General features: G+C 74.3%; 52 protein-coding genes and 1 riboswitch (2 of these 53 running past the window's edge). Of the genes, 28 read left to right on the top strand and 24 right to left on the bottom strand.

Annotated elements, in window-relative coordinates:
- Window positions 1-528 carry the 3' end of an AAA family ATPase gene (locus ACGFIE_RS07430; protein ID WP_393292069.1) on the top strand. It extends 1,881 nt beyond the left edge of the window, so the window shows 528 of its 2,409 coding nt (coding positions 1,882-2,409); its start codon lies off the left edge, out of view; it ends in the stop codon at window positions 526-528.
- Window positions 529-595: 67 nt separating this feature from the next.
- Here ACGFIE_RS07430 and ACGFIE_RS07425 read toward each other — a convergent pair whose 3' ends face one another.
- Window positions 596-1,414 carry a class I SAM-dependent methyltransferase gene (locus tag ACGFIE_RS07425; protein WP_393292067.1) on the bottom strand — a complete coding sequence of 273 codons (819 nt, stop codon included), beginning with the start codon at window positions 1,412-1,414 and terminating at the stop codon, window positions 596-598.
- Between the two features lie 110 nt (window positions 1,415-1,524).
- Here ACGFIE_RS07425 and ACGFIE_RS07420 point away from each other — a divergent pair, with 110 nt between their 5' ends.
- Complete coding sequence (locus ACGFIE_RS07420) at window positions 1,525-4,806, top strand: BTAD domain-containing putative transcriptional regulator (RefSeq protein ID WP_393292064.1); 3,282 nt, start codon at window positions 1,525-1,527, stop codon at window positions 4,804-4,806.
- Window positions 4,807-4,891: 85 nt separating this feature from the next.
- Complete coding sequence (locus ACGFIE_RS07415) at window positions 4,892-5,581, top strand: hemerythrin domain-containing protein (protein WP_393292062.1); 690 nt, start codon at window positions 4,892-4,894, stop codon at window positions 5,579-5,581.
- Window positions 5,582-5,660: 79 nt separating this feature from the next.
- Here ACGFIE_RS07415 and ACGFIE_RS07410 read toward each other — a convergent pair whose 3' ends face one another.
- The 5 genes from ACGFIE_RS07410 to paaK all read right to left on the bottom strand — a co-directional run bounded on the left by ACGFIE_RS07410 (window position 5,661) and on the right by paaK (window position 10,505).
- Window positions 5,661-6,644 carry a zinc-dependent alcohol dehydrogenase family protein gene (locus tag ACGFIE_RS07410; protein ID WP_393292059.1) on the bottom strand — a complete coding sequence of 328 codons (984 nt, stop codon included), beginning with the start codon at window positions 6,642-6,644 and terminating at the stop codon, window positions 5,661-5,663.
- A gap of 130 nt (window positions 6,645-6,774) precedes the next feature.
- The gene (locus ACGFIE_RS07405; protein ID WP_393292056.1) at window positions 6,775-7,356 is read right to left on the bottom strand and encodes a TetR/AcrR family transcriptional regulator; all 582 of its coding nucleotides are present in this window, start codon (window positions 7,354-7,356) and stop codon (window positions 6,775-6,777) included.
- Between the two features lie 52 nt (window positions 7,357-7,408).
- The gene (locus ACGFIE_RS07400; protein WP_393292054.1) at window positions 7,409-7,975 is read right to left on the bottom strand and encodes a dienelactone hydrolase family protein; all 567 of its coding nucleotides are present in this window, start codon (window positions 7,973-7,975) and stop codon (window positions 7,409-7,411) included.
- Window positions 7,976-8,028: 53 nt separating this feature from the next.
- A complete protein-coding gene (locus ACGFIE_RS07395; RefSeq protein WP_393292052.1) occupies window positions 8,029-9,135 on the bottom strand; it encodes a nucleotide disphospho-sugar-binding domain-containing protein in 1,107 nt (368 codons plus the stop codon).
- A 62-nt stretch (window positions 9,136-9,197) separates the two neighbouring features.
- On the bottom strand, window positions 9,198-10,505 hold the full coding sequence (gene paaK, locus ACGFIE_RS07390; protein WP_393292050.1) for a phenylacetate--CoA ligase PaaK: 1,308 nt from the start codon (window positions 10,503-10,505) through the stop codon (window positions 9,198-9,200).
- 207 nt (window positions 10,506-10,712) lie between these two features.
- Between paaK and ACGFIE_RS07385 the strand changes: the two genes are divergently transcribed.
- From ACGFIE_RS07385 to ACGFIE_RS07360, 6 genes are all read left to right on the top strand, one after another.
- Window positions 10,713-11,471, top strand: coding sequence for a class I SAM-dependent methyltransferase (locus tag ACGFIE_RS07385; protein WP_393292048.1), 759 nt, complete (start codon window positions 10,713-10,715; stop codon window positions 11,469-11,471).
- Window positions 11,472-11,499: 28 nt separating this feature from the next.
- A complete protein-coding gene (locus ACGFIE_RS07380) occupies window positions 11,500-11,979 on the top strand; it encodes a fluoride efflux transporter FluC (protein WP_393292046.1) in 480 nt (159 codons plus the stop codon).
- Complete coding sequence (gene crcB / locus ACGFIE_RS07375; RefSeq protein ID WP_393292044.1) at window positions 11,976-12,338, top strand: fluoride efflux transporter CrcB; 363 nt, start codon at window positions 11,976-11,978, stop codon at window positions 12,336-12,338. The genes ACGFIE_RS07380 and crcB overlap by 4 nt, the downstream gene beginning before the upstream one ends.
- Window positions 12,339-12,416: 78 nt before the next feature.
- Entirely contained in the window at window positions 12,417-12,941 is a 525-nt protein-coding gene (locus ACGFIE_RS07370; protein WP_357411821.1) for a PadR family transcriptional regulator, read from the top strand.
- Complete coding sequence (locus ACGFIE_RS07365; RefSeq protein WP_393292042.1) at window positions 12,938-13,618, top strand: ABC transporter ATP-binding protein; 681 nt, start codon at window positions 12,938-12,940, stop codon at window positions 13,616-13,618. Before ACGFIE_RS07370 ends, ACGFIE_RS07365 begins: the two co-directional genes overlap by 4 nt.
- Entirely contained in the window at window positions 13,615-15,768 is a 2,154-nt protein-coding gene (locus ACGFIE_RS07360; protein ID WP_393292040.1) for an FtsX-like permease family protein, read from the top strand. Before ACGFIE_RS07365 ends, ACGFIE_RS07360 begins: the two co-directional genes overlap by 4 nt.
- A 3-nt stretch (window positions 15,769-15,771) precedes the next feature.
- Here the strand turns inward: ACGFIE_RS07360 and cobA are convergent, their stop codons facing one another.
- From cobA to cobN, 12 genes are read right to left on the bottom strand one after another with little or no spacing between them, the layout of a single operon-like run.
- A complete protein-coding gene (gene cobA / locus ACGFIE_RS07355) occupies window positions 15,772-17,502 on the bottom strand; it encodes a uroporphyrinogen-III C-methyltransferase (protein WP_393292038.1) in 1,731 nt (576 codons plus the stop codon).
- Window positions 17,499-18,095, bottom strand: a complete 597-nt coding sequence (locus tag ACGFIE_RS07350) for a precorrin-8X methylmutase (protein WP_393292036.1) — start codon at window positions 18,093-18,095, stop codon at window positions 17,499-17,501. The genes cobA and ACGFIE_RS07350 overlap by 4 nt, the downstream gene beginning before the upstream one ends.
- Window positions 18,092-18,283 carry a DUF362 domain-containing protein gene (locus ACGFIE_RS07345; RefSeq protein WP_393292034.1) on the bottom strand — a complete coding sequence of 64 codons (192 nt, stop codon included), beginning with the start codon at window positions 18,281-18,283 and terminating at the stop codon, window positions 18,092-18,094. The genes ACGFIE_RS07350 and ACGFIE_RS07345 overlap by 4 nt, the downstream gene beginning before the upstream one ends.
- A complete protein-coding gene (gene cobJ / locus ACGFIE_RS07340; protein ID WP_393292032.1) occupies window positions 18,271-20,085 on the bottom strand; it encodes a precorrin-3B C(17)-methyltransferase in 1,815 nt (604 codons plus the stop codon). Before cobJ ends, ACGFIE_RS07345 begins: the two co-directional genes overlap by 13 nt.
- Entirely contained in the window at window positions 20,082-21,434 is a 1,353-nt protein-coding gene (gene cbiE / locus ACGFIE_RS07335; RefSeq protein WP_393292030.1) for a precorrin-6y C5,15-methyltransferase (decarboxylating) subunit CbiE, read from the bottom strand. The genes cobJ and cbiE overlap by 4 nt, the downstream gene beginning before the upstream one ends.
- On the bottom strand, window positions 21,431-22,582 hold the full coding sequence (locus tag ACGFIE_RS07330; RefSeq protein ID WP_393292027.1) for a cobalt-precorrin-5B (C(1))-methyltransferase: 1,152 nt from the start codon (window positions 22,580-22,582) through the stop codon (window positions 21,431-21,433). Before ACGFIE_RS07330 ends, cbiE begins: the two co-directional genes overlap by 4 nt.
- Complete coding sequence (gene cobM, locus ACGFIE_RS07325) at window positions 22,579-23,412, bottom strand: precorrin-4 C(11)-methyltransferase (protein WP_393292025.1); 834 nt, start codon at window positions 23,410-23,412, stop codon at window positions 22,579-22,581. The genes ACGFIE_RS07330 and cobM overlap by 4 nt, the downstream gene beginning before the upstream one ends.
- On the bottom strand, window positions 23,409-24,188 hold the full coding sequence (gene cobI, locus ACGFIE_RS07320; protein WP_393292023.1) for a precorrin-2 C(20)-methyltransferase: 780 nt from the start codon (window positions 24,186-24,188) through the stop codon (window positions 23,409-23,411). Before cobI ends, cobM begins: the two co-directional genes overlap by 4 nt.
- Window positions 24,185-25,540: a cobyrinate a,c-diamide synthase gene (locus ACGFIE_RS07315; protein ID WP_393292021.1), complete on the bottom strand. Its 1,356-nt coding sequence runs from the start codon at window positions 25,538-25,540 to the stop codon at window positions 24,185-24,187. The genes cobI and ACGFIE_RS07315 overlap by 4 nt, the downstream gene beginning before the upstream one ends.
- A complete protein-coding gene (gene cobO, locus ACGFIE_RS07310; RefSeq protein WP_393292019.1) occupies window positions 25,534-26,145 on the bottom strand; it encodes a cob(I)yrinic acid a,c-diamide adenosyltransferase in 612 nt (203 codons plus the stop codon). Before cobO ends, ACGFIE_RS07315 begins: the two co-directional genes overlap by 7 nt.
- Window positions 26,145-28,493 (bottom strand): VWA domain-containing protein, encoded by a 2,349-nt coding sequence (locus ACGFIE_RS07305; RefSeq protein ID WP_393292017.1) that lies wholly within the window; start codon window positions 28,491-28,493, stop codon window positions 26,145-26,147. The genes cobO and ACGFIE_RS07305 overlap by 1 nt, the downstream gene beginning before the upstream one ends.
- On the bottom strand, window positions 28,490-32,158 hold the full coding sequence (gene cobN, locus ACGFIE_RS07300; RefSeq protein WP_393292015.1) for a cobaltochelatase subunit CobN: 3,669 nt from the start codon (window positions 32,156-32,158) through the stop codon (window positions 28,490-28,492). The genes ACGFIE_RS07305 and cobN overlap by 4 nt, the downstream gene beginning before the upstream one ends.
- Window positions 32,159-32,437: 279 nt before the next feature.
- Window positions 32,438-32,567, bottom strand: a riboswitch (cobalamin riboswitch).
- 196 nt (window positions 32,568-32,763) lie between these two features.
- Here cobN and ACGFIE_RS07295 point away from each other — a divergent pair.
- Complete coding sequence (locus ACGFIE_RS07295) at window positions 32,764-33,615, top strand: MBL fold metallo-hydrolase (RefSeq protein WP_393292013.1); 852 nt, start codon at window positions 32,764-32,766, stop codon at window positions 33,613-33,615.
- 50 nt (window positions 33,616-33,665) lie between these two features.
- Here the strand turns inward: ACGFIE_RS07295 and ACGFIE_RS07290 are convergent, their stop codons facing one another.
- Window positions 33,666-34,001: a hypothetical protein gene (locus tag ACGFIE_RS07290; RefSeq protein ID WP_363681488.1), complete on the bottom strand. Its 336-nt coding sequence runs from the start codon at window positions 33,999-34,001 to the stop codon at window positions 33,666-33,668.
- A 269-nt stretch (window positions 34,002-34,270) separates the two neighbouring features.
- Here ACGFIE_RS07290 and helR point away from each other — a divergent pair, with 269 nt between their 5' ends.
- Window positions 34,271-36,433: an RNA polymerase recycling motor ATPase HelR gene (gene helR / locus ACGFIE_RS07285; RefSeq protein ID WP_393292011.1), complete on the top strand. Its 2,163-nt coding sequence runs from the start codon at window positions 34,271-34,273 to the stop codon at window positions 36,431-36,433.
- An 18-nt stretch (window positions 36,434-36,451) separates the two neighbouring features.
- Window positions 36,452-37,114: a hypothetical protein gene (locus tag ACGFIE_RS07280; protein ID WP_393292009.1), complete on the top strand. Its 663-nt coding sequence runs from the start codon at window positions 36,452-36,454 to the stop codon at window positions 37,112-37,114.
- Between the two features lie 80 nt (window positions 37,115-37,194).
- Here ACGFIE_RS07280 and ACGFIE_RS07275 read toward each other — a convergent pair whose 3' ends face one another.
- Both ACGFIE_RS07275 and ACGFIE_RS07270 read right to left on the bottom strand, forming a co-directional pair.
- A complete protein-coding gene (locus ACGFIE_RS07275) occupies window positions 37,195-38,091 on the bottom strand; it encodes an aldo/keto reductase (protein WP_393292006.1) in 897 nt (298 codons plus the stop codon).
- A gap of 79 nt (window positions 38,092-38,170) precedes the next feature.
- The gene (locus tag ACGFIE_RS07270) at window positions 38,171-39,457 is read right to left on the bottom strand and encodes an MFS transporter (protein WP_393292004.1); all 1,287 of its coding nucleotides are present in this window, start codon (window positions 39,455-39,457) and stop codon (window positions 38,171-38,173) included.
- A 164-nt stretch (window positions 39,458-39,621) separates the two neighbouring features.
- Here ACGFIE_RS07270 and ACGFIE_RS07265 point away from each other — a divergent pair, with 164 nt between their 5' ends.
- Complete coding sequence (locus ACGFIE_RS07265; RefSeq protein WP_393292002.1) at window positions 39,622-40,611, top strand: LacI family DNA-binding transcriptional regulator; 990 nt, start codon at window positions 39,622-39,624, stop codon at window positions 40,609-40,611.
- 77 nt (window positions 40,612-40,688) lie between these two features.
- Window positions 40,689-41,375: an alpha/beta hydrolase gene (locus ACGFIE_RS07260; RefSeq protein ID WP_393292000.1), complete on the top strand. Its 687-nt coding sequence runs from the start codon at window positions 40,689-40,691 to the stop codon at window positions 41,373-41,375.
- A gap of 19 nt (window positions 41,376-41,394) precedes the next feature.
- Here the strand turns inward: ACGFIE_RS07260 and ACGFIE_RS07255 are convergent, their stop codons facing one another.
- Together ACGFIE_RS07255 and ACGFIE_RS07250 are read right to left on the bottom strand one after the other, a co-directional pair.
- Window positions 41,395-42,519: an aromatic acid exporter family protein gene (locus tag ACGFIE_RS07255; protein WP_393291998.1), complete on the bottom strand. Its 1,125-nt coding sequence runs from the start codon at window positions 42,517-42,519 to the stop codon at window positions 41,395-41,397.
- 120 nt (window positions 42,520-42,639) lie between these two features.
- Window positions 42,640-42,738: a hypothetical protein gene (locus ACGFIE_RS07250; RefSeq protein ID WP_393291996.1), complete on the bottom strand. Its 99-nt coding sequence runs from the start codon at window positions 42,736-42,738 to the stop codon at window positions 42,640-42,642.
- Between the two features lie 39 nt (window positions 42,739-42,777).
- Between ACGFIE_RS07250 and ACGFIE_RS07245 the strand changes: the two genes are divergently transcribed.
- The 7 genes from ACGFIE_RS07245 to ACGFIE_RS07215 all read left to right on the top strand — a co-directional run bounded on the left by ACGFIE_RS07245 (window position 42,778) and on the right by ACGFIE_RS07215 (window position 47,542).
- On the top strand, window positions 42,778-43,023 hold the full coding sequence (locus ACGFIE_RS07245) for a hypothetical protein (protein WP_393291994.1): 246 nt from the start codon (window positions 42,778-42,780) through the stop codon (window positions 43,021-43,023).
- A gap of 248 nt (window positions 43,024-43,271) precedes the next feature.
- Window positions 43,272-43,997 carry an LppM family (lipo)protein gene (locus tag ACGFIE_RS07240; RefSeq protein WP_393291992.1) on the top strand — a complete coding sequence of 242 codons (726 nt, stop codon included), beginning with the start codon at window positions 43,272-43,274 and terminating at the stop codon, window positions 43,995-43,997.
- Window positions 43,998-44,113: 116 nt separating this feature from the next.
- The gene (locus tag ACGFIE_RS07235) at window positions 44,114-44,449 is read left to right on the top strand and encodes a hypothetical protein (RefSeq protein WP_393291990.1); all 336 of its coding nucleotides are present in this window, start codon (window positions 44,114-44,116) and stop codon (window positions 44,447-44,449) included.
- Between the two features lie 11 nt (window positions 44,450-44,460).
- On the top strand, window positions 44,461-45,069 hold the full coding sequence (locus ACGFIE_RS07230; RefSeq protein ID WP_393291988.1) for a glycine zipper family protein: 609 nt from the start codon (window positions 44,461-44,463) through the stop codon (window positions 45,067-45,069).
- Entirely contained in the window at window positions 45,066-45,764 is a 699-nt protein-coding gene (locus tag ACGFIE_RS07225; RefSeq protein ID WP_393291986.1) for a carboxypeptidase-like regulatory domain-containing protein, read from the top strand. The genes ACGFIE_RS07230 and ACGFIE_RS07225 overlap by 4 nt, the downstream gene beginning before the upstream one ends.
- Window positions 45,765-45,787: 23 nt before the next feature.
- The gene (locus tag ACGFIE_RS07220) at window positions 45,788-47,056 is read left to right on the top strand and encodes a phage tail sheath family protein (RefSeq protein ID WP_393291984.1); all 1,269 of its coding nucleotides are present in this window, start codon (window positions 45,788-45,790) and stop codon (window positions 47,054-47,056) included.
- 3 nt (window positions 47,057-47,059) lie between these two features.
- On the top strand, window positions 47,060-47,542 hold the full coding sequence (locus ACGFIE_RS07215; protein ID WP_393291982.1) for a phage tail protein: 483 nt from the start codon (window positions 47,060-47,062) through the stop codon (window positions 47,540-47,542).
- Window positions 47,543-48,683: 1,141 nt separating this feature from the next.
- Here the strand turns inward: ACGFIE_RS07215 and ACGFIE_RS07210 are convergent.
- On the bottom strand, window positions 48,684-48,950 hold the full coding sequence (locus tag ACGFIE_RS07210) for a hypothetical protein (RefSeq protein ID WP_393291980.1): 267 nt from the start codon (window positions 48,948-48,950) through the stop codon (window positions 48,684-48,686).
- Between the two features lie 35 nt (window positions 48,951-48,985).
- Here ACGFIE_RS07210 and ACGFIE_RS07205 point away from each other — a divergent pair, with 35 nt between their 5' ends.
- The 7 genes in view from ACGFIE_RS07205 to ACGFIE_RS07175 are tightly spaced (each overlapping or abutting the next) and all read left to right on the top strand, a layout consistent with a single transcriptional unit that may run on beyond the window.
- The gene (locus tag ACGFIE_RS07205) at window positions 48,986-49,888 is read left to right on the top strand and encodes a hypothetical protein (protein ID WP_393291978.1); all 903 of its coding nucleotides are present in this window, start codon (window positions 48,986-48,988) and stop codon (window positions 49,886-49,888) included.
- Window positions 49,885-51,477 carry a contractile injection system protein, VgrG/Pvc8 family gene (locus ACGFIE_RS07200; RefSeq protein ID WP_393291976.1) on the top strand — a complete coding sequence of 531 codons (1,593 nt, stop codon included), beginning with the start codon at window positions 49,885-49,887 and terminating at the stop codon, window positions 51,475-51,477. The genes ACGFIE_RS07205 and ACGFIE_RS07200 overlap by 4 nt, the downstream gene beginning before the upstream one ends.
- On the top strand, window positions 51,477-51,815 hold the full coding sequence (locus tag ACGFIE_RS07195; RefSeq protein ID WP_363681527.1) for a hypothetical protein: 339 nt from the start codon (window positions 51,477-51,479) through the stop codon (window positions 51,813-51,815). The genes ACGFIE_RS07200 and ACGFIE_RS07195 overlap by 1 nt, the downstream gene beginning before the upstream one ends.
- On the top strand, window positions 51,812-52,240 hold the full coding sequence (locus ACGFIE_RS07190; protein ID WP_266243029.1) for a GPW/gp25 family protein: 429 nt from the start codon (window positions 51,812-51,814) through the stop codon (window positions 52,238-52,240). Before ACGFIE_RS07195 ends, ACGFIE_RS07190 begins: the two co-directional genes overlap by 4 nt.
- The gene (locus ACGFIE_RS07185) at window positions 52,237-54,864 is read left to right on the top strand and encodes a putative baseplate assembly protein (protein ID WP_393291973.1); all 2,628 of its coding nucleotides are present in this window, start codon (window positions 52,237-52,239) and stop codon (window positions 54,862-54,864) included. Before ACGFIE_RS07190 ends, ACGFIE_RS07185 begins: the two co-directional genes overlap by 4 nt.
- Complete coding sequence (locus ACGFIE_RS07180; protein WP_393291971.1) at window positions 54,845-55,402, top strand: phage tail protein; 558 nt, start codon at window positions 54,845-54,847, stop codon at window positions 55,400-55,402. The genes ACGFIE_RS07185 and ACGFIE_RS07180 overlap by 20 nt, the downstream gene beginning before the upstream one ends.
- Window positions 55,399-56,310 carry the 5' portion of a hypothetical protein gene (locus tag ACGFIE_RS07175; RefSeq protein WP_393291968.1) on the top strand. The gene runs 21 nt beyond the window's last position, so only the first 912 of its 933 coding nucleotides appear in the window; its start codon is at window positions 55,399-55,401; its stop codon lies beyond the right edge, outside the window. Before ACGFIE_RS07180 ends, ACGFIE_RS07175 begins: the two co-directional genes overlap by 4 nt.

The raw sequence follows: 56,310 nt of genomic DNA, 5'->3' as shown, positions 1-56,310 counted from the left end.
GCGGTCGGCGCCGTAGGAGCCGGCGCCGCAGCGGTCGGCGCCGCAGCGGTCGGCGCCGCAGCGGTCGGCGCCGCAGCGGTCGGCGCCGCAGCGGTCGGCGCCGCAGCGGTCGGCGCCGGAGCCAGAGCCGGAGGGGTCAGCGCCGTAGCGGTCAGCGCCGCTGGTGGCTGGTCGGCGAGGCCGGCCGAGGTGGTCCGCCTCGACGCGGTTCGCGCCCGGGTCGGCGGCCCCGACGCGCGCTTCGTCGCGCCGCCCTCCGGCGCCACCGGCCCGGCCTGGCGACACCGACGCGTCCACACCCCCACGATGGCCACCCCACCAGCCGCGCCGACGCGCGGGAGTGACGCTCCACCCGTCCCGCGCCGACTCCGAGCGGTCGCGTTGGCCGACGTCCCGCCTACCGCCAGGAGCGATCAGCCGCCCACCGTCGTCGACCGGCCGCTGCCGTCGATCGTCGCGACCGGCACGCGTGTCGTTTCCCGTCCACCGTCGAGTCACCGGCCGGAGGGTCTGGCCGCCTCGGCCTGAGGGCGAGGCGGCCCGGCGTCGACCACTGACGCGTCGGGCAATCTCGACGGTGCGGGGTGCCAGCGCGCTACGGCACGGACGCCGAGGCCAGCAGCGCGGCGGTGGGCAGCGCCAGCAGGCCGTCCGCGTCGCGGTAGGCGGCGGTCAGCTCGTCGTACGCCTCACGGACGCGGGCGATCACCGCCGGCGGCTGGCTCTCCAACAGCAGCCCGGGCCTGCTGATGCCGTTCGCCGGGCCGCTCCACCACGCGTCGGGGTCGGTGCGATGCACCCAGGTGATCGTCTCGCACCGCACGTCGTCGAGGCCGGCGGCGTCGAGCAGGCCGGCCAACCCGTCGACGGTACGGGGGAAGTCCCGGCCCGCGTCCACCGCCGGCACGGCGGTCGAGAATTCGACCCCGGCGGCGGCGAATACCTCACCCCAGAGACGCTGCGCCCGAGGTGGAGGGTGCGGCCACGTCGTCACGGCGATGCGACCGGTGGACCGCACCACCCGTCGGAGCTCGGTGATCGCGGCCGCCGGGTCGCCCACGTGGTTGATGACGAAGTTCGCCACGGCCGCGTCGAACCGCCCGGAGTCGAACGGGAGACGGGGCAGCGCCGCGAGGCGGACCTCCTCGGCGGACGGGAGCCGGCTACCCGCCAGGGCGACCATGCTGGGCTCCGCGTCCACGGCCACCACACGGGCGCCGCGCGCGCACGCCAGCCCGGCCACGGTCCCGGAACCGGTGCCGACGTCGAGCACCCGGGTTCCGGCGTCGACGTCGGCGGCGTCCAGCAGCACCGGGGCGGGATGGGCGCACAGCAGCGCGAAACTGCCGTCGTACGCCATCGCCCGCCCGGCCCAGCGCGACCGCTCGTGGTCGTCGAAGGTCGTGGTGGTCATCGCCGCACCCCCGCAGAGGATCATGATGGTGACGCCACGGTATCGCCCCGTCAGGGGTCCCGGCGAGATCGCGAAACCCCCAGACGCCTGTGACTAGGATTGTCGCAGTCATGCTGTTACGGGTGCTCGGGCCGCTCGAGGTCGAGGTCGACACAGGCGGGCCGGTCGACCTCGGTGGCCCCCGCCAACGCGCCGTGCTCGCGCTGCTGCTGGCGGCCCGGGGCGAGGTCGTCTCCGTCGGCCGGATGATCGAGGAGCTGTGGCGGGGGGACGCGCCGCCCCGGGCGATCGTCTCCCTCCAGGCGTACGTCTCGCACCTGCGCCGCGTGGTCGAGCCGGCCCGCGAGCGCCGCGCGCCGGCGCGGGTCCTGGTCACCGTGCCGCCCGGGTACGCGCTCCGGGTGCCCGCCGACGCCCTGGACGCCGGTCGGTTCGAGACGCTGCTGGCCGAGGCCCGCGCGGTGAGCCTCGCCGACCCGGAGCGCGCCCGCCCCCTGCTGCGCGCCGCGCTCGACCTGTGGCGCGGTCCCGCGTACGCCGAATTCGCCGCTGAGCCGTGGGCGCAGTCGGAGATGCTGCGGCTGGAGGAGCTGCGTCTCGTCGCCCGGGAGTTGCTGCTCGACGTGACAGTGCGCTGCGGCGACGCGGCCGAGGCGGTGCCCGAGGCGGAGCTGCTGACCCGGCAGGCGCCGCTGCGGGAGGAGACCTGGCGGCTGCTGGCGTTGGCGTTGTGGCGTACCGGTCGGCAGGGGGACGCGCTCGCCGCGCTGCGGCGGGCGCGGGCGACCCTGGCGGACCAGCTCGGCCTGGACCCGGGCCCGGCACTGGTCGAGGTGGAGTCCGCGATCCTGGGTCAGCGCCTCGACCTGCTCCCACCGGTGGTCGCGGCGGCGCGCGTCGATCGACAGGCGTCGGAGGAGGTGTTCGTCGGGCGGGAGGCCGAGCTGGCCGATCTTCGGCAGGCGGCCGCCGAGGCGGAGGTGAACGGGCCGCGCGTGGCGCTGCTCGGCGGGGAGGCCGGCGCCGGCAAGACCAGCCTGCTCGCCCGGTTCCGGGAGGAGCTGGACGCCCGCGGCTGGCTGGTCACCCTCGGTCGCTGCCCCGAGGTCGAGGGCGCCCCGCCGGCCTGGGCGTGGGTCGAGGCGCTGCGGCAGCTCGCCGCGCAGGCGCCGCCGGGTGATCTCGCGGCGGCGCTCGCCCCGCTGCTCGACGAGGGCGCCGGCGAGGCGGGCGGCGACGTCACCGCCGGCCGGTTCCGGCTGCACCGTGCCGTCGCTGCCTGGCTGACCGCCGCGGCGGTCGACAGACCCGTCGCCGTCGTCCTCGACGACCTGCACGCCGCGGACGCTGAGACGCTGCTGCTGTTGCACAGCGTGACCGAGATGACCGCCGGCGCCCTGCTGTTCGTCGCGGCGTTGCGGCCCGCCGACAACCCGGAACGGCTCGCCGACACCATGGCCGTCCTGGCCCGCCGGTCCCCCCACCGGATCCAGCTGGGCGGTCTGACGACGTCCGAGGTCGAACGGCTGCTCGGCGCGCTGGCCCGGACCACAGTCGACCCGCAGACGGTCACCGCGCTTGCCGAACGCACCGGCGGCAACCCCTTCTACGTCCGGGAGTCGGCGCGGCTGCTCGCCGCCGAGGGCACCCTCGTCGCCACCTCCGACGTGCCCGAAGGGGTACGCGACGTGCTGCGTCGGCGGCTCTCCCGCCTGCCGTCGTCGGCGGTCTCGGTGCTGCGCCTCACCGCTGCCGTCGGGCGGGAGGCGGACGTGCGGACACTTGTCGACGCCGCCGGCACCGACGAGGGCGCCGTCCTGCACGCGCTGGAAGCCGGGCTGAGCGCCGGCCTGCTCACCGAACCGGCGCCGGGGCGGGTGCGGTTCGTGCACGGCCTGGTCTGCGACACCATCTACACCGACCTACCGAAGCTGCGCCGCACCGGCCTGCACGCTCGGATCGCCGCCGCCACCCGTCGACTGCGCCCCGACGACTACCCGGCCCTGGCCCACCACTACGTCCGCGCCGCGTCGACCGACACCGCGCCGCTCGCCGTCGACTACGCCGTGCGCGCCGCGGAGCTGGCGGAGCGACGGTACGCGTACGACGCCGCGATCGAGCTGCTCGGCAACGCCGTCGAGGCCGCCGCGTCGGTGCCCGGGGACCGCGCCGCGCTGCAGGTCGACCTGCTGGGCCGGCTGCTGCGCGCCCAGGCCCGGGCCGGCGCGGTGGCCGCCGCCCAGCAGACCCGCACCCGGGCCGTCGACATCGCCATCGCGTCGAACCGGGACGAACTGCTGATCGCCGCGTTCACCGCGTGGACCGTCCCCAGCCCGTGGCTGAGACACGAGTACGGCGCGGTGGACCACACGGTCGTCGAACTGCTCACCCGGCTGCTGCGCGCCGACGACCTCGACCCGGTCACCCGCTGCCGACTGCTCGACGCGCTCGCCACCGAGCTGGACGGCGAGGCGGACCCTCGCGGTGCGGCGGCCGGGCGGGAGGCCCTGACGATCTCCCGAGGGCTCGACGATCCCGAGTTGCGCGCCCTCGGGCTGGCGGCCCGGCTGCGCACCATGAGCTACGAGTCGCAGGCGCCGCAGCGCCGGGAGCTGGCACTGGAGCTGCGTGACCTCGCCGACGAACACGGGCTGGTGAGCTACCAGTGGGTCGCCGAGCAGGTGCTCGGCCACGCCGCCGCGGCGCTCAACGAGCCGGCGGAGTTGCGGGCGAGTGTCGCCCGGCAGGGGCGGCTGGCCCAGACGTACCAGCTGAACGAGGCCCAGGTGCTGCACCTGTGCTCACTCGCCGTGCTCGCGCACATCGCCGGCGACTTCGCGGCCGCGCGGCGGCACTACGACGAGGTCGCCGCGCAGATGCGGCGGCAGGGTTCGCTGCACGCCGAGGCGTTCCACTACTTCGCCGTGGGGACGCTGCTGATCAGCCAGGGGCGCTTCGGCGAGCACGTGGAGGCGACCCGGCGGGTCCGCGGGCTGCTGGGACCGATCGTTGACGACCTGCTGGCGTTGGCGCTGATCAGCAGCGGACGGGTGGACGAGGCGCGGGCGATGCCGATCGGCAGGCACACCTACCGCCCGGACTACTTCGAGTCGGCGCTGCTGAGCGTGCGCGCGATGGTCATCGTGGCGCTGGGTCGACGGGACCTGGCGCAGCCTGTAATCGACGCGTTACTACCGGTTCGTGACCAACTGGCCGGTTTCTCCACCACGGCGGCCGTGGTGCGGCCGGTCGCGCTGACGCTCGGGGAGCTGTTCCGCCTGGTGGACCGCCCCGAGGAGGCGGCGCGGCACTTCCGGCTGGCGGCCAGCGTGGCGTGCCGGTGGAAGTCGCCGCACTGGCTGGCCGAGGCGACGGCGGCGCTGGCCAACTGAGCGCCCCTCGGGTTTCCAAGCCGGTTCCAAGTGGCGACACACATGATCGACGTGTTTGACCCACTAGGCCCTCGGAAAGGTCACCGTGAACCAGAACCACCAGGAAGCCATGGCCGACGTCCGCGACATGTACATGGTGCACATCCTGTTCCGTCGCGAGTTCGGCCTGCTTCCCCAGCTCGTCCGGGGCGTACGACCGGGTGACGTGAAGCGCGCGGAGGTCGTGGGCGCCCACGCCGCGCTCATGTGCCAGCAACTGCACCTGCACCACGAGGGCGAGGACATCTTCCTGTGGCCGCTGCTCGCCGAGCGCGGCGGGGCCGAGGCGGCCGCCGTCGTGCCCACCATGCAGGCACAGCACCACGCCATCGAGGAGGCGTACGAGGCGGTGGTCGCCCTGCTGCCCGACTGGCGGCGGACCGGGCGTGACGGCGCCGAGGTGGCCGACGCGCTGGAGCGGCTGCGCGCCGCGGCGACGGAGCACATGGCCATGGAGGAGGCCGAGATCCTGCCGCTGGCGCAGCGGTACGTCACCGCTGCGGAGTGGGCGAAGCTCGGCGAGCACGGGTTGCGGGACACCCCGAAGAAGCACCTGCCGCTGACCTTCGGCATGGCGATGTACGAGGGCGACCCCGAGGTGATCAAGGCGGTGCTCGCGCACGCCCCGCTGCCGGCGCGGCTGCTCATGCCGGTCCTGGCACCCCGGTTGTACGCGACGCACGCCAAGCGCGTCCACGGCACCGCCACTCCCCCGCGCATCGGCGCCACCCGCTGAGTCGAGGAGATCGTGGACAGTTCCCGTTCGTGAATGACGGAGACTGTCCACGATCCCGCCCCGACGACACCGCAAACCGTCACTCGACGTCGATCACGATCTTGCCGGTGCTGACGCCGCTCTCCACGGCGGCATGGGCGTCGGCCACGGTGGCCAGGGTGAACCGCCGGGGGTCGACGATCGGCTGCACCGCTCCCTCGTCGGCCAGGGCGGCGGTTTCGCGCAGAATCTCTCCGTGGTGCTCGCGTCCCTGACCGGTAAGCATCGGCAGCAGAGCGAAGACCCCCGAGTAGGTGGCTCCACGGAAGGACAGCGGCGCGAGGCTGTGGGTGCCCCAGCCCAGAACGCTGACGACGTGCCCGGTGTAGGTGCGGACCGCACTGAAGGACAGGTCGAGATTGACGCCACCGATGGTGTCGAGAACCACGTCGAAGCCCTCGCCGCCGGTGTACTCGCTGACATAGTCCCCGACCACCGCGCTGGTGCGGTCGATCGGGGTCGCACCGAGACGAGCGATGGCATCCAGGCTTCGGGGCGATCCGGTGGCGAAGACCTCGGCGCCCCGGGCGCGGGCGAACTGGATGGCGATCTGCCCGACGCCGCCCGCGCCCCCGTGCACCAGGACGCGCTGACCCGCGCCGACCCGAGCCCGGTCCACCAGCCCCTCCCAGGCGGTGATGGCGGCCAGCGGCAGGGCCGCCGCCTCACGCAGACTCAGCGACTCCGGTTTGCGGGCGAGCAACCGGGCGTCCACGGCCGCGTACTCGGCGAGCGATCCTTGCAGGTCACCGACACCACCGGTCAGTCCGTACACCTCGTCGCCGGGTTCGAAGCCAGTGACCCCCGGGCCGACCTCCGCCACGACGCCGGCCAGGTCCAGGCCGAGTACGGCCGGCGGATTGTGCCGGGCGTGGGCGGCCTTGCCGGCTCGGATCTTGATGTCCAGCGGGTTGACACCGCTCGCCGCGACCCGGACCAGCACCTGGCCCGGGCCGGGGGCCGGCGTCTCGACCTCCGTGAGGACGAGTGGGCCGCCGAATTCCCTGAGCACCACCGCACGCATGTCGTTACCTCGCTTCCTCTGTGCTGATGCCCACATTCGTCGGTTTCATCCCTATCTCCTCCCAGACTTATCTTGAGCGTTAGTTACAGAATTGAGGTGCCAAAACGGACCGAACCGGCCCCGGGACCGGTCAGTCCAGACAGGTCAGCGCGACCTCCGCGGAGCGCATCAGGGTGGCGCGGTCGGGGTTGATCCCGCCCATCACCCGCAGGCCCTGGAGGCTGGTCACCAGGAAGACGGCGAGGTCGGTGGCGCTGCGCTCGGGCGGGATCTGACCGCGCAGCTGCCCCTCGGCGAGCACGTCGAAGAGGGCAGACTCCAGAGATCGGGTCGTCGCCCGGAGCCGCTCGGCGACCCGCAGGTCGTCGCGGGCCCGCTCGACAGTGGCGCCGACGATCAGACATGCCAGGCGTTTCCCGTCCCGAGCGATCTCATCCACCGCGGCGACGAAGACCTCGCGGATCACCTCCCGGGCGTCGTTGCCCGAGCGCAGCATGTCGATCAGTGGCACCGCGTACTGCTGCCGGTAGAGGTCGAGCGCGGCCAGGTACAACCCTTCCTTGCTGCCGAAGGCGGCATAGATCGAGCCGCTGCCCAGGCCGGTCGCCCTGCTCAGGTCACGGATCGAGGTCCCCTCGTAGCCGTTGCGCCGGAACGCCTCCATGGCAGCGGCCACCGCCGCGTCAAGGTCGAACTCCCGGGTACGAGCCATGCGCCCACCCTACGAGCCAACTGGAACGATCGCCAAAGAATCGTGCCGACGCTCACTCCGGGTCAAGGAAGGCGAGCACCCGCGACCAGGCCATCTCGGCGGCGTCCGGGGCGTACTCGGCGAGGTCCGGGTCGGTGAACAGGTGCCCGGCGCCGGGATAGCGGAACACGGTCAGGTCGGCGCCGGCGTCGGTCATCGCCGCCTGCCACTCGTCGACCTCGTCCGGCGCGTCGTACGGGTCCGGGTCGGCGAGGTGCAGCTGCACCGGCAGTCCGGCCCGTGCCGCGTCCGGCGCACCACCGGTGCCGTGCAGCAGGAGCAGGCCGGCGGCGTCGGGGCGCTCGGCGAGCAGCGCCCCGGCGACGCCCGCGCCCATCGAGAAACCGGCGAGGACCGTCTGCGGCGGCAGGTCGCGAAGCGCCGCCCGGGCCCGGTCGAGCACCACCTCGTGGCCGATCTTGTCGAGCAGCGCGAAGCCCTCCTCGACACTGTCGGCGGCCGGGACGCCGTACAGATCAGGGGCGGTGACCCGGTGCCCGGCGGCGCGCAACCGGTCGGCGGCGGCGCGAACTGCGGGCCGCAGACCGTACACGGAGTGGAACAGCACGACGTGTCGCATCGGGCCATCCTCCCGCAGCCGGGCACGGGCCCGGCCGTGACGCGCGGGGCGGATCAGACCAGCGCCGCCAGCCGGGCCACCAGGGCCGTCGGCGGTGGCATCGCGGCGATCTCCTGGCTGACCTGCGCGGCGGCCGTGCGCAGGCTCTCGTCGGTGAGCAGCCGGGTCAGCGTCTGCGCGGTGATGTCGGCCGGACGCAGCGCGAGGCCGGCACCCCGGCCGGCCACCAGCTCGGCGTTGTGCCGCCGGTCCCCCGGACCCACGGTGGCCAGTTGCGGCAGGCCGGCGGCGAGGGCGCCGAGAACGCTGCCCGCCCCGCCGTGGTGCACAAGCGCGGCGCTCGCCGGCAGCGCCTCGTCGAGCGGGATCCAGTCGACCACCCGGACGTTGCCGGGCAGCGAACGAGCCGAGCGCTCGTCGGGCCGCACCAGCACGATCTCGGCGTCCACCTGGGCCGCCGCGGCCACCACGGCGGGCATCGGCCCCCGGTCGCCGGGGCCGGTCAGGGTGCTGCGGGTGACCAGGATCCGGGGGCGCTCGCCCGGCTCGCGCAGCCAGGCCGGCAGCTCACCGCCGCCCACGTAGGACGTGTAGCGCATCGGCCAGCCGTGCTGGGTGGCCACACTGGGCGGGGCCACGGCGAGGGCGGCGGCGGGTGGTGGCAGCTCCATGAGGCCGTGCCGGCGCAGCGCGGCGCCGAGCTGCGCGGTGGTCGCGCCGACCAGATCCCGGCCGTCGAACAGGGCGTTCTCCTGGCGTACGGCCGGCACGCCGAGCCGTGCGGCCGCCACCGCGCCGGCGACCGCGAACGGCTCGTGCACCACCAGATCCGGACGCCACTCGGTGGCCAGCGCGACGACCGGGTCGGTGAGCTGGTCGTTGAGCGCGCCGAAGAGCAGGCCGGCGCCCCGGGTGCCGGCGGTGCCGGCCATCTCGGCGCGCGCGATCAGCGGATGGCGGAAAAAGACCCGCCGCGCGATCCGGCCGAAGTCGAAGCCCGGCGCGACGTCGTGCACGACCAGACCGGCGTCGGCGGCGGCCATCGCGCCACCACCGGTGGCGACCAGCACGTCGTGGCCGGCGTCGCGCAGCGCGACGGCGAGTGGCACCAGGGGAAAGACGTGCCCGACGAGCGGGGCGGAAACCACCAGCACGCGCATGGGGCGGATCCTATGTCGACGCCGCTGGGCGCGCTGACCCATTGACAGCGGGCCGAGGGCCGTCAGTCGGCCCGTCGCCTGTCGACGATGCGGCGCATCTTGCCCATCGACCGTTCCACCGAGTCCGGGTCGAGCACGTCCACCGTGACGCTCACCCCGATGGTGTTCTTCACCAGCTCGGCCACTGTCGCGCCGGCCCGCTCGGCGGCGTCCACGGCGACCCCGACGCGCCGCTCCACCCGTACGGTGAGGGTGTCCAGCCGACCCTGCCGGTCGAGGACGCACTGGAAGTGCGGCGACAGCTGCGGCGTACGCAGGATCAGCTCCTCGATCTGCGTCGGGAAGATGTTCACCCCGCGCAGGATCATCATGTCGTCGGACCGGCCGGTGATCTTCTCGATCCGGCGCATCGGCCGCGCGGTGCCGGGCAGCAGCCGGGTGAGGTCCCGGGTGCGGTAGCGCACGACAGGCATCGCCTCCTTGGTGAGCGAGGTGAGCACCAGCTCGCCCCGCTCGCCGTCGGGCAGCACCGCCCCGGTGACCGGGTCGATGATCTCCGGGTAGAAGTGGTCCTCCCAGAGGTGCAGCCCGTCCTTGGTCTCGACGCACTCGGTGGCCACGCCGGGGCCCATCACCTCGGAGAGCCCGTAGATGTCGACCGCGTGGATGTCCAGCTGCTGCTCGATCTCGCGGCGCATGTCCTCGGTCCACGGCTCGGCGCCGAAGATACCCACCCGCAGTGACGTGGCGCGCGGGTCGATGCCCTGGCGGCGCATCTCGTCGACGATGGCCAGGAGGTAGCTGGGCGTGACCATGATGACCTCGGGCTCGAAGTCGCGGATCAGCAGCACCTGCCGTTCGGTCATGCCGCCCGAGACGGGGATGACAGTGCAGCCCAGTTCCTCGGCCCCGTAGTGGGCGCCCAGGCCGCCGGTGAAGAGCCCGTAGCCGTACGCGACGTGCACCCGGTCGCCGGGACGCCCGCCGGAGGCGCGGATGGACCGGGCCATCAGCCGGGCCCAGGTCCGCAGGTCGTCGCGGGTGTAGCCGACGACTGTGGGTCGGCCGGTGGTACCGGAGGAGGCGTGCAGGCGGGCGACCTGCTCCCGGGGTACGGCGAACATGCCGAACGGGTAGTTGTCGCGCAGCTCCGCCTTGCCGGTGAACGGGAAGCGTGCCAGGTCGTCGAGGTCCCGGCAGTCGTCGGGGTGCACCCCGGAGGCGTCGAACGCCCGACGGTAGTGCGGCACATTGTCGTACGCGTGCCGCAACGACCACCGCAGCCGTTCGCGTTGCAGGGCGCGCAGCTCGTCGATGTCGGCGCGCTCGATCGGCTCCAGCTCTTCCGGACGAGGGGTGCGGTCCTGCATCGCCTGCCTCCTTGCGCGACGGTCCCGGTGCGGGCTGCGGGTACCGTACGCCGGCCGTCGACCGGAGGCGCGAGGTGAGGGGCGCCGGGTCGGGCGGGTTGCCCGACCCGGCGTCGCTCCGATCATCGCCCCGCCATCATCCTGCAATTGCAAAAGATGTGCAACAAGGTCTGGACCCCGTCCGGTCAGGTAACTAGCCTGGGTGTCATGAGTCCTTACATCACGGATCCGTCGGCATGGCAGGAGAGCTGGGACCGCCAGCAGGAGGCCTACCTGCCGGACCGGGAACACCGCCTCGCCACCATGCTCGACGCCGTTGACGCGGTCCTCGACGGCCGACCCCCGCGCCTGCTCGACCTGGCCGGCGGCACCGGCACCATCTCGCTGCGGACGCTGGCGCGCTTCCCCGACGCCGAGCTGACGTTGGTGGACCTCGACCCGGCGCTGCTCGCCATCGCCGGCGCCTCGCTGGCCGGGCGGGCCACCATCGTCACCGCCGACCTCGCCACTCCCGACTGGCGCTCGGCGCTCCCCCACTCCGAGTACGACGCCGTCCTCACCGCCACCGCCCTGCACTGGCTGCCGGCCGACCGGCTCGGCGTGCTCTACGCCGAGCTGCACGACGTGCTGCGGCCGGGTGGGATCTTCGTCAACGCCGACCACATGCCCGACGACACGCTGCCGGAGTTGACCAAGCGCCTGCTGGACCGGGCGCGGGACCGGCGCAACGCCCGCTACGCCGCCGGCTCGGTGCTCTCGTGGTCGGACTGGTGGGACCGGGCCGCCGCCGACCCGGCGCTCGCCCCACTGGTGGCCCAGCGGCACGCCATCTACCCGACCGGGCACAGCCCGGAGTGGAACCCGCCGGTCTCCTGGCACCTCGCCGCGCTCCGCGAGGCCGGGTTCGGCGAGGTCGGCACGGTGTGGCGCGGCGGCCCGGACGCCGCCGTCGCGGCGGTGCGCTGACCAGCACCCGTGCTGGTAGGAAGGACTCGTGTCAGAGCCCTTCGAACCGCGTACCGACCCCGACGTCGACAGGCATGTCCCCGCCGACCGGCGGGAGTTGACCGCCCGTCCCGTGACGGTGCTGGCCACGATCGCGGCCGGCGGGGTCCTCGGCGCGCTGGGCCGGGCCGGCCTGCAGCACGCCGCTCCGCACACGCCTACCGGTTTTCCCTGGGCGACGTTCGGCATCAACGTGTCCGGCTGCCTGCTGATCGGCGTGTTGATGGCGACGCTCGGGCACCTCGGCGGCGGGCATCCGCTGGTCCGCCCGTTCCTCGGGGTCGGGGTGCTCGGCGGCTTCACCACGTTCTCCACCTACGCGGTGGACATCCAGCAGGCGCTCGTGGCGGGCGCACCGGGCACCGCGTCGGCGTACCTGGCCGCGACGGTGCTCGGGGCGCTCGTCGCGGTCGGGCTGGGCGACGCCCTCACCACCGGCGTGCTGCGACGTGGGACGGCGGCCCGATGAGCGTGCTGCTCATCGCGCTGGGAGCGGCCGTCGGCGCACCGCTGCGCTATCTCACCGACCGGGCCGTGCAGTCCCGGCACGACTCGGTGTTCCCCTGGGGCACGCTCACCGTCAACGTGGTCGGCTCGCTACTGCTCGGCGTGCTCGTCGGGTTACCGAGCAGCCCGGCGGCCACCGCGCTGCTCGGCACCGGGTTCTGCGGGGCGCTGACCACCTACTCCACCTTCAGCTACGAGACGCTGCGCCTGACCCGGGGCGGTCACCGCCTCCTCGCGCTGGCCAATGTCGTGGGCAGCGTCGCCGCCGGGCTCGCGGCGGCCGCCGCCGGCTACACCCTGGCCCGCGTCCTGGCCGGCTGACCTGCGAAGGTGATGCCCCAAGCCGGGAACACACCGGGGGTATATACGCGAGGTATACGCCGGGTGTAGTCTCTTGGCATGAGCGTGCCACTGACCCTTCTCGGCCTCCTCGAACGGGAGCCCAGCCACGGCTACGACCTGAAGCGCGACTACGACGCCTTCTTCGGCCGGGGCAAGCCACTGCCGTTCGGCCAGGTCTACTCCACCCTCAGCCGCCTGGCCCGCGACGGCAAGGTGGTGATCAGCGACGTCGCGCCCGGCTCCGGCCCCGACCGCAAGCGCTACGTCATCACCGACGTGGGCGCCACCGAGGTCGAGCAGTGGCTCACGCAGCCGGTCGACCCGGAGCCGCACCTGCAGACGGTGCTCTTCGCCAAGGTCGTGCTCGCGCTGATGCTCGACCGTCCCGCCGCGGACTACCTCGACACCCAGCGCAGCGCGCACCTGCACCGGATGCGCGAGCTGACCGAGATCAAGCGCGCCGGCAGCCTCGTCGACGCCCTGCTGGCCGACCACGGCCTGTACCACCTGGAGGCGGACCTCCGGTGGATCGAGATGACCAGCGCCCGCCTGGACGCCCTGCGCAAGGAGGTACGGCGATGACCGTCGTGATCGAGGCCCGCGACGTGGAGTTCGCCTTCGGCCAGACGCCAGCCCTGCGCGGCGCGAGCGTCGCCGTGGACGCGGGCGAGATCCTGGCCATCATGGGCCCCAGCGGGTCGGGCAAGTCCACCCTGCTGCACTGCCTGGCCGGCATCCTCGTGCCCGACTCCGGCGAGATCCTCTTCGACGGGATCCGGGTCGACGCCTTGGCCGAGACCCAGCGCAGCAGCCTGCGCCGGGACCGGTTCGGCTTCGTGTTCCAGTTCGGCCAGCTCGTGCCCGAGCTCACCGCGGTGGAGAACGTCGCTCTCCCCCTGCTGCTCAGCGGCGTCCGCCGCACCCAGGCGCTCACGAAGGCGTACGCCTGGTTCGCGCGCCTCGGCCTGGACGGCCTGGAGCAGCGGCGCTCGGGTGAGCTGTCCGGCGGGCAGGCGCAACGCGTCGCCCTCGCCCGCGGCCTGGTCGCCGAGCCGCAGGTGCTCTTCGCCGACGAGCCGACCGGCGCGCTGGACTCGCTCACCGGCGAACAGGTGATGGACCTGCTTGTCGACGCCGCCCGCGAGCAGGGCACCACTGTCATCCTGGTGACCCACGAGCCCCGGATCGCCGCGTACGCCGACCGCGAGGTCATGGTCCGCGACGGGCGCGTCAACGCGCCGGACCGGATCGCCTCATGATCCGCTTCGGGCTCCGCCTCGCCGTGGCCGGCGGCCGGGAGGCGCTCACCCGCCTGCTCGTCATCGCCGCCGCCGTCGCGATCGGCAGCGGGCTGCTGCTGACCACCCTGGCCGGGGTCAACGCGGTGAACGCCCAGCTCACCCGGTACGCCTCGATGTATCCCAACGCCTCGGCCGGCGACGCCGACCCGCTGTGGTGGTCGACCCGGTTCGACTACTTCCACGGCAGGCAGATCGTTCGGATCGACGTCGCCGCGACCGGCTCTACCTCGCCCACCCCGGTCGGTGTCCCGACCATCCCTGGTCCCGGCGAGTTCTACGCCTCGCCCGCGTTGCGCGACCTGCTGGCCGCCCACCCGACGGACCAACTGGGCGACCGCTACCCGGGGCGGGATCTCGGCACTGTGGGTCAGGCCGCGCTGACGTCGCCGGACACCCTGCTCGTCATCGCCGGCGGCACGCCCGACCAGGTCGCCAAGCTACCCGCCGCGAAGCAGGTCACAAGCGTCGGCGACACCCCCGCCCTCCCCGAGACCACTGTGGACCTCATCCTGGGGGTGGTCGCCGGCGGGCTGCTGTTCCCGGTGCTGATCTTCATCGGCACGGCCACAAGGCTCAGCGCGGCCCGCCGGGAGCAGCGTTTCGCCGCGATGCGCCTGGTCGGCGCGACGCCTCGGCAGATCTCGATGGTCGCCGCCGTGGAGGCGACCGCCGCCGCCGTCGCCGGAACCGCCGTCGGCTTCGGCCTGTTCTACGCCTTCCGCGATCCGCTCGCGGGCATCCCGTTCACCGGCATGCCGTTCTTCCCCAATGACATGTCGCTGGGCGTACTGAACGTCCTACTCGTGGCGCTCGGCGTACCGGCCGGCGCGGCGGTGGCGGCCCAGGTCTCGCTGCGCCGCGTACGGATCTCCCCGCTGGGCGTCACCCGCCGGGTCACCCCCCGCGTCCCGAGCGCGTACCGGCTGATCCCGGCCCTGCTCGGTGTCGCGGTGCTGTTCTTCGCCGTCGGCTTCAAGCCGGAAACGTCCGACGGCCAGACCGCGATCTTCCTGCCCGGGCTGCTGCTCATCATGGCCGGCCTGGTCTTCGCCGGCCCGTGGCTGACGATGGTCGGCGCCCGCGTCCTGGCGCGGTACGCCAACCGCCCGGCCACGCTCATCGCCGCGCGTCGCCTCGCCGACAACCCGAAGGCCGGCTTCCGGGCGATCAGCGGCATCATGCTCGCGCTCTTCGTCACGAGCGTGGCCGTCGGCGTGATCACCACGATCATCGCCAACCGGGGTCCAGCACCGGTCGGCTCGACCGAGGCGGGACAGGTGTCTCTCTACCTTCCTGACGATGCACCGGCGGCGCCCGACACGCTCTTCACCGGGCTTCGCTCGATCACCGGCGTGCGGTCCGCGACCGCGGTGCGCGAGAACCCGGACAGGATGAACACCAGCGAGCCCGGCCTGATCGCGTGTACCGAGATCCCCAGCGCGTACGGCCGGTGCGCTGACGGTGCCACCGTCGCCGAGGTCGCGACGGGCCTCATCCCCTTCCGGGAGTCGGCGTCGTCCGCCCGGGTCTGGCCCGCCGCGTCGGTCCCACTCGGCGATCTTCAACGGCTCCCGGTGATGTCGATCGTCGTCGACACGGACGGTTCGGCCACCGCCATCGAGCGCACCCGCACCGTGCTGGAGGTCGCCTTCCCGACCTTCTGGGTCGGGCCGAACGTGCCCGGCGACTTCGAGTCGGACTTCGCCGACACGCTGCGCGGCTGGGAACAACTGGCAAACGTCGTCATCATCGCCAGCCTCGCCCTCGGCGGGTGCAGCCTCGCGGTGAGCGTCATCGGCGGTCTGACCGAGCGCCGACGACCGTTCAGCCTGCTACGCCTCAGCGGCGCGCCGGTGCGCGTCCTACGCCGGGTGGTGGCGCTGGAGAGCGCGGTGCCGATGCTCGCCGTCGCGGCCGTCGCCATCGGGATGGGCCTGCTCGCCGCGCACCTGTTCCTGCGGGCACAGATGCACTACACGCTCGTCGCGCCGGAGCCGCGCTTCTACGTGATCGTCGTCGTCGGGCTGGTCGCCTGCCTCGGCGTCATCGCCTCCACGATGCCGCTGCTGGAGCGCATCACCGGGCCGGAGACCGCCCGCAGCGAGTAGTCGTCAGGTGCTCGGCCCGGTGGTGGTGAGGGCGACCACCGGGCCGAGCACGAAGACGGCGGGCGGGCCGACGCCCTCCCGGGCGGCGACCGTTCCGATCTCGTCCAGCCGGGCCGGCACCGACCGCTGGCCGGGCAACCCGGCGTCCTGCACCGCCAGTACCGGAGTCTCCGGGGCACGACCGTGCTCGACCAGCACCGCCGCGATCTTGGCGATGGTGTCGACGGCCATCAGCAGCACGACGGTGCCCCGGGCGCGGGCCAGCGCCGCCCAGTCGACGAGCGAGTCGGGGTGCCCGGGCGGCAGGTGCCCGGAGACCACTGTGACGTCGTGCGCCACGCCCCGGTGTGTGACAGGCACACCGGCGAGGGCCGGCGCGGCGAGGGCGCTGCTCACCCCGGGGACCACTGCCACCGGTACGCCGGCCGCCACGCAGGCCTGCACCTCCTCGTGGCCGCGTCCGAAGACGTACGGGTCGCCACCCTTGAGCCGGACCACCCGGCGGCCGGCGCGGGCGTGCGACACCAGGGCCGCGTTTATCGCGTCCTGGGCCATCGACGGGCCACGGGGCACCTTGGCGGCGTCGATGACAAGCACGTCGGGACGTAGTCCGGCGAGCAGCCCCTGCGGAGCCAACCGGTCGACCACGACGACGTCTGCGGCGTCGAGCAGGGCCTTTCCGCGTACCGTGATCAGGTCGTCGGGCCCGGGCCCGCCGCCGACCACGGCGACCGAACCGTGGTCGTGGTGATGGTCGTGTCCGTGGTGATGGTGGTGGCCGACCGGGTCGTCGGGGTGGTCGTGCGGGCGCTGCGGACGGCCCACCTTGTCGGCGAAGCCGGGCATCAGCACCCGGTACGCGCAGGTGTCGCAGTTCATCCGGATGTCCCCGCCCAGCGCCTCGGCGTGGCGTTCGAGCACCAGTTCGGCGAGGGCGTCGCAGTCGCCGATCACCTCGGCGACCCGGACGTCCAGGTCGGGGTGGGCGGCGGCGAACTCCGCCGACTGGGCGACGATCCGGTCGGGCAGCACCCCGGCGAACAGGAAGTACGGCGCCACGACGATCCGCCGCGCGCCGAGGCGACGCAACCGGTCCAGCACCTCCGGTACCGACGGAGACGCCAGCGAGATGAACCCCGGCTCGACGCCCGCGTAGCCGCGTCCCTCCCAGAGCAGCCGGGCGACCTTGGCCACCTCGGCGTTGGCGTCCGGGTCGGTCGACCCGCGCCCGATCAACGCGACCCAGGTGCCGGCCCGGTCGACGCCAGCGGGAAAAGCGTCGGCCGGCGAAGCGTCGAGCGGCGAAGTGTCGGCCGGTGCGGTGTCGGCCGGTGCGGTGTCGGCCGGTGCGGTGTCGGCCGGTGCGGTGTCGGCCAGCGCCGCGTCGATGCGCTCCGCGAGGGCCTCGTGCAGCAGCGGGTGTGGGCCGAGCGGACGACCGTAGCGGTAGGTCAGCCCGGGGTGGCGCTGCTGCTCCCGGCCCATCGCGGCGGGGATGTCGCCCTTGCCGTGCCCGGCGGCGGTGAGCACCAGCGGCAACGCCACGAGCGCCCGGTGCCCGCGCGCGACGAGCGCGCCGACGGCGTCGGTCAGCGGTGGACGGGACAGCTCGATGAAGCCGCCCTCGACGTCGCCGATGTCACCGCGACGGCGGACCCGCTCGACGAGCGCGGCGAACTGGTCGACACCGGCCGCGCTGCGCGTGCCGTGCCCGACGATGACCAGAGCGGTCATGACTTCTCCTCGGTGTAGAGCAGGGCGTTGAGGGCGGCGGCGGCGACCGCCGAGCCACCCTTCTCCCCCACGTTGGACACGGCGGGCAGGCCGCTGGCCCGCAGCGCCGCCTTCGACTCGGCGGCTCCCACGAAGCCGACCGGCAGGCCGACGACAAGTGCGGGCGTGGCGTCCAGGGTGAGTAGTTCGACGAGCGCGGTCGGCGCGCAACCGACCACCCACACCGCGCCGGGGCCGACCCGGTCCAGCGCGATCCGCACGGCGGCCGCCGAGCGGGTGATGCCGGCCGTGCGGCCCAGCTCGGCGGCGGCCGGTTCGGCGACCGGGCAGACCACCTCCAGGCCGGCCCGGGTGACGCCGGCGGCGACCATCGCCACGTCGGTGACCACCGGGGCCCCGGCGCGCAGCGCGGCCAGCCCCGACTCCAGCGCGGCCTCGTCGCAGACCAGGTCGTCGACGTACGCGAGGTCGGCGCTGGCGTGCACCACCCGCTCGGTCACCGCGCGGGCCAGCGGCGGCAGGTGCGACAGGTCGACCCGCTCGCGCAGGATGCGGTACGACTCCACCTCGATGGGATGCACCACCCGGCTCATCGGGCTCCTTCCTGAGGGTCGAGCACGCGGATCGCGTCGACCGGGCAGATCTCCACGCACTCCAGGCAGCCGGTGCAGCGGTCGGCGCGGACCGTCAGTCCGCCGGCCACCGGCCGGATCGCGTGCGTGGGGCAGGTGAGCAGGCAGGCCCCGCAGCCCTGGCAGGCGTCGATGGTCACGAGCGCCACCGGTACCCCCTGGGTGTGACCATCCGGCCGGCGACCAGCCGGGTGTCGCTGCTACCGACGACCACGACGCTGTACATGTCGACGACCGCCGGGTCCAGGGTGGCGAGGGTCGCCAGGTGCACCCGTTCGCCGGACCGGCTGGCGTTGCGCACCACGCCGACCGGGGTGTCCGGGGGCCGGTGCCCGGCGAGGATGCCGAGCGCCTTGCCGAGCTGCCAGTCGCGCGCCCGGCTGCGCGGGTTGTAGAACAGCGTCACGAAGTCACCCTCGGCGGCGGCTGTCACCCGCCGCTCGATGACCTCCCACGGGGTGTGCAGGTCGGACAGGCTCACGTAGGCGTGGTCGTGGCCGAGCGGCGCGCCGAGCAGCGCCCCGGCGGCGAGCGCGGCGGTCACCCCGGGTACACCGACCACGTCGATGCGCTCGTCGGCGTACTCCAGGGCGGGGCTCGCCATCGCGTACACCCCGGCGTCGCCGGACCCGACAAGCGCGACCGCCCGGCCGGCGGCGGCCTCCGCGACGGCCGCGCGGGCCCGGGCCTCCTCCGCGCCCAATCCGCTGGACAGCACCCGGGTGCCGGGCCGCAGCACGTCGCGGACCTGGTCGAGGTACTGGTCGAGGCCGACCACCACCGCCGCGCGACGCAGCTCCGCCACCGCGCGGGGGGTCCGCAGATCGGCGGCGCCCGGCCCGAGGCCGACGACGGCCAGCCGGCCGCGTGGCGCGTGCCGGGCCACGGCCACTGTCGCCATCGCCGTCGCGGTCTTCGGAACCAGCAGCGTCGCGTCGTCGGCCCGGCCGTCCTCACCGAGCAGCGCCGCGGCCTCCGCGACGCTCGGCGTGCCGACCGCCGCGCGGACCACCTCGCTGGGATGCGGCACGTCGACCGCCGCCAGGCGCGTCGCCGGCCAGGCCACCAGGGGTACGCCGAGCCCGTCGGCGGTGCTGCGGATGCCCACCTCGTCGGCCTTGACGTCGGCGCTGGCCAGGCAGCGCAGGCTCGCCGGGTCGAGGCCGGCCTCGGCCAGCACCCGGTGCAGCAGCTCGGTCACCTCGTCGGCGGGTACGCCCCGACTCGCGCCGACGCCGGCGACCAGCGACGGCGGCCGCAGCACCGCGGTCCGCCCGTCGAGGGGCACCACCCGATCGGTGACCAGCAGCCGATATCCGGCGGCCCCGCTGCCGGCGGCGGCGGCGTTGTCGGCGGCGGCGTTGTCGGCGGCGGCGGCGTTGTCGGCGGCGGCCCCGTTGTCGGCGGCGGCGGACTTGTTGTCGGCGGCGGCGTGGACGTTCGGGGGCAGGGCGGGCAGCGGCCAGGCGGCGTCGGCGATCAGCTCGACCGGTTCGCCGTCCAGGATGGCCCGGGACACGGCGGCTACCGCGCCCTGCACGGGCCAGCCGAGGGTGTCCAGGCCGGGCAGCCCGACCGCGTCGGTGGCGGTGGTGATCACCGGTCGGGCGTCCAGCAGGGCGCCGACGGCCTCGGCGAGGTCGTTGCCGCCGCCGGCATGACCGCCGAGCAGCGCCACCGCGTGTCGGGCCGCCTCGTCGACGACCACCACGGCCGGGTCGGTGCGCTTGTCACCGAGCAGCGGCGCGACGATACGCACCACCGCGCCGGTGGCCAGGAACGCCACCACGGCGTCGTACCGCGCCCAGGCGGCCCGCAGCGCGTCGACGACGGTGTCCCCCTCGACCAGCCGGGCGTGCGGCCAGGCGGCGGTCAGGGTGTCGGCGTGCCGACGGCCGGCGGCGGTGGCGGCCACCAGGCCGATCCGGGCGGGCGGGTTCTGGTCGGTCACGGGCGCTCCCCGGTGAGGACGACCACCGGGTTGGTGGCCGCGAGGCGGATCGACCCGCCGGGCAGGTCGGCGAGGCGGGCGGCGGAGAGCTGGCTGCCCTCGACTGTGTAGCCGGCGGCCCGTAGCAGGTTCACGGCTGGCGCGACGCGGTCCAGCGCGGCCAGGGTGAGCACCACCCGCTCGGGTCGGCGGGCCACCACGGCGGGAAGGATGTCGACGCCGCCACCGCCGACGAAGACCGCGTCCGGTTCGGGCAGCCCAGCGAGGGCCGCCGGAGCCCGCCCGACGACGAGCCGGACGGTGACGGCGTGCGCCGCCGCGTTGGCCCGGATCGTCGCGGCACTGGCGGCGTCCTGCTCGACGGCGAGCACTGCCGCGCCGAGCAGCGCGCACTCGATGCCGACCGAGCCGCTGCCCGCGCCGACGTCCCAGATCAGCCGGCCCAGGCGGGGCCGAAGCCGGGCGACGACGAGGGCACGCACCTCCGACTTGGTGATCATGGAGTCGCGGTGGGCGTACCGGCCCTCCGGCAGCGCCCAGCCGCCGGCCGGCGCGGCGGCGGGCTGGTTGTCGGAGCGCATCCCACCGGGTGCGACCCGACCGGGCGCGGCATAACCGGGCGCGGCATAACCGGACGCGAAGTCAGCGGGCGCGGGATCGGCGGGCGCGGGATCGGCATCGGCGTCGGCGTCGGCGTCGGCGTCGGCGTCGGCGTCGGCGTCGGCGTCGGCGAGGCTGAGCAGGACGTGCGGGTCGGACCAGGTCTCGGTGGCGGCCTGCGCGGGGGTCACCGCGCGGACCCGTTCCGCGTCGGTGCCCAGGTGCTCGGCGACCAGCAGGCGGCGGGGCCAGCCGACCAGCCCTGCGCCCAGCTCGACGGCGCCGGCGCCCGGCGCGGTGAGCACCGCGACAAGTGGCAGCGCCCGGCAGGCGTTCAGGGCCGCGCGCGGGTCGCGGCCGTGCGCGGTGACCACGGCGGCCCCGTCCCAGGGCAGTCCGGCACGGGCGAACGCGGCGGCCACGCTGGACACCGCAGGCACCACCCGCAGCGGCAGCCCGGCGGCACGCAGCCGACGGACGATGCCGAACAGGCCGGGATCGCCGCTGGCCAGCACCACGGCCGGCACTCCGGCGGCGACGGCGACGCTCAGCCGGTTGACGGCCGGGGCGAGCGGCCCGAGGACGACGGTGTCCACGCCGGCCGGCACGGCAACGGCGGCCAGGTGCCGGGCCGCCCCGACGACCAGCCCGGCCCCGGCCAGCGCGGGCGCGAGAGCGGGATGCGGCGGCGCACCCGCGGCGTCCAGGCCGACCACTGTCACCAGCGGGTTCGCGAACGTCCGGCTCATCGGGGCCACCGGCCCGACGAGGCGACCACGTGTGCCCCGGCGAAGTCGACCATCGCCACGTCCACTGTGACAGTCGGCCCGGCGAAGCGCCGCAGCACCTGGCCGACCCGCTGGCAGAGCAGGTCCCCGGCCGGGCCGAGCAGCCCGGCGGCCTCCCACAGCTCGTACGCGTGCCGACCGGTGTTCGCCTCGGTCACGGCGGCGACAAGCGCCGGATCGCCACCGGCGTCGGCCGTCACCGCGCCGAGCAGGGACAGGTCCACCTTCGAGCGGGTGTAGTGGGTCATCAGGATCCCGGCGGCAAGTTTGGCGAGCTTGCCGGCCATGCCGACGAAGACCACACCTGTCATCGCGTCGTCCACCGCGGCGGTCACGGCGGCCCCGGTGAAGTCCCCGACCTCGACGAAGCAGACCTCGGGCAGGTCGGGCAGCAGCGCGCGGGCGGCCCGCTCGGTACGCCCGCCGGTGCACAGCACCACGGTCCGCTCGCCCTGGGCGGCCATCACGTGCACGGCCTGCACGACGCTGGCCCGCCAGGACGCGGTGGAGAAGGGCCGTACGATGCCTGTGGTGCCGAGGATCGAGATGCCACCCAGGATGCCGAGTCGCCGGTTCGTGGTCTTGCGGGCCATGATCTCGCCCCGGGGCACGCTGATGACCACGCGGACACCGACCTCGGTGAGGTCGACGACCTCGGCCACCGCCTCGCCGATCATTCGGCGCGGTGTGTCGTTGATGGCCGGGCCACCGACCGCGAGCCCGAGGCCCGGTTTGGTGACGGTGCCGACGCCGGGACCGCCGGCCAGCCGCAGCCCGGGGACATCGGTCCAGTCCACGGTGGCGGTCAGCTCGGCGCCGTGGGTGACGTCCGGGTCGTCGCCGGCGTCCTTGACGACGACCGCCTCGGCGCGCACTGGTGGCGTGCCGGTCACCTCGCAGCGTTCCACTCCGAAGCGCACCCGCCGACCGGCGGGCAGGCCGATCTCCACGTCCGGCTGGATCTCCCCGGTGACCAGGGCGGTGACCGCCGCCTTCGCCGCCGCCGTCGCGCAGGCGCCGGTGGTCCACCCCGTCCGCAGGGCGGTGGGCCGGACCTTCGCCGTACGCGGCAGGTCCGGCTCGCGCAGGGGCGGCTCGGCGTACGTCACTGTGTGCCTGTTCCTCCGGCGCGACCGCCGGTCTGGCGGCGCAGCTCGGCGCGGGCGGCCGGCTCGGCCCGGCGGAAGGTGTGGAAGTGCCCGGGGTGGTACAGGTGCGAGCGGGTGCCCTCGGCGGCGAGGGCCGGCCCGACCAGGAACAGGGTGTGCTTCCACAGCCTGTGCTGTTTGACGGTGGCCTCCAGGGTGCCCACCGTGCAGCGCACCACCAGCTCGTCGGGCCAGGTCGCCTGGTACGCCACCACGGCCGGGGTCTCCTCCGGGTAGCCGCCGGCCAGCAGTTCGGCCTGCACCTGGCCGGAGCGGGCGGCGGAGAGGAACAGCGCCATCGTGGTGCCGTGCCGGGCGAAGTCGCGGACCCGCTCGCCGGGCGGCATCGGGGTCTTGCCCCCTTCGAGGCGGGTGAGGATCACCGACTGGGCGACCTCGGGAACTGTCAGCTCCCGCCCGACGAGGGCCGCGACGGCGGTGAACGAGGACACCCCGGGCACGATCTCGACGGCCAGGTCGAGCGTCCGGCACAGGTCCAGTTGCTCCTGCACGGCGCCCCAGAGCGCCGGGTCGCCGGAGTGGATGCGGGCCACGGTGAGCCCCCGCGCGGCGGCGCGCTCGTACAGCGGCAGCACGCCCTCGATGGGTAGCTGGGACGAGTCGACGATCTCCGCGTCGGGGCGGGCGTGGTCGAGGACGTCGGCGTGCACCAGGCTGGCCGCCCAGATCACGATGTCCGCCGCGGCGATGACCCGGGCGGCCCGCAGGGTCAGCAGGTCCGCCGCGCCCGGGCCGGCTCCGACGAACCACACCTTGCCGTTGCTTGTCACAGCTTTCCTCCTCGGTGCTCGCGGCGGGCCGGAACCAGCAGCGTCGACAGGTACGGCAGGTCGTGCGCGGCGTCGTCGACCGGGCCGATCCGTTCACCGGGCAGCCCGAGGCTGCGCCCGAGCACCGCGTCGGCGAGGCGGCCCTGCCGGCGCAGCTCGGCGAGCAGCTCCGGATGCCGCCGCCAGCCCTTGTAGGCGACAACGGTGCCCGGCCCGGCGAGGGCGTCGGCGAACAGCGCCACACCGGCGGTGGCCGGCAGCAGGGTCAGCGGTTCGCGTCCCTCGCAGAGCGGGGTGCCGCTGCGGGCGGCCAGCTCCTGCATGGCTGTCACGCCGGGAACTGTCGCCACCCGCACGGTGGGGCGCAGCGCGCGGACGCTCTGCGCCAGATAGCCGAAGGTGGAGTAGACGTTGGGGTCGCCGATGGTGGCGAACGCGAGGGACCGTGCGCCCGCGTCGATCGCGTCGACCACGGTCCGGGCGGCGTCGTCCCAGGCCGCCGTCCGGCGGGCGGTCACTCCACCACGGTCGTCGAGGGCGAACGGCAGTCGGCGCAGCCGGTCCGCCGGCACGTACTCCCGGACGGTCGCCTCGGCCCGCCCGGCCTCCGCGCCCGGCGGCGTCGCACCGGCCGTCGCGGTCGGCTCGCCCCGGTCGGCCATCACGGGTACGAAGATCACGTCGGCCTCGCGCAGCAACCGCACGGCCTTGACGGTGAGCAGTTCCGGGTCACCCGGGCCGACACCGACCCCGGTGAGCGTGGCATCGGCGGTCATCGGCACGCCTCGACCAGTCGGCGGGCGGCTGCGGGGTGGCCGGCCCAGTGGGTGTGCAGGTAGGACGCGTGTACCCGGCCGGCCACGAAACCGTGGTCCGTGCCGTTCCAGCGCCACGCCGGCCGCTCGCCGTGCCCCGGGTCGGTGGTGGTGCGGTGGAACTCGTGACCGCGTACGCCCTCGCCGGCGCGTGCCACCGGGCTGTCGGTGACCGCCGTCGCCTCTCGGTAGCCCAGGGTGAGCCGACCGGTCATCCGGGCGGCCAGGTCCAGCCGACCGCACATCGGTACGCCGTCCAGGGTCCGCCCGAGGTAGAGCAGCCCGGCGCACTCGGCCACGACCGGCCCGTCGAAGTCGGCCAACTCGGCCCGGAGCATGCCGTTGCCGGCCAGCTCCTCGGCGTACGTCTCGGGGAAGCCGCCGCCGATCACGACCGCGCGCGTGCCGGCGGGCAGGGCCCGGTCGCGCAGCGGGTCCACGGTGACGACGTCCGCGCCCGCGGCGGTGAGCAGTTCGGCGGTCTCCGCGTACGAGAAGGTGAACGCCGGACCACCGGCGAGCGCGACCACTGGCCGCTCGACGCCGGCCGGCCCGCCGACGGCGACGACCGGGTCCCACGCCGGGGTGGTCAGCGGCGGGGCCGTGCGGGCCAGGTCGAGCACGGCGTCGAGGTCCACGGTGGCCTCCACCAGCTCGGCGAGCGCGGTGACGATGGCTACCGATTCGGGCGCCCGCTCGGCGACCGGGACGAGGCCGAGGTGCCGGGCCGGCGCGGCGACCTCGGCGGCGCGGGTGACCGCCCCGAGCACCGGTACGCCCACCTCGGCGAGGGCGTCGCGCAGCAGCGACTCGTGCCGGGGCGAGCCGACCCGGTTGAGGATCACCCCGCCGATGCGTACCGCGGGGTCGAAGGCGGCCATGCCCAGCGTCAGCGCGGCGGCCGAGCGGCCCTGCGCGGTGGTGTCCAGCACCAGCACCACCGGCGCGTCGATAAGCCTGGCGACGTGCGCGGTGGAGGCGAAGTCGCGGCGACCCACCGCGCCGTCGTGCAGGCCCATCACCCCTTCCACGACGGCGATGTCGGCGGGCGTCGGGACGCTCGCGCCGTGGCGCAGCAGAGCGGCGATCCGCTCGGGCCCGACCAGGAACGGGTCGAGGTTGCGCCCGGGCCGTCCGGCGGCGAGGGCGTGGTAGCCGGGGTCGATGTAGTCCGGGCCGACCTTGTGCGGGCTGACCGTCAGACCACGACGGCGCAGCGCGGCGAGCAGCCCGGTGGCGACAGTCGTCTTGCCGTGGCCGCTGGCCGGCGCGGCGACGACCACCCGGGGCAGCGACCAGGGCACGCTCACCACTCGATGCCCTTCTGGCCCTTCTGGCCGGCGTCCATCGGGTGCTTGACCTTGGTCAGCTCGGCCACCAGGTCGGCGGCGGCGACGAGACGCGGGTCGGCGTCGCGCCCGGTGATGACGACGTGCTGGAAGCCGGGCCGGTCGGCCAGGGTGGCGACGACCTCGTCGACGTCCACCCAGCCCCACTTCATCGGGTAGGTGAACTCGTCCAGCACGTACAGCCCGTACCGCTCGGCGGCCAGGTCGCGTTGGATCTGCCGCCAGCCCTCCAGGGCGTCGGCGGCGTGGTCGGCCTCGCCGCCGCGCTGGATCCAGGACCAGCCCTCGCCCATCTTGTGCCAGGCCACCGGCGCGCCCTGACCGGTACGCTCGTGGACCTCGCCGAGCGCCCGGAAGGCGTTCTCCTCGCCGACCCGCCACTTGGCGCTCTTGACGAACTGGAACACCCCGATCGGCAGGCCGGCGGTCCAGGCCCGCAGCGCCAGCCCGAAGGCCGCCGTCGACTTCCCCTTCATCTGTCCGGTGTGGACGATCAGCAGTGGCCGGTGCCGCCGCTGCCGGGTCGTCAACCCGTCGGCGGGCACGTGAGTCGGCTGTCCCTGCGGCATCAGGCGACGCTCCTGTCTGGCGAGGTGGCGGGGCTGGTCGAGGCCCGGGCCACGTCGTTCAGTTCGTGGCGGGGGGCCCGCAGTTGAGTTGCCAGGCGGCTGGCCAGGTGCAGGCGGACCGGGCCGGACTCGCAGTCGACGACCACGCACGGGACGCCCGTCGCCGCCAACACCTTCGCGGCTGCCGCCGCCCGGTCCAGTGGACGGGTGCCGGCGGTGGCCCGGCCGTCGGTGACGACGAGGACCAGCGGACGGCGCTTCGGGTCGCGCAGGCGCTCCACCCGCAGCAGATCCGCGGCGGCGAGCAGCCCCTCGGCCAGCGGCGTACGCCCGCCGGTCGGCAGCTCGGCCAGCCGGGCCGACGCGGCCAGCACCGACGAGGTCGCCGGCAGCAGCGTCCGCGCGCCGGCGCCCCGGAAGGCGATCACCGCGACCTTGTCCCGCCGCTGGTAGGCGTCGGTGAGCAGGGCGAGGACCGCGTCCTTGACGGCGGTCATCCGCTGCCGGGCGCCCATCGAGCCACTGGCGTCCACCACGAACAGCACGAGGTTGCCCTCGCGTCCCTCGCGGACGGCCTCCCGCACGTCGTCCGGGCGCAGTCGCAGCGGTCCGGCCAGCCGTCCCCGCGACGCCTGGTGCGGCGCGGCGGCGCGGATCGTGGCCGGCAGGTGCAACGCGGCGACCCGCCCGGCCGGCACCCGGGCGCCTGTGGTGCGCCCCCGACCGGTGCGGGCCCGCGAACGCCGGCCGGGCACGCCGTCACCGACGCCGGGCGCGGTGAGCAGCCGGGCCCGCAACCCACCGCGGGGTACGGCCGCCGGCTGGGACTCCCCGCCGCGGGTCGGGTCGTCGTCACCGGTCGCCGATTCCCGGCCCCCGCGCGGGCGCGAGTTCTGACCGTCGTCGCCCCGCTCACCCGCCTGGGGCCGCGACCAGCCGTCGTCGTCGCCCTGCTGGAGCTGCGGCCAGCCATCGTCATCGCCTCGGTCGCCCGGCTGGCGCTGCGGCCACCCGTCGGGGCCGTCGGTGCGCCAGTCCGGGCCGCTGCCGTCGCGCGCCGCCGAGTGCCCGGCCGACCCGGGTGCACCCTGCTCGGCTCCGTCGCCGCTGCCGTCGCTGCCGTCGCTCTGGGGGCCGCCGCCACTCGGGCCGCCGCCGTTCGGGCCGCCGCCGTTCGGGCCGCCGCCACTCGGGCCGCCACCGCCGGCCGGGCCACCGCCCTGAGTGCCATCGCCGGCCGGGCCGCCGCCCTGGGGGCCCCCGTCGTCCGGGCCACGGTCCTGGGGGCCGTCGTCGTCCGGGTCGTCGGGGTGCGCGTCCTGGGCACGTTGCAACGCCTCGTCGAGGCGCTTTTCGTCCAGGCCCGGGGTGTCGAACGGGTCGCGGCGTCGGCGGTGCGGCAGGGCGAGGCGGGCGGCGACCCGGACGTCGTCGATGGTGACCCGGTCCCGGCCCAGCCAGGCGGCGTGGGCGAGAGCGGTCCGGGCGGTGACGATGTCGGCGCGCATGCCGTCCACGTCGAACGCCGCGCACACCTCGGCGATCTGGCGCAGGGCGGCGTCGGGCAGGCGTACCCCGGGAAGCCGGTCGCGGGCGGCGGCCACCTGGGCGGCGATCTCCGCGTCGGCATCGGCCCAACGGGCGGCGAAACCGACCGGGTCCGCGTCGGCGGCGAGCCGGCGGCGCACCACCTCGACCCGGACGGCCGGGTCCCGGCTGGCGCCGACCTCGACGGTGAGCCCGAACCGGTCGAGCAACTGCGGACGCAGCTCCCCCTCCTCCGGGTTCATGGTGCCGACCAGCAGGAACCGGGCGGCGTGGCTGACCGAGACGCCCTCGCGCTCGACGTGGCTGCGGCCCATCGCCGCCGCGTCGAGCAGCAGGTCGACGAGGTGGTCGTGCAGCAGGTTGACCTCGTCGACGTAGAGCACCCCGCGGTGGGCGGCGGCGAGCAGACCCGGCTCGAACGCGCGTACGCCCTCGCCGAGGGCCTTCTCCAGGTCGAGCGAGCCGACGACCCGGTCCTCGGCGGCGCCCACCGGCAGCTCGACGAGGCGGGCCGGGCGGGTCTCGGCGGCGGCGTCGGCCGGATGGGGGCCGTCCGGGCAGCCCGGGTCCGGCTCGGCCGGGTCGCAGCCGAAGCGGCAGCCGGCGACCCGGCGTACCGGGGGCAGCAGCGCGGCGAGCGCCCGCACGGCCGTGGACTTGGCGGTCCCCTTCTCGCCCCGCACGAGGACTCCACCGATCGCCGGGGACACCGCGTTGAGCAGCAGCGCCAACCGCATCTCGGCCATGCCGAGCACCGCGCTGAACGGATAGGTCGTGGTCGCGGTGACGGTCTCGCTCATGCCCGGTCCTCCAGGTCGCCCTCGCTGGCCAGGTACGTGTCGCGCAGCCGGTCCAGGGTGGCCGGCTCCGGTTTGGCCCACAGCCCCCGGTCGGCGGCCTCCAACAGCCGCTCGGTGATGCCCCGCAACGCCCACGGGTTGGACTGCTCCAGGAACTCCCGGGTCGTGTCGTCGAACAGGTACGCGGCGGCCAGGTGCTCGTACATCCAGTCGTCCACCACCCCGGCGGTGGCGTCGTAGCCGAACAGGTAGTCCACGGTGGCCGCCAACTCGAACGCGCCCTTGTAGCCGTGCCGGCGCATCGCGGCGATCCACTTCGGGTTTACCACCCGGGCCCGGAACACCCGCCGGGTCTCCTCACCCAGCGTGCGGGTCCGCACGTCGTGCGGCATGGCCGAGTCACCCACGTACGCCTGCGGCGACGTGCCCGTGAGGTGGCGGACCATCGCCACCATCCCACCGTGGTACTGGAAGTAGTCGTCGGAGTCGACGATGTCGTGCTCGCGGGTGTCCTGGTTCTTCACGGCCACCGCGATGCGGGCGAAGGAGCGCTCCATGTCGGCGCGTGCCTCCCTCCCGTCCAGGCCCCGGCCGTACGCGTAACCGCCCCATACCGCGTACACCTCGGCCAGGTCGGCGTCGCTGCGCCACGTCCGGGCGTCGATAAGCGGCAGCAGGCCCGCGCCGTACGCCCCGGGCTTGGAGCCGAAGATCCGGGCGGTGGCCCGCCGCTCGTCGCCGTGCTCGGCGACGTCGGCGGCGACGTGCGCCCGCAGGTAGTTGTCCTCGTCCGGCTCGTCCAGCGCGGCGACGCGCCGGACGGCGTCGTCGAGCAGCGCCACCACGTGCGGGAACGCGTCACGGAAGAAGCCGGAGATCCGCACTGTCACGTCGACGCGCGGGCGGCCCAGCTCTGCGGTCGGCACCACCTCGACGCCGGTTACCCGCCGGGACCGCTCGTCCCAGACCGGGCGGCAGCCCAGCAGCGCGAGCACCTCGGCGATGTCGTCGCCCTGGGTCCGCATGGCGCTGGTGCCCCACACGGTCAACCCCACCGAGCGGGGGTACGTGCCGGTGTCGGCGAGGTGCCGGGCCAGCAGCGAGTCCGCGAGGGCCACACCGACGTCCCACGCGTTGCGACTCGGGATGGCCTTCGGGTCGACGGAGTAGAAGTTGCGGCCGGTGGGCAGCACGTTTACCAGGCCCCGGGTGGGTGAGCCGGACGGGCCGGGCGGCACGAACCGGCCGTCGAGCGCGCCGAGGGTGTTGGTCAGCTCGTCGGTGGTGCGCGCCAGCCGGGGCACCAGTTCGGTGGCGGCGAAGTGCAGCACGGCGGCGACGTCCGGGACCTGCTGCCCGGTCACCTCCACGACCACCGCGTCGACGGCCTCGGCGTCCCAGTCCAGGGTCTCCATTCCGGTGACCAGCCGTCGCGCGAGGGCCTCGATCAGGTCGATCGCGTCGGCGGCGGTGCCGGCCGGCCCGTCCACCACGTCGGTAAGCGCGACCGGCAGGGCGATCCGCTGACCGGGCGACGCGAGCAGCTCCTGCTCGTCGAGGCCGTACGCGACGGCGAGCGCCTGCCGGAGGCCGGGCAGGGCGTGGGCGCCGCCCCAGATCTGCGGGGCGCGCAGCACCGCGAGGACCAGGTTGACCCGCGGCTCGCCGGTCGGCGCGTCGGCGAGGATGTGCAGCCCGTCGCGGATCTGCACGTCCTTGACCTCGCACAGGTACCCGTCGAGGTGCAGCACGAAGTCGTCGAAGTCGTCGGCGTCGGGCATCGCCTCGGCGTGCAGGTCGTGGTGCAGCTCGGCGGCGCGGACGAGGTCCCAGATCTGCGCCCGCACGGTGGGCACCTTGGCCGGGTCGAGGGCCTGCACTGTCGCGTACTCGTCGAGCAGTTGCTCCAGTTTGGCCAGGTCGCCGTAGGTCTCGGCGCGGGCCATCGGCGGTACCAGGTGGTCGATGACCACGGCGTGCGCGCGGCGCTTGGCCTGGGTGCCCTCGCCGGGGTCGTTGACGATGAACGGGTAGACGAGCGGCAGGTCGGCGAGGACCGCGTCGGGCGCGCAGTCGGCGGCCAGGCCGAGCCCCTTGCCGGGCAGCCACTCCAGGGTGCCGTGTTTGCCCAGGTGCACCACGGCGTCCGCGCCGAACCCACCGTCCGCGACCGGCGCGGCCAGCCAGCGGTACGCGGCCAGGTAGTGGTGGCTCGGCGGCAGGTCCGGGTCGTGGTAGATGGCGATCGGGTTCTCCCCGAAGCCGCGGGGCGGCTGGATCAGCAGCACCACGTTGCCGAAGCGCAGCCCGGCGAGCACCATGTCGCCGCCCTCGGTGTACAGCTCGCCGGGCGGCTCACCCCAGTGCTCCCGCATCCGCTCGCGCAGCTCGGCCGGGACCTGGTCGAACCACCGCCGGTACGTCTGCCCCGGTATCCGGGCCTCGGCGGCGGCCAACTGCTCCGGGGTGAGCCACTCCACGTCGTGACCACCGGCGGCGATCAGCGCGTGGATCAGCGCGTCGCCGTCCTCGGGTGGCGGCGCGTCACCCAGGTCGTAACCCGCCTCGGCGAGCGCGGCGAACAGCCGGACCGCCGAGACCGGGGTGTCAAGCCCGACGGCGTTGCCCACCCGGGAGTGCTTGGTGGGGTACGAGCTGAGGACGACGGCGACCCGCTTGTCGGCGTTGGGCACGTACCGCAGCCGGGCGTGGCGCACCGCGATGCCGGCCACCCGGGCGGCCCGCTCGGCGTCGGCGGCGTACACCGAGAGACCGTCGGCGTCGATCCGCTTGAACGAGAACGGCACGGTGACGATCCGGCCGTCGAACTCGGGGATCGCCACCTGCATGGCCGCGTCCAACGGGGACAGCCCGGCGTCGCTGCCGGCCCACTGCTCGCGGGTGCTGGTGAGGCAGAGCGCCTGGATGACGGGCACGTCCAGGGCGGCTAGCGCGCCGACGTCCCAGGCGTCCTCGTCGCCGCCCCCGGAGGCGTCCGCGGCGACCGCGCCGCCGGCCGCGAGCACGGTGACCAGCAGCGCGTCACAGCGGGCGAACAGCCCGAGTGGGCCGGCGCCGGTGGTCAGGCCGCGCAGCGAGCCACAGAAGATCGGCAGCGGGTTGCCCCCGGCCTCCCGCACGGCGTCGGCCAGCACGTCGACGAACGCGGTGTTGCCGGCGAGGGCGTGCGCCCGGTAGAAGATGATCCCCACGGTGGGCCGGTCCGGGTCGGTCGGGTGCTCGCCGTGCACCCCGTACGCCGGGGTGGGCGCGGGCGGGGCGAACCCCTCGCCGGTGAGCAGCACCGTGTCGCCGAGGAACCGGGCCAGGTGCCCGAGGTTGTCCGGCCCACCCTCCACCAGGTACGCCAGCGCCTGGGTGACCACCCCGGACGGCACCGTGGAGACGGCCATCAGCTCCGCGTCGGGCACCGCCTCGCCGCCGAGCACGACAGTCGGCACGCCGGTGGCGAGCACCGCGGCGAGGCCGTCCGGCCACGCCTGCCGACCCCCGAGCAGGCGTACGACGGCGAGGTCGACCCCGTCGAGCAGGGCGGGCACCTCGTCGGCGGCGACCCGTGCGGGGTTGGCGAGCCGGTAGTCGGCGTCACTGGCGCGGGCGGCCAGCAGGTCGGTGTCGGCGGTGGAGAGCAGCAGAACGCGCACGGCAGGCTCCGGACGGTAACGTCGGCACGCTCGCGGGAGCGGCCTGGCGACGGATGGGCGCAGGGTTCAGCGGAGGCCGCGATCGGGCCCGCTCACCGGCGTACGGCCGGGGACGACGGGCGGCGCGGTCCGGAACTCAGCAGTGAACGGAGTCGATGCCGATCGCGGCGACGACACGGCCGCGGTGCGGGGAACGGCACGCGCCGTCGATGATGGAGACGCCAAGCGTCATCGGGTCCTCCTCGGGTGTCCACGCCCTGGGGTACGTCCCGACGGCCGAAGTATCCTGGCTTCCGGATCGACGCTCTCCCCCGGCCTTCCAACCGCAGACACACGGCCGTGACTCGCGAGGGGGGATCGCTCCCCGGTGACAGTGGCGGGACCGCGTCGGATTCGCACCGACTTCCTTCACTGCCGTCAGGCCGCGAATGCTGCCACACCGCAGCGCCGCCGGTCAACGCCACCCGGCTCCCGCCTCAACGGCCACCGTCGATCGAGAGATGCCGATTGCGTGGGTTCGAAAACACGCTCGGACGGCGCCTTCGGGTCGATGTCCGCGCCCTTTGCTCTGCTTCAACCAACGCAACACAGAGACGCCGGCACTGTTGCCTCCGCTGAAGCAGAGCGAAGGAGACAAGCGGGCACTGGTCGCCTGGCGGGAGGGCGGATCGCCACCGGTCCACCTAGGATCGAGGGACGTCCGATCCAGCGGCCACTATCGATCCGGGAGGTCGAGCGCCATCGTCGCCCCGCAGTTTCGTCACCTCGCCGGCCGGGTCTGGCTGTGCCCCGGCGACCCCGACCCGGACGCGGTCCAGGCCGGTGTCGCGGTGGTCGCCGACGAGCGCGGCAGTGTGATGATCGACGCGGGGCAGAGCCCCGCCCACGCCGCCGAGATCCGCGCCGCGCTGGCCGCCGCCGGGCTGCCGGAGCCGCGCTGGCTCGTCTACACCCACCATCACTGGGACCACGTGTGGGGTGCCTGCGCCTGGCCCGGGGTCGAGATCATCGGGCACGCTTCGGGCGTACCGCTGCTCGGCGCGGAGGCCGCCCGGCCGTGGAGTCACCGCTACCTGCGCGAGCAGGTGCGGGCCGATCCACGCCTCGGCCCGAGCTTCCGGGCCCGGGCGCTCGCCATGGACTCGTGGGACGGGTTCGCCGTTCTGCCGCCCGCCCGGACGTTCACCGACACCGACGAGCTGCCGGTCGGGGTGCGGTTGCGCCACGTCGGCGGCGGGCACGCGCCGGACTCGATCGTGGTGTCGGTGCCCGACTCGGGCGTCCTGCTGCTGGGCGACTGCTTCTACCCGCCACCGGCACATCTGCGCCGGCCCGAGGACGGCCTCGACCTGGCGCTGATCCGCCGGCTGCTCGACGACGACCACGGCTGGTACGTCTCCAGCCACGCCGAGCCCATGACGCTGCAGCAGGCTCGGTCGTACGTCCAAACCGACTGATCCCGCCCCGAAGCCACGTCATCGGGACCCCGACGCGCCCCGCCCGAGGCTCAGCGGGCGTGACGCTCCGGGTGCGCCCGGTTCCAGGTGCGCATGCGCTCCGGGTAGCCGGTGCGGGCCGCCTCGTACAGCGGAACCGCGTGCTTGCGGGCGATGGCGCCCGCGGCGCGGGGTGTGCCGGTGCGGCGGCGGATCCATTCGCCGTCGTGGGCGATCGCCACCACCGTGGTGTCGGTCGCGGTGGTCTCCGGTTCCAGGTAGAACTCCACTCCCCGACGGCTGGCGACGAACGCCTCCAGCGCGGCGAGGTCGTCCCGGGTGGCCTCGCGGTCCAGCTTCGTCGGGGTCGCCTCGGCGCCCCGTGACCGCCTGTTGAACCAGCTCATGCCCAGCCCCTCTCCTCGGACGCCTCTCCAGTTCAGCACCGATTCCTGGCAATGGGCTGCACGCCGGGTGGGAGAAATCTGACTCGTCGGGCCACAGGGACACCGGGCCGTAGGGACAGCGGGCCGCAGGGACACTCGGCGCACGGGAGGGGCGACACACCTCCCGCCATATCCAACATATACCGCATGGGGGGACTTGCGGCAAGGCCCCAGGTGTACCGCAGAATTGCCCGTCCAAGGCCAGGACCTGCGGAAACGGGAGCCAGTACATGCACAAGTCGTCGGCGGCGGACGCCGTGTTCGACCTTCCCGACAACCTCGCCGCCAAGGCCGATCCGGCGCTGATCGCCCGTGACGAGCAGCACTTCGCCGTCATCGCGGCGAGCCTGGAGCAGTCGATCGCGGACCTGTCCGACCGCCTCGACGCCGAGCGCCGGGCACCCGCCGGCAAGGGGCGCCAGGCGGTCGCCCGCGACGAGGAGGTCCGCCGGTTGACCGGTCGTCTGCGGGCCCTACGTCGCTTCGGTCTGGACCTGTGCCTCGGACGCATCGTCAGCGCCGACGATCCGGAGCCCGTCTACATCGGGCGCTTCGGCCTCACCGACGGGGGCGGTCGTCGGCTGCTGCTCGACTGGCGGTCCCCGGCCGCCGAGCCGTTCTTCGGGGCTACCCACGCCAACCCGATGGGTCTGGCCAGCCGCCGCCGGTACCGCTGGACGCTCGGCCGGATCCGCGACTACTGGGACGAGGTGTTCACCCCGGACGGGTTCGAGGGGCACGCGGCGCTCGACGACCAGTCCGCGTTCATCGCCAGCCTCGGCGGCAACCGGTCGGCCCGGATGCGCGACGTGCTCGGCACCATCCAGGCCGACCAGGACGCCATCATCCGGGCCGGATCGCGAGGCGCCCTCGTCGTCGACGGTGGTCCGGGCACCGGCAAGACAGTCGTGGCCCTGCACCGCACCGCGTACCTGCTCTATTCCGACCCGCGCCTCGGCCAGCGCCGCGGCGGGGTGCTGTTCGTCGGGCCGCACCAGCCCTACCTGGCGTACGTCGCCGACGTCCTGCCCAGCCTCGGCGAGGAGGACGTGCAGACCTGCACCCTGCGCGACCTCGTCCCGGAGGGTGCCACGGCGACCGTGGAGACCGACCCGGAGGTGGCCCGCCTGAAGTCCTCCGCCGACCTGGTGCGGGCGATCGAAGCGGCCGTGCGGTTCTACGAGGAGCCGCCGACCACGGCGACGACGGTCACGGCCGGCGACACCGAACTGCGGCTGAGCGCTGACGACTGGGCTCAGGCGTTCGAGGCGCCCGGACCCGGCACCCCGCACAACGAGGCGCGGGACGAGATCTGGGAGGAGTTGCTGGCGATCCTGCTCGGGAAGTACGACGGCGACGAGTCGGACGACCTGGTACGCCTGTCGCTGCTGCGCAACCGCGACCTGCGTACGGCGTTCCACAACGCCTGGCCGCTGCTCGACGCGACGGAGATCGTCGCGGACCTGTGGTCGGTGCCCGCCTATCTGCGCCGGTGCGCCCCCTGGCTCGGCCCCGACGACATCCGCCGGCTGCGGCGCGCGGACGCCCGCGCCTGGACGGTGTCCGACCTGCCCCTGCTCGACGCGGCACGGCAGCGGCTCGGCGACCCGGAGTCGTCCCGGCGTGCCCGCCGCCACGAGGCCACGATCGCCGCCGAACGCGCGCGCATGGCCACCGTCGTCGACGAGCTGATCGAGGCGCACGCCTACGACGACGGTGAGGGCGTGCTGTCGAGCCTGCGTCAACTGGATCTGCAGGACGCGCTCGTCGACGAGGCAGTCCTGTCCCGCGCCGACCCGGATCTGCTGGCCGGCCCGTTCGCGCACATCGTCGTGGACGAGGCGCAGGAGCTGACCGACGCGCAGTGGCAGATGCTGCTGTCGCGTTGCCCGTCGCGCAGTTTCACCATCGTCGGGGACCGCGCCCAGGCCCGGCACGGGTTCACGGAGTCGTGGCAGGAACGGCTGAGGCGCATCGGGCTCGACCGGGTCACCATGACCTCGTTGAGCATCAACTACCGGACGCCCCAGGAGGTCATGGCGCAGGCCGAGCCGGTCATCCGGGCCGTCCTCCCGGACGCGAACGTGCCGACGTCGATCCGCGCCAACGGCATCCCGGTGGCCCACGGATCGGTCCACGACCTGGACGCGATCGTCGACGGCTGGCTCGCGGAGCACGCCGACGGGATCGCCTGCGTCATCGGTGAGCCCACGTACCGACCGACGACGGATCGCGTCCGGTCGCTGACCCCGGAGCTGTCCAAGGGGCTGGAGTTCGACCTGGTAGTGCTCGTCAACCCGGAGACGTTCGGCGAGGGGATCCAGGGGGCTGTCGACAGGTACGTCGCGATGACCCGCGCGACCCAGCGACTCGTCGTCCTCACCAACTCCTGACCTCGTAGGCTGCCGGACGTGTCGACTGACGTGCGAGAGGCGGCGGCGTACGACAACGCGCACTGGTGCGCCGCCGTGTGCGCCAGCCACGGGCTGACCGGCCGGATCGACGCCGACGCGTGGTCGGTGCCCCGCCGCTCCCCGCAGTGGTATCCCGACGCGGTCACCCTGCGCCCCGGCGTCGACCCCGAGGCGCTGCTGGCGCGGATCGACGCCGGGGCGGGCGCGTCGGTGAAGGACAGCTTCGCCGACCTCGACCTCTCGGCGTACGGGTTCCGGGTGCTCTTCGAGGCGCACTGGATCCACCGCCCGCCCACCGATCCGCTCACCGACCCGCCGCTCACCCCGGTCACCAGCGCGGAAGGGCTGGCGGCCTGGGCGAGCGCGCACGGCGGCGGGGAGCTGTTCCGCCCGGCGCTGCTGGCCGTCCCGCGCGTCCGCGTGCTGGCCCGCCACGACGAGCGGGGCGCGGTCGTCGGCGGGGCGGTGGTCAGCGGCGACGACCCGTCCGGCGTCTCCAATTTGTTCGCCAACACCGGCGACCCCGCCGCGATCTGGCGTGGGGTCGTCGCCACCCGGCCCGGCGTCGCCCTGGTCGGCTACGAGACGGCCCCCGACCTACCACCCGCCCGCCAAGCCGGCTTCCTCCCCGCAGGCCCCCTCCGGGTCTGGCTCCGGTGATCATGAAGTTAGCGGCACGACACGCCGACATCGACGACAACAACTTCATGATCACCGGGCTGGTGGGCCGGGGACAGGGCTCACCCCAGGTGGGTCAGGTCTTCGGGCGTTAGGCGCAGGGCGGCGGCCGCTATGTTCTCCTCCAGGTGGGCCTTGTCGCCCGTGCCGGGGATCGCGAGGACGTGCGGGCCCTGGTGCAGCGTCCAGGCCAGGCGTACCTGCTGGGGGGTGACGCCGTGGGCCCGGGCGACCGCCTCGACGGCCGGGCCCTGCGCAGCGCCCGCGCCCGCCTCCCGATTGGTGCCGGCCAGCGCGAAGAAGGGCACGTAGGCGATGCCCCGCTCGCCGCAGGCGTGCACGAAGGCGTCCTGCTCCCGGTACGCGTCCACGCCGTAGTTGTTCTGCACGCAGACCACTGGCGCGATGTCCGCCACCGCGTCCAGGTGCTCGAGCCGGGCGCCGGACAGCCCGAGGTGGCGGATCAGGCCGGCGGCGCGCAGCTCGGCGAGAACGCCGAACCGCTCGGCCAACGGCACCGGGCCGGGTCCCCGGCCCAGGCGCAGGTTCACCACGTCCAACTGGTCGCGGCCGAGGCGGCGCAGGTTCTCCTCGACCTGGGCGCGGAGCTGTTCCGCGGTGACCGCCTCGGCGAATCCGGTCACCGGGTCGTAGCCGAAGCCGACCTTTGTGGCGATGACCAGGTCTTCGGGGTACGGGGCGAGCGCCGCCCGGATCAGCTCGGTGGCGTAGCGGACGGGGCCGGTGCCCACCCGCAGGGTGCCACCGGGTGAGACGTAGAAGGCGGCCGTGTCGATGTGGTTGACGCCCAGCTCCACGGCACGACGCAGGACCGCGATCGCCCGGTCCCGGTCGGGGTTCGCGGTGATCCGCATCGAGCCGAAGCCCATCCGATGCACGGTGCGGTCGCCCAGGGTCCAGCTGCCCGCCGCGGCGGCGGTGATCTCGTCGGTTGGCATCGGGCGACCGTAGCCAGCGCGGGCACGCGGCGCACTCGGCCGCGCACCCGATACCGCCGAACCCCGATCCGGGTTAGTTTTATCGTGCTGCCGGAGCCGACTCGTCGGCCGTTTCCCGCGCCGCCGGCGCCGGCTCGCCGGTGTGCGGCGCGCGCAGCGCCGGCACCAGCGCCAGCGTCGGCAGGAGCAGCAGCGGCACCACCAGCAGCGCCCGCAGGGTGCCGACGTGGTCACCGAGCAGGCCCAGCAGCGGCGGCCCGCCCAGGAAAGCCGTGTAGCCGATCACCGCGACCACGCTGACCCGCACCGCCGCGTGCGCCTCCTCGTCGGCCGCCGCGCTCATGCCGACGGGGAAGCCCAGCGACGCGCCGAGGCCCCACAGCGCGACGCCGACGATGGCAACCGGCCCGGAGCCGGCAAGCACGGCCAGAGTGGCGCCGGCGGCGGCGAGCAGGAGGGTGCCGCTGAGCACCGGCACCCGACCCCAGCGGTCCAGCGCGACGGTGCCCACGGTCCGCCCGAGGGTCATACCGACGACGAACACGCCGAAGACCGCCGCTCCGGCCGCCTCGCTCAGGTCCCGACCGTCGACGAAGGCGACAGCCAGCCAGTCGTTGGCGCTGCCCTCGGCGAATGCGGCCACCAGCACGAAAAGCCCGATGAGCAGGGTGCGCGGCTCACGCCAGGCGGCGAGCTGGGCGCGGCGGCGGCCGGCCGGGCTGGTGTCCGCCGTCTGGTTGGCCGCGTCGACGGCCGGTTGGGGCAGGAACATCCGGGAGGCGAGCACGGTGCCGACGAGCACCACCACCGCCACCGCGGCGAGGTGCGCGCCGACCGGCACGTCCAGGCGGGCGGCACCGGCGCCGAGGCCCGCGCCGGCCACCGACCCGAGGCTCCAGGCCGCGTGGAAACGGGGCATGACGGTACGCCCCAACCGCCGCTCCACAGTCGCGCCCTCGACGTTCATGGCCACGTCGCAGGCACCGGAGCCGTAGCCGAAGGCCACCAGCCCCAGCCCGACGACGACTGCCGACCCGGCGACCGTCGCGCCGAGACCGGCCACGACAAGGCCGACCGCGACCAGCACGGTGGCGATCGTCACGCTGCGGGCCGAGCCGAGGCGCTGGGCGAGCAGACCGGAGGTCGGCATGGCCAGCAGCGCGCCCACGCTCATCGCCAGCAGCAGGAGCCCGAGGCGCCCGGCAGAGAGGTCCAGCGCCTCGCGGACGGCCGGCACCCGCGAGAACCAGCTGCCGACGGCCAGGCCGTTCAGGGTGAAGGTGACGGCGACGCCGTTGCGGGCGAGCCGGACGATGCCTGCCGGAACTGTGGTGTCGGGGGCGGCCGGGCTGGTGGGGGCGCTCACAGCTGTGGTTCCTCTTCCTCGGGGTGATCTCCTGGCACGATCGCACACCTGAGAGCGCTACCACCACAAGCGGGCCACCACCCCTTACCGACGACACGCAGGTCGGGGGATGATTCCTGGCAGGCGTACGCCCGCTGCGGGTGGGCGCCGGGGGGAGGGTCACGATGACGGCAGCGGCACACCGGCCGGCCACTCTGGATGACGTCGCCCGGGCCGCCGGGGTGTCCCGGTCCACGGCCTCGCGGGTGATCGCCGGGACGGGGTTCGCCTCGCCGGCCGCCCGGGAGCGGGTGGTGACGGCCGCCGACCAGCTCGGTTACGTGCCCAACCCGGCCGCCCGGGCGCTGGTTCGCGGCGGCGGCGTACGGCTGGTGGTGGCCGCCGCGGCGACAAGCGCGGCAGTGCTGGACGACCCGTACGTCCACCGGGTGGTCGGCTCGGCGGCCCGGGTGTGCGCGCCGGCCGGCGTCGGGGTGGCGCTGCACTGGCTGCCGCTCGGCGACCCACGCGCCCTGGAGCAGCTCGCCGCCGACCGCAGCGTGTGCGGCGTCGTGCTTGTCAACACCACCGAGGCCCTGCTGGACGCCGTACCCCGGTCGCTGCACGGCCGGGTCGCCTCGATCGGCATCGGCTCGGCAGAGGTGCCGTCCTTCGACGTCGACAACACCGCCGGCGCGGGCGCGGTGCTGCGCCACCTGTACGCGACGGGCCGCCGCCGCATCGCCATGGTGACCGGCCCGGCGTGGCTGCCGTGCTCGCGGCGCCCCGTGCAGGCGTACCGCCACCTGATGCGCCAGGCCGGCCTGCCCGAGCGGGTCGTGGACGGCGACTTCACGGCGGCACGTGGCCGGGCGGCGGCCGGCGAGGCGCTGCGCCGCTGGCCGGACGTGGACGCGATCTACGCGATCAGCGACGAGACCGCGTTCGGGGTCATCGCGGCGCTACGCGACGGCGGTGTGCGGGTGCCCGGTGACGTCGCGGTGGCCGGTTTCGACGACATCCCGCTGGCCGGCATGACCGCGCCGGCGCTGACCACCGCGAGCCACCCGGTGGGCCGGATCGCCACCGCGGCGGCCACCGCCGTGCTGGCCGGCCGCCCGGCCGCGCCGGTGACCCTCTTTCCGTCCGCCCTGGTGACCCGCGACAGCGCCTGAGCGCCGACCGCCGGTTAACCGGCGGTCGGTCGGGTAACCGCCTCGCACCTGCCGTCGACCGCGAGGAGTGGTGACCCGTGTCCAACTCCGCGCCGGCTCCCCGGCACGGCCTGTTGACCACACGTCCGCACCCGCCCGTGCTGTCAGGTCCCACCGGTCTGGTGCCGCTGCCCGGCGGTGACGGTGGCCGGCCGGCGATGACGTACGTGCCGGAGCCGGCGGCCGACGGCGCCGCGTACCGGCTGGTGGTGCTGCTGCACGGGGCGGGCGGCTCCGCGCGGCAGGGCCTGGACCTGCTGCTGCCGGTGGCGGACGCGCACCACCTGCTGCTTGTCGCCCCGCAGTCGTCGGCGGCGAGTTGGGACCTGATCGCCGGCGGCTTCGGGGTGGACGTGCAGCACATCGACGCGCTGCTGGCCAGCGCCTTCGACGGCTATCCCGTGCGCGACGTGACGCTGGGCGGCTTCTCCGACGGCGCGTCGTACGCCCTTTCTCTGGGCCTGGCCAACGGCGGCCTGGTGGACGCGGTGCTGGCCTTCTCCCCCGGCTTCGCCGCGCCGCCGGTCACCCGCGGCCGGCCGCGGATCTTCGTGTCGCACGGGGTGGAGGACCGCGTCCTGCCGATCGACGTGTGCAGCCGCCGCTTCGTGCCGCACCTGCGCGGCCTCGGCTACGACGTCACCTACGAGGAGTTCCCCGGCGGCCACGACCTCCCCGCCCCGATCCGCGCGAGCGCCACGGAGTGGCTCACCGGCCCACCCTGACGGCCGCTACCGGTCGGGGTCAGACGGCGGGGAGACCGAGGGCCTCGTCCACGCGGGCCAGGACGGCCGCGTCGTCGTCGGGGTGCACGCCCCGCAGCAGGTCGATGGCCGTCGCCCGGACCTGACCGATGATCATGGCGAGTGGGAGGGTCTGGGTCGACCCGAAGAGCCGCCCGGCCGTGCGGACGGCGGCCAGCGCCGCCGCGTCGGCGCGGACGGCGTGCCGGTCGGCGGCCTCCTCCTGCCCGTCCAGGTCGGCGGCGAGCGCCGCCCCGGCCTCCCGGACCGCCTCGACCAGGCAGCGCAGCGCCTCGCCCAGCTCGGGCGGCGTCGGGGTCCGCAGTCGACTGAGCGTCACCCCGGCGCGGGCCAGCACCCGGACGTTGCGGACCACGTAGTCGGTCTGTCGGATCGACTCGTCCACCGACCGCAGCCGGCCGATGTGCCGGCGGCGACGCACGTTGAGCCGCAGCGCCTCACCGGCGGCGAGCACGCCGTCGCGCAGTCCACCGACCCGGGCGTCCATGCCCCGGGCCTGGGTCAGCGCGGCCAGCGCCGCCGCCTCGTCGCGTCCGTCCAGCGCGTCGGCGATCCCGCCCAGCAGATCGGCCAGCTCGTCGAAGGTCCGGCGCACCTCGGCGACGAGCGGGGCGAGCGGGTGCCGGGCATCGACGAGAAGGCTGGCGGCGAGGGCGACCGTGCCGCCGACAAGCGCGTCGACGAAGCGGAACGGCACCAGTGAGCCGTCCGGCGGCGCGACCACCACCAGGTAGAGCGCGGACACCGCGGCCTGGACCAGGGTCACGCCTGTCGCGCCGAAGGCGACCGCGAGCAGGACGGTGAGCAGGATGACGGTGCCGACCGTCCACGTGCTGCCGGGGCCGAGCGCCTGCACGACCAGGTCCGCCACGAGCACCCCGGCGGCCACCCCGAGGACGACCTCGACGGCTCGGCGGATGCGCTGACCGCGCGCCTGACCGAGGACGATCAGCGCGGCGGCAGGCGCGAAGAAGGGCTGCGGGTGCCCGAGCAGGCGGGTGGCGAGCAGCCAGGCGACTGTCGCCGCGACTGTCGCCTCCAGCACCGGCCGCCACCCCTGCCGCAGCCGGTGACCGGCGACCCGCAGGCCCCCGAACCACGCCATCGCCCACCTCCCGCCACCTCGACTCTGTGCCGGGCCGTCCACGCTCACGGCGGCCCGGTACGCCCCTCGCGATCGTTCACCATCGCGCGAGGGAGCCGCTCACCGGGCTGCTCGACGAGCTCAGTTTCCGCGCAGTTCGGGGCGGTGGACCGCCTCCAGCAGACAGGCGTAGCGGGCCAGCGTCCGGCTGCGGCCGGTGCTCAGCCAGCGGTCGAGCACCTCGGGCAGGGCGCCGGCCAGGCGATCGAGGACGCGGTAGTGCTCGGCGCGGCCTGCTCCGGCGGCGCGGACGGGTTGCCGGCGGCCCTGGCGGCGTACGACGAGCAGCGCCGCCCCCGCACTCAGGCCATCGCCCGCGCCTCGCTGCGCGCGGGGCGGTACGGCCAGCAACTGCGCAACCCCGTCGCGCTCGCCGTCCGCGCCGCCGCGCTGCGCCTCACCCCGCCCCGCGCGCTGTTGCGGAGCATGACGTGGTCCGCCGACTGGCGACCCCCGCAGGGCTGAACTCAAGCCGCAAAGATCGGAGTCGGGCGCGGCGGACGCAAAACTCCAGTTTAGTCAATTGCGCGATTTTCGGCCCCGGGTAAAGGCGACAGTCCACCGGTACAATCGGCGACTGCAATGTGACCGATCATTGACTGCCGATGGTGAAATCGATCACACACACTGACCCCATGAACAGGAGAGTTAACCGCGGCAGGGCACTCCGCGTCGCGGCGTGTCTCCTTCTTCTCGCCGTTCTGAGCGGTTGCATGCAGCTCAACATGGGGCTCACCGTCAACGCCGACGACACGGTCGACGGGCAGTTGCTGCTGACCGCCGAGAAGTCGGTGCTGACCGCCCGGAACAAGAACATCTCGCTGGCGTTCGCGGAGCTGCGGCAGAACATTCCCGCACTGCCTCCCGGCGAGGAGACCGGCTACGAGGACGGCAAATTCTTCGGCAGCCAGATCAATTACCGTAAGGCGCCGCTGGCGGGCTTCGACAGTGAGAGCGTCAAACTGGTCCGAGACGGCGATTTCTACCGCTTCACATTGCCGCTCGATCCGAAGAAGTACGGCGGAAAAGTAGCCCAACAGAATCCGCAGCAGCAGCAGGCGTTCCTCACGCTGATGTCGTTCGAGATCTCGGTGACATTTCCCGGCCGGGTGATCGACACCAATGGCACCGTCAACGGTCGGTCGGTGACGTGGAAGGTGGACGCCAACCAACCCAAACCGGCCGAGCTGCGCGCCGTCGCCGAGGCGCCGCCCCGACCGTCGGCGTCGCCGGTCGCCGCCACCGAGGACGGCGGGTTCCCCTGGGTCCTCGTCGTCGGCGGTGTCGTCCTCCTGCTGGTTCTGGCAGCGGTGGGCGTACTCCTGCTGCGTCGCCGTCGCCCGACGGCGCCGGCCGCATCCGGGCCGACCGCATCCGGGCCGACCACACCCGGGCCGACAGCGCCGGGCCCACCCGCCGGCGCTCCCGGGCCCGGCTGATCCATCCGGTGGCCGGCCCCGCCTGCCACGTCCGGCCCCGGCCGCCCGCGACGACGGCGACCGGCCCGCACCACCACCACATCCCGGTCGCACCATCGCAGAAAAGGGGGATCGCCATGAACGATCTCTTCACCTGGGCCGCCCTGGGGACCATCGCCGGCGCGAGCGCCGCCACCCTGCTGGCCACAAACGTCATCGGCGGGCTCATCGGCCCGAGCGGCGACAAGCTCCGCAAGTGGATCGCCATCGCCATCGCGCTGCTGCTGTCCTACCTGACCGCGGCGTTCGCCGACGAGGCCGGCGGCGAGAAGTGGATCATCGCGTTCTTCAACGCGCTGGTGATCTTCTCCGCCGCGCTCGGCGTCAGCCAGTTCCCGCCCGGCAACCGGCAGGCGACACCTCCCCAGCTCGCGAGCGGTCGCGAGCCCCGTCTCTTCCGCTCGTGGGTCTGAGGAGCGACGTCATGATCTTCGGAATTCTCAGCGCGGCGATCCAGGTGGCTCTCGGCGCCACCCTCGGCCTCCTGGCCGGTGGCCCGGTCGGCCTGCTCATCGGCGCCGTCGTGGGCCTGCTGGTCGGCGCGGTGTTCGGTTGGGCGGTCACCTCCGCCGGGGTGTACGCGGCGGACGCCCGCGGCATCTTCCTCTTCGTCGTCGACCACACGTGGAGCCTGCTCAACACGGCCGTCGGGGCGATCTACCTGGCCGTGCACCTGATCTTCGGGCACTCGCTGGACCGGCCCACCTCGTCGGCCAGCGGCCGGGTCAGCGTGGTCGAGGGCGTCTCACCCCGCTACGCCACCACCATCGGCACGGTCTGCGCCGGCTCCAGCTCGGGCATCCAACGCCACGAGGACGTCCACATCTTCCAGGGACGTCTCCTCGGCCCGCTCTACATCCCGCTGGTGCTGGCGAACTACGTGCTGTTCACCATCGCGCCGATCTGGCTGCTCTACCACGACCACACCAACGCGCCGATCAACCGGTTCACCCGCTACTTCGAGATCGGCGTCTACCCGCACGTGTGGAACGAGGCAATCGCGTACCGGATCCAGGGGACGCCGCCGCGATGACCACCGACGGGCGCGGACCGATCGAGACGGCCACCGCCGAGTTGGCCGCATGGCTGACCAGCGCGGCGGGGACAACCGTCCCGATCGGACCGCCCCGCGCGTACGGCGACGTCGACGGGTTGACCCTGTGGCCGTTGGAGTTGCGCCCGGCCCAGCAGACACGCTCCAGCGGCGCGGTTCGTGAGCCGTACCGGTTCACGGTCCGCCACCTGCTCTGCGTGGCCGGGCCAGCCGGGCCGGCACTCCTGGACCGGGTGCTCACCGCCGCGACCAGCGACGGCAGCTACCCGGTGGTGCTGGAGGCCGGCGACGCGCCGCTGTGGAGCGCGTTCGGCGCCGTGCCCCGCCCGGCGCTGCTGATCGACGTGCCGGCGCAGGTGGACCACCCGACACCGGCCGCGCCGCCGGTCCTGCAACCGCTGCGGCTGCGGCAACTCTCGATGCGCACCCTCGCCGGGCGGGTGGTCGGCCCCGAGGACCAGCCGCTCGCCGCGATGCGCGTCGAGCTGCCCGGCACGGCGTCCGCGACCCGCACCGGCCCCGACGGCCGGTTCCTTCTCGTCGGGGTCCCGCACGACCCCGAACACCCCGGCCCGGTACGACTGCGACTGCGCGGACGTGGGCTCGTGCTCACCGCCGACGTCGACGCGGGCGAGGACGACATCGTCATCGTCTGCGCGCCACCGACCCACTGACGCCCACCCGCACAGGAGGACCGATGCCCAGCTACTTCTCCCCCGGCATCTACGTCGAGGAGGTCCCCAGCGGCGCCCGACCGATCGGACCGGCGAGCACCAGCATCGCCGCGTTCGTCGGCGTCGCCCCGAACCGTGGCGCCCACCTGGGCAAGGCGGTACCTGTCAACAACTGGACCGAGTTCCTGCGGCTGTTCGCCGAGGGGGACGAGATCGAGAGCACCCCGCTGGCCCGGGCCGTGTTCGGTTTCCTGGACAACGGGGGCGCCCGCTGCTGGGTGGTGAACGTCGGCGAGGGCGGCGCCATCACCGGCGCCGGCCAGCGACGCGGTGGCCTGCAACTGCTGGAGGCCATCGACGAGATCTCCATCATCGCCGCTCCGGGCTTTCACGACGTGGTGTCCCACGAGGCGCTGCTCAGCATGGCCGAGCGCACCCGCACCATGGTGGCGATCTGTGACCCGGCGCCGGACATCGACGACATCTCCGCGCTGACCCGGGTCGCCACCCCGTCGTCCGGCAAGCCGCCCAAGCCGAGCGACGGCCCGGGCGGTGGCGCCGGCACCGGCAGCGCTGGGTCCGCAGGCGCCGCTGGTCCGGGTGGCTCGGGTGGGCCCGAGGGGCCTGCCTACCGACCCCGCCAGTCCGAGTACGGCGCGCTCTACTACCCGTGGCTCCAGGTGCGCGACCCGATCAGCGGGGAGCTGGAACTCACCCCGCCGAGCGGGCACCTCGCCGGCATCTGGGCGCGCACCGACGCCCTGCGCGGCGTGCACAAGGCGCCGGCCAACGAACCCGTCCGCGGCGCCGTCAACCTGGGTTACCTGGTCACCCGATCGGAGCACGACGTGCTCAACCCCAAGGGCGTCAACGTGATCCGCTACTTCGCCGGCGAGGGCATCCGCGTCTGGGGCGCCCGTACGCTCGCCGCCGAGGCCAGCGAGTGGCGCTACCTCAACGTACGACGCCTCAGCATCTCCATCGAGCAGGCCATCGCCAACGGCACCCGCTGGATGGTCTTCGAGCCGAACGACTTCACCCTCTGGCGCTCGATCAGGCGCGACATCGGTGCGTTCCTCACCCGGGTGTGGCGCGACGGGGCGCTGCTCGGGCGCACCCCCGAGGAGGCGTTCTTCGTCAAGTGCGACGAGGAGACCAACCCGGTGGACGTCCGCGACGCCGGCATGGTGATCGCCCACATCGGCATCGCCGTCGTCAAGCCCGCCGAGTTCGTGGTGTTCAAGCTCAGCCAGTGGGCCGGCGGCACCGAGACCGAGACGATCGGAGGCTGACACATGCCCACCACAGCCACCCCGCAGCCGGGCGCCCCGGTCGACCCGTACCGGGCGTACAACTTCCGGCTCCTGATCAACGGCGTCACCAACGGCCACTTCACCGAGATGAGCGGTCTGGAGGTGAACATCCCCGGGCAGCCGTACCGCGAGCACGGCCCCGGACCGACGCGGATGGTCCCCGGCCAGGCCGAGTACGAGCCGGTGACACTGCATTTCGGCCTCACCGCGTCCCGCGAGCTGTGGGACTGGGTGAACGCCACCGCCCAGGGCACCCTCAACCGCCGCAACGTGTCGGTCGTGCTGCTGGACTCCGCCGGGACCGCCGAGGTGCTGCGCTGGAACCTGATCGACGCCTGGCCCACCCGGTGGCGCGGAGCGCACCTCAACACGATCAGCCACGAGATCGCCATCGCGTCGCTGACGCTGCGCTACGAGGGCCTGGAGTTGGAGACCGGCGGTGCCGCCGCGCCGAAGCCCGCGTAGGTGGCTCGCCGGTCGGCTGCGCTCGGCGGCCGACGCGGCGCAGCGCCTCGCCGGCCGCGTCGAGACCACAGGTGTGCCCGCGGAGGCGCCACGTCGTCTCGGCGAGCCGCCTGCGCACTGGCTGAACCTGGTCGCCGCCCACGCCCCCGGCCTGCTGCGCGAACTGGACCTCGACCCGTCCCCTCCGACCGCCGACCGGGCAGGCAGCCGCGACGACCACCCGAGTGGGTCCGACGCCGATGGCATGGCCTCGACCGACCCTCGGCCGTCCACGATGGAGGCGCGGCTCGGCTCTGTCGGGGAGTGGTCCCGGTCCCCCGGCGACCGGGCCGGACTGCGTGCGCCCGGTACGGCCACGCAATCCGATGATCGCAGCGGTCGCAGCGGTCGCAGCGGCGAGGGCGGTCGCAGCGGCGAGGGCGGTCGCGGTGGTGAGGGCGGTCGCGGTGGTGAGGGTGGTCGCGGTGGTGAGGGCGGTCGCGGTCGTCGAGGCGGGCGCGGCCCAGGGGCGGCCGGCCTCGACACGACAGGCGGCCTCGGCACGACGGACGGGCTCGACCCTGCGAACGGGCTCGGCACGGCCGAGGACCGCAGCAGAGCAGGCAACCTGAGCGCGGCGGACTGGTTCGCCACAGCAGACGGCTTGCCGACGGTCGACGGGTCGAACGCCGCCAGCAGGGCGGACGTCGCCCGTCCGGACGGGCGGCGGGCCGGGCAGCGGGACGGGCGGCCAACGGGTGAGTTCGGAAGGTCGGGCCGGCCATCCGGTGCGACCGGCCGAACGGGCCGTTCGGGGATCGGCGGCGCCCTCCCGAGCGACGCCACCCTAAGCGACGCCAACCCGAGCAGCGCCAACCCGAGCAGCGCCAACCCGAGTGGCGTCGACGACGCCATTCGGGCTTCTGGCGGGCGTGGCTCAGTGGCGTCGTCCTCGGACCGGAGTCGCCTCCTGCCGGGTCGGCTGTTGGGCGGTTGGCGCCGTCGCTCACCGTCTCGGCGGGACGCGGCACCGCAGTCGGCGGTGTCGGCAAGGTCCGCCCCCGCGACACCGACACGGCGGGACGACGTCACGCCCGTGCGCGCAAGCCAGACCCAGCCGAGCGAGATCTTGGTAGATTCCGGCCCCTCCCGGGGCACTTTCCTACCAAGATCTCCTACTGGCACCGACGACCGGCGTGCCGTCGGGCGTGGGTTGTGGCCCGACCTGCCGGGCGAGGCGGCGGGCGATCGGGGTACGCGGCACGCCGGGCACCACCGCGACGAGCACGACCAGCGCGGCCACCATGACCCGCGCGCGACAGCGTTCCGGGCGTCGACGGTCGAGGCGGCTGCCGTCGACAGGTGGCCGGCGCTGCCCGATGACGGGCCGCTGTGGACGGTGCCCGGGGCGGGACTCGACGCGGGCCACGTGGACCGCCTGGATCGGGAACAGGCGGGTGGCTGATGGAACGCGTCGCCTTCCTCATCGATTCCTCCGGGGAGCGGGTGGACTGCCTGCTCAACCCGGAGACCGTGCAGGTGACCCGGCTCGCCGGTGTCCGTTCTCGGGGCGCGGGTGGCGGGCAGCTCACCGGGGCGGGGCTGGCCGACGATCCGCTGGTCTTCACCGGCGGCGGTCGTACGGAGCTGGTGCTGGACCTGCTGTTCGACGTCGACTTCGTCCAGGCGCAGGTCCGCCCCGCCGACGTACGGGTGCTCACCCGGCCGCTGTGGATGCTTGCCGAGAACTCCACAGCCGAGCACGGGTGGCTGCGCCCGCCGCTGGTGCGGCTGGTCTGGGGCAAGACGTGGAACGTGCCAGGTGTGATCGTCGCGGTGGCCGAGCGGTTCGACGCGTTCACCGGGACGGGCTCGCCGCGGCGCTCCTGGCTGCGGTTGAAGCTGGTCCGCGCCGCCGAGACGGCCGACCAGGCGCAGGCGGGATTCGCCGAGGAGTTGGCCGCGGTGAGCACCCCGTCCGCCGCACCGGGCAGCGCCGTGGTCGCCGCCGGTGACGGTGCCGCCGAGCCGGGTCGCTCCGGGGTCCGTTTCGACCTGCTGGCCAACGACGCGCTCGGGTCGCCGCTGCGGTGGCGGTTGTTGGCCGAGCACAACCGGATCGCCGACCCGCTCGCGGTGCCGGCCGGTACGACCCTCGCGGTCCCCCCGCCCCCCTCGGGCGGTGGCGGGCCGGAGTCGACGCTGGCCGGGATGGCGCGGGCGGTGGCCGGCGCGGTGGGTGCCGGCGCGTCGTTCGTGGGCGCGTCGATCGCCACCGCGAGCTGGGCCACCCCGACAGGTACGACAGCCGCCAGCACCAACCCGGGCGGCACGCCACTCGGCACCGGCTCGGGGAGTACGCCATGACAAGCGTCGCGCCCCGCGCGCTGACCGTCCTGCTGGACGGCGTGGAACTGAACGCCACGGCCCGACAGCGGATCCGCTCACTGCGGGTGGCCGCACGACTCGACCAGCCCACCCAGGCCGAGCTGGTGCTCGCCACCGCCGCCGGAGGTGGCGCTCTCGACCCGGCGGCCCGGCCGGGCACCACCCTCGACGTCCGGCTCGCCGAGCACTCCGACGCGCTGTTCACCGGGGAGGTCACCGCGGTGGAGGTCGAGTACGCCGCCGACGGGGCGGCAGTGCTGCGCCTGCGGGCGTACGACGCGCTGCACCGGCTGCGCAAGCGGCAGGACCTGCGGGTCTTCACCTCGGTGACGGCGGCGGAGCTGGCGGGTGAGCTGTGCGGCGAGGTGGGGTTGACCGTGATGGCGGACAGCGACGGGCCGCGGCTGGACCGGCTGCTCCAGCACCGGCACAGCGACCTGGAGCTGCTGCGGGAGGTCACCGGTCGGGCCGGGCTGCACCTGGCCGTCGACGGCGACGACGTCCGGCTGGTCACCCTCGCCGGCTACGGGGAGCCCGTCGCGTTGACCCTAGGCGCGAATGTGCACACCCTGCGGCTGTCCACGAACGCGGACCGGGCCAGCGGCGCCAGCGCCGCGCTCGGGTGGCATCCGCAGCGGGCCGAGCCGATCAGTCAGCAGGCCGACGAGGCGCGCTGCGGCCGCCCGGCCGGTGACCGGCCGGACCCGGCCGACGTGGGCGCCGACGGGGTACGCACCGCAGTCGACCAGCCGGGGCGCAGCGACGACGAGTTGGCGGCCCTCGCTCAGGCGCGACTCGACCTGCGCGCTGCCGCGCTGGCCACCGCCGAGGGGGTCGCCGAGGGCGATCCGGCGCTGCGGCCGGGCCGGCGGATCGACCTGACGGGTGTGCCCGACCCGCTCGCCGGGGCGTACGTGCTGACCGAGGTGGTGCACACGGTCGACGGCGACGGGCACCTGACCCGATTCTCGACGGTGCCGCCGACCGCGCCCCCGAGCACGGCGGGCGGCGCCACTGTCACCCTCGGCACCGTCACCGACGTGGCCGACCCCGACGGACTGGGCCGGGTACGCCTGACCCTGCCGGCGTACGGGGACCTGGACGCCGGCTGGCTCGGTGTGCTCTGCCCGGGCGCCGGGCGGGGCAAGGGCCTGGTGGCGCTCCCCGACCCGGACGACACCGTGCTGGTGGTGCTGCCCGGCGGCGAACCGGCCTCGGGCATCGTGCTGGGCTCGCTGTTCGGGGCCGTCGAGCCGTACGACGCGGGTGTCGACGACGGGAAGGCCCGGCGCTGGTCGCTGCGGACCGCCGGCGGGCAGTCGATAGTCGTGGACGACGTCCAGCGCAGCCTGCGGCTCGCCACCGAGGGCGGCAGCTACCTGGATCTCACCCCCGACCTGGCCACCCTGCACGCGGCGAGCGACCTGGTGATCTCCGCGCCGGGCCGGGCCATGGTGATCCGCGCCCGCAGCGTGGACTTCCTGCACGCCGAGGCGACCGAGGACCCGACCACCGCGGCGCAGCAGGCCCGTTCGCTTGCCCGCGCCCACCACGAAGGAGGCGGCTGATGCGCTGGATCCACCGCGACTCGGTGATCACCTGTGACCACGACGGCCGGGTCGAGAACCAGCCGTCGCAGCGGTGGGTGACAGTCACCGCCGTGCCGGTGCTGGTGGACGACGACCCGGAGGGACGAAAGATCATCGCCTGCCCGAACTACGGCCCCACCATCAAGCCGTGCGGAAAGACGCTCACCGTCCGGGTCGGCTACAGCGACTGGCTGCGCGTCGACGGGCACCGGGTGGTGCTCTCCCACCTGGAGGGCTTCACCGACGGCACCCCACCGGGCGCGGTCCACCACACCGTCCGCGACCCCCGGCAGCAGTTCCTGGCGGCGGACCGATGAGGGCGTTCCGTTTCGTCGGCGCGGGCTTCGACGCCGGCCGTGGCGGCGGGCTGGCGCTCACCGCGGCCGGGGGCCTGGCCATGACCGAGGGCGACGAGAGCGTACGCCAGGCGCTGTTTCTGTTGTTGTCCACGACGCCGGGCGAGCGGTTGATGCGACCCGGGTACGGCTCCCGGCTACACCGGCTGATCTTCGCGCCCAACGACGACACGACTGCCGGGCTGGCCATCCACTACGTCCGGCAGGCCATCGCCAGGTGGGAGCCCCGTGTCGAGGTCATCGACACCGACGCGGGGCCGGACCCGGACGACGCGTGGCGGCTGGTGATCCGGCTCGACTACCGGGTGCGGGCCAGCCTGACGCCCGGGCAGTTGGTGTTCTCCGTGGACCTGCTCCCCGCCGACGACTCGGGAGGACAGTCATGACGCTGCCCGTTCCGCACCTGGACGACCGTGGTTTCCTCGACCTCGTCACCGAGGCCCGCGAGCGGATCCAACAGTCCTGCCCCGCCTGGACCGACCTGTCGGCGCACGACCCGGGCATGGCGCTGGTGGAGGCGTTCGCGCACCTGACCGAGGTGATGATCTACCGGCTGAACCAGTTGCCGGAGAAGGCGTACGTCTCGTTTCTGAACCTGCTCGGGGTGGCACGCCACGCGCCCACCGCGGCCTGGGCGGACGTCGTGTTCACCCGCGCCGGCACCGACCGGGGCGCGGTGCGGATCCCGGCCGGCCTGCGGGTCGCGGCGGCACGCGGCGCCGATCCCCGACCGGTCGTGTTCGTCACCACCGAACCGGCGGTGCTGGCCGCCGGGGAGGCGTCGGTGACGGTCCGGATGCACCACTGCGAGCCCGTCGCGGCGGAGCTGCTGGGTGTCGGCACCGGCCAGCCGGGCCAGGTGCTGCGGGCGGCCCACGCCCCCCTCACCCACACCGGCGAGCCGCTGGACCTGCTGCTCGGGGTGGAGGTGCCGGCCGGCTCGGTGGAGCTGGGGGCGGCGGCCCGCGAGCACGACGGCCGTACGTTCGAGATCTGGCAGCCGGTGGACAGCTTCGCCGGGCTCGGCCCGCAGGCCAAGGCGTACCTCGTCGACCGCTGCTCGGGCACCGTCACCTTCTCCCCGGCCCTCGACCTGCGACCGCCCACCGGTCCCGGCGAGCCCGCCGGGCCGGGCGCTGTGGTGACGGTGGCGGCGGTGCCGCCGGCCGGGCGGCAGGTACGCCTCTGGTACCGGGCCGGCGGCGGCCCCACCGGCAACGTGGCCGCCGGCACGCTGACCAGCCTGCGCGACCCACTGCCCGGGGTACGTGTCGACAACCCCGCGCCCGCTGCCGGCGGCCGGGAGATGGAGGCGCTGGATTCGGTGCTGCTGCGCGGCCCGTACGAGTTCTTCGCCCAGCAGCGCGCGGTCACCGCCCGCGACTTCGAGGTGCTGGCCACCAGCTCCGGCGCGGTGGCCAGGGCGCGGGCGTTCACCCGCTCGGCCGTGTACAGCTTCGCCCGGCCCGGTGAGGTCGAGGTGGTGCTCGTGCCGTACGTGCCGCTGACGGCCCGCCCGGGTGGCCGGCTGCCGGTGGCGGTGCTGCGCGAGCACGAGATGCCCGAGGCACGCCACCGCGTCGAGGGGGACCTGGAACAGCGCCGGATGGTGGGCATCCGCTCCCGGGCCACCTGGGCCCGGTTCAAGGCGGTGTCGGTGCGGGCCCGGGTGGTGGTGCGCCGCGAGGAGGACGTCGACGCGGTCCGGCGGCGCATCCACGATCGGCTGCACCAGACGCTCAGCCCGCTGCCCACCGCGCTCAACCCGACCGGGTGGTCCTTCGGTGAGCCGCTGCGTGCGTCAAACGTGTACCGGCTGTTGGAGCACGCCGAGCCGGGCGTGCGCTACGTCGAGTCGGTGCGCTTCGTGGTCGACGAGGCGCCCGACGCCGGGGTCCGTGCCCTCGCCGTCGACCAGTACCAACCGCGCACCTGGTACGCCGGGCGCGGCCCGGTGCTGTTCCGTTCCAGCAACGCGGGCGCCGGCTGGGAGCCGGCCGGCCGGTTCGACGACGAGACGGTGCTGCGGGTGGCGCCCGCGCCCGCACCGGTGCGCCCGGGCATCGTGCCGCGTCCCGGATCGGTGGCCGTGGTGACGTTGCGCGAGTCCGGCGGTTCCCGGGTGCACCTCAGCACCGACCTGGGCGAGACGTGGTCGCTGCTCACCGACCTGGACTCCCGCATCTCCGACGTGGCGTGGATCGACCGAGACGGCGCGGGCGCGCTGCTGGTGGCTACCGACACCGGCCTGTACGAGGTGTCGCTGCTGCCCGGGGCGGTGCCGTTGCAGATCCTCGTCGACCCGTCCGACGCCGACCGGGGCTTCTACGCGGTACGCGCGTTCGTCTCCGAGCGGGGTGCGCCCGGTGTGGCGGTGGCGGCGCAGGCCAGCTTCGGGGTGTACCTGTCGACGGCCGGCGGCCGACCCGGCAGCTTCGCGCACGTCGGGCTCTCGAACGTCGACAACCGGGTCCTCGCCGTGCAGTACGACGGCCCGGCCACCCTGCTGTGGAGCGGCGCCGGCGAACCGGACCCGAAGAAGCCCGGCCAGGGCTGCCACCGCACCCGGCTGTTCGAGTCCGACGTGCAGTGGCAGACCGTGCAGGCCGGCTGGGTCGGCGGCACCTGCCGAGACCTGGCGTTCGCCGGCGGGCAGGCCCTCGCGGCCACGCAGAGCGGCGGGGTGCTGCGGCTGGACACCCTGGCGGCCCAGCCGCAGTGGCAGTCGGTGTCGGTCAACTGCGGCCTGCCGCTGCGCGACCGGACCCGGTTCGTGCCTGTGGACGCCGTCGCCGTGAGCGGCCCGGCGACCGTCGCTCCGACGGCCGCGGACCGCCTGGTCCTGGCCTGCGGTGAGCGCGGCGTGTACCGCAGCGCCGACGCGGTCAACTGGACCGCCAGCGCCAACCAGGCCACCGCCGACGTGGTGACCGTCCCGGACACGTGGCTGCTCTGCTCCGGCGAGCACGACATCGAGGTGGTGCGCCAGGATGCGACGCTCGGCGATTGAGCGGCTGCTGCCCGCCGCCTACCAGCGGGCATGCGTGCCGGGCAGCGTGCTCTGGGCGCTGCTGGAGGTGATGGAGGGGCTGCACGCTCCGGACGAGGCGATCCTCGCCGAGGTGGACGCCCTGTTCGACCCGTACCGGGCACCTGACCACCTGGTCGTGCGGCTGACCCGCTGGGTGGCGATGGACCACGTGGTGGCCTCGCCCCGACCGGACGCCCCGCTGCCGCTGCCGGTGGGCCGGCTGCGGGACCTGGTGGCCAACGCCGCGCTGCTGGCCCGGTGGCGCGGCACCCCGTACGGGCTGCGCCGAGCCCTGGAGCTGGCCACCGGGTCGCCGGGCTTCGTCATCGACGAACCCGACGAGCGGCCCTTCCACATCGTGGTGCGGGTACCGGCGGCCGCCGCCGGTCAACTCGCCGTGATCACCCGCATCGTCGAGGCGGAGAAGCCCGCGTCGACCACCGCCGAGATCGTCGTCGCCGCTTCGCCGCCAGCCACCACCCCGAGCGCGGCACCGACCGCAGAGGAGCCGTCATGACCACCGAATGGACAGTCGTCGCCGCCGCTTCGCAGTTCACCCTGGACCCCGCCAACCATGGCGAGCTGACCTTCACCGTCTCCAATCCCCAGCTGGCGCCGGACACCGTGGTCTTCGACGTGGCCCCCGGCGAGGGCAGCCAGCGGGCCTGGTTCACTGTCACCGAGCCGCAGCGGGTGGTCCCCGGGCAGGGCTCGGTCTCCTTCCTGGTCCGTCTCGCCGTACCGGCGGGCACCGCGCCGCGCCGCTACGACATGACCGGTTTCGCGTACTCGGCGAACACCGCGCCGGAGGAGAGTTCCCGCTCCAGCGGCCGGGTGACGTACGAGGTCACGGCGGTGGCCGCGCCGAAACGGACGCCCTGGCCGTGGATCGCCGCGGCGGTGGCCCTGGTGCTCGTGGTCGGCGGCGTGGTCGGCTACCTGCTGACCCGGCCCGACGGCACCCCGTCACCCGGGGCGCCACGGGTGGTGACACTGGAGGCGGAGAGCCTTGTCGACGGCGCCCGGGTGGAGTCCCCGGCGAAGACCGCCGCGGCGGTCGGGGCGCAACCGAACTGCTGCGCCGTGACCTGGTCGGGCGACAAGCAGCTGTTCTTCACGGGCCTGGCGCCCGGCGACCGAGTGAGTCTCACAGTCGACCTGCCCGCCGAGGCGGTCTGGCGCTTCTCCACCACGCGCACCACGTCGTTCGACTACGCCAACACGATCTGGCAGGTCGACGGCGCGCAACTCGGCGGCACCTTCTTCGGCTTCACGCCGAAGGTCGTCCTGCAGGACTTCACCGACGTGGGCACCGTCCGGCTCCGACCGGGCCGGCACACGCTCACGCTTGTCGCCGTGGGTAAGACCCAGGGCGTCGACAGGTACTTCGCCGGCGTGGACCAGATCCGCTTCACCGAGGTGACC

The organism is Micromonospora sp. NPDC049275, assembly GCF_043197115.1.
In the GTDB taxonomy this organism is placed as follows: domain Bacteria; phylum Actinomycetota; class Actinomycetes; order Mycobacteriales; family Micromonosporaceae; genus Micromonospora.
Note: the sequence above shows the minus strand (reverse complement) of the source record. Positions and strands in the feature narration are given on the sequence as shown.

Excerpts from the sequence above, each read along its gene's own strand:
- ACGFIE_RS07425 (WP_393292067.1), bottom strand. The coding sequence starts at position 1,414 with ATGACCACCACGACCTTCGACGACCACGAGCGGTCGCGCTGGGCCGGG.
- ACGFIE_RS07420 (WP_393292064.1), top strand. The coding sequence starts at position 1,525 with ATGCTGTTACGGGTGCTCGGGCCGCTCGAGGTCGAGGTCGACACAGGC.
- ACGFIE_RS07410 (WP_393292059.1), bottom strand. The coding sequence starts at position 6,644 with ATGCGTGCGGTGGTGCTCAGGGAATTCGGCGGCCCACTCGTCCTCACG.
- ACGFIE_RS07405 (WP_393292056.1), bottom strand. The coding sequence starts at position 7,356 with ATGGCTCGTACCCGGGAGTTCGACCTTGACGCGGCGGTGGCCGCTGCC.
- ACGFIE_RS07400 (WP_393292054.1), bottom strand. The coding sequence starts at position 7,975 with ATGCGACACGTCGTGCTGTTCCACTCCGTGTACGGTCTGCGGCCCGCA.
- ACGFIE_RS07395 (WP_393292052.1), bottom strand. The coding sequence starts at position 9,135 with ATGCGCGTGCTGGTGGTTTCCGCCCCGCTCGTCGGGCACGTCTTTCCC.
- paaK (WP_393292050.1), bottom strand. The coding sequence starts at position 10,505 with ATGCAGGACCGCACCCCTCGTCCGGAAGAGCTGGAGCCGATCGAGCGC.
- ACGFIE_RS07385 (WP_393292048.1), top strand. The coding sequence starts at position 10,713 with ATGAGTCCTTACATCACGGATCCGTCGGCATGGCAGGAGAGCTGGGAC.
- crcB (WP_393292044.1), top strand. The coding sequence starts at position 11,976 with ATGAGCGTGCTGCTCATCGCGCTGGGAGCGGCCGTCGGCGCACCGCTG.
- ACGFIE_RS07370 (WP_357411821.1), top strand. The coding sequence starts at position 12,417 with ATGAGCGTGCCACTGACCCTTCTCGGCCTCCTCGAACGGGAGCCCAGC.
- ACGFIE_RS07365 (WP_393292042.1), top strand. The coding sequence starts at position 12,938 with ATGACCGTCGTGATCGAGGCCCGCGACGTGGAGTTCGCCTTCGGCCAG.
- ACGFIE_RS07360 (WP_393292040.1), top strand. The coding sequence starts at position 13,615 with ATGATCCGCTTCGGGCTCCGCCTCGCCGTGGCCGGCGGCCGGGAGGCG.
- cobA (WP_393292038.1), bottom strand. The coding sequence starts at position 17,502 with ATGACCGCTCTGGTCATCGTCGGGCACGGCACGCGCAGCGCGGCCGGT.
- ACGFIE_RS07350 (WP_393292036.1), bottom strand. The coding sequence starts at position 18,095 with ATGAGCCGGGTGGTGCATCCCATCGAGGTGGAGTCGTACCGCATCCTG.
- cbiE (WP_393292030.1), bottom strand. The coding sequence starts at position 21,434 with ATGAGCCGGACGTTCGCGAACCCGCTGGTGACAGTGGTCGGCCTGGAC.
- cobI (WP_393292023.1), bottom strand. The coding sequence starts at position 24,188 with ATGACCGCCGATGCCACGCTCACCGGGGTCGGTGTCGGCCCGGGTGAC.
- cobO (WP_393292019.1), bottom strand. The coding sequence starts at position 26,145 with ATGCCGCAGGGACAGCCGACTCACGTGCCCGCCGACGGGTTGACGACC.
- ACGFIE_RS07305 (WP_393292017.1), bottom strand. The coding sequence starts at position 28,493 with ATGAGCGAGACCGTCACCGCGACCACGACCTATCCGTTCAGCGCGGTG.
- ACGFIE_RS07290 (WP_363681488.1), bottom strand. The coding sequence starts at position 34,001 with ATGAGCTGGTTCAACAGGCGGTCACGGGGCGCCGAGGCGACCCCGACG.
- helR (WP_393292011.1), top strand. The coding sequence starts at position 34,271 with ATGCACAAGTCGTCGGCGGCGGACGCCGTGTTCGACCTTCCCGACAAC.
- ACGFIE_RS07275 (WP_393292006.1), bottom strand. The coding sequence starts at position 38,091 with ATGCCAACCGACGAGATCACCGCCGCCGCGGCGGGCAGCTGGACCCTG.
- ACGFIE_RS07265 (WP_393292002.1), top strand. The coding sequence starts at position 39,622 with ATGACGGCAGCGGCACACCGGCCGGCCACTCTGGATGACGTCGCCCGG.
- ACGFIE_RS07255 (WP_393291998.1), bottom strand. The coding sequence starts at position 42,519 with ATGGCGTGGTTCGGGGGCCTGCGGGTCGCCGGTCACCGGCTGCGGCAG.
- ACGFIE_RS07240 (WP_393291992.1), top strand. The coding sequence starts at position 43,272 with ATGCAGCTCAACATGGGGCTCACCGTCAACGCCGACGACACGGTCGAC.
- ACGFIE_RS07235 (WP_393291990.1), top strand. The coding sequence starts at position 44,114 with ATGAACGATCTCTTCACCTGGGCCGCCCTGGGGACCATCGCCGGCGCG.
- ACGFIE_RS07230 (WP_393291988.1), top strand. The coding sequence starts at position 44,461 with ATGATCTTCGGAATTCTCAGCGCGGCGATCCAGGTGGCTCTCGGCGCC.
- ACGFIE_RS07225 (WP_393291986.1), top strand. The coding sequence starts at position 45,066 with ATGACCACCGACGGGCGCGGACCGATCGAGACGGCCACCGCCGAGTTG.
- ACGFIE_RS07220 (WP_393291984.1), top strand. The coding sequence starts at position 45,788 with ATGCCCAGCTACTTCTCCCCCGGCATCTACGTCGAGGAGGTCCCCAGC.
- ACGFIE_RS07215 (WP_393291982.1), top strand. The coding sequence starts at position 47,060 with ATGCCCACCACAGCCACCCCGCAGCCGGGCGCCCCGGTCGACCCGTAC.
- ACGFIE_RS07205 (WP_393291978.1), top strand. The coding sequence starts at position 48,986 with ATGGAACGCGTCGCCTTCCTCATCGATTCCTCCGGGGAGCGGGTGGAC.
- ACGFIE_RS07200 (WP_393291976.1), top strand. The coding sequence starts at position 49,885 with ATGACAAGCGTCGCGCCCCGCGCGCTGACCGTCCTGCTGGACGGCGTG.
- ACGFIE_RS07195 (WP_363681527.1), top strand. The coding sequence starts at position 51,477 with ATGCGCTGGATCCACCGCGACTCGGTGATCACCTGTGACCACGACGGC.
- ACGFIE_RS07190 (WP_266243029.1), top strand. The coding sequence starts at position 51,812 with ATGAGGGCGTTCCGTTTCGTCGGCGCGGGCTTCGACGCCGGCCGTGGC.
- ACGFIE_RS07185 (WP_393291973.1), top strand. The coding sequence starts at position 52,237 with ATGACGCTGCCCGTTCCGCACCTGGACGACCGTGGTTTCCTCGACCTC.
- ACGFIE_RS07180 (WP_393291971.1), top strand. The coding sequence starts at position 54,845 with ATGCGACGCTCGGCGATTGAGCGGCTGCTGCCCGCCGCCTACCAGCGG.